Annotated in this window: 57 protein-coding genes, 19 tRNA genes and 1 pseudogene (1 of these 77 running past the window's edge); 60 read left to right on the top strand and 17 right to left on the bottom strand. The window is 38.5% G+C overall.

Annotation, left to right across the window (positions count from 1 at the left end; translation table 11 throughout):
* The 5 genes from J2Y40_RS19420 to J2Y40_RS19400 all read right to left on the bottom strand — a co-directional run.
* Positions 1-398 carry the 5' portion of an NADH-quinone oxidoreductase subunit C gene (locus J2Y40_RS19420; protein ID WP_153398125.1) on the bottom strand. The gene continues 97 nt to the left of window position 1, outside the view, so only the first 398 of its 495 coding nucleotides appear in the window; its start codon is at positions 396-398; its stop codon lies beyond the left edge, outside the window.
* Between the two features lie 6 nt (positions 399-404).
* Entirely contained in the window at positions 405-965 is a 561-nt protein-coding gene (locus tag J2Y40_RS19415) for an NADH-quinone oxidoreductase subunit B (RefSeq protein ID WP_153398127.1), read from the bottom strand.
* 94 nt (positions 966-1,059) lie between these two features.
* Positions 1,060-1,431 (bottom strand): NADH-quinone oxidoreductase subunit A, encoded by a 372-nt coding sequence (locus tag J2Y40_RS19410; protein ID WP_153398129.1) that lies wholly within the window; start codon positions 1,429-1,431, stop codon positions 1,060-1,062.
* 121 nt (positions 1,432-1,552) lie between these two features.
* The gene (locus tag J2Y40_RS19405) at positions 1,553-1,729 is read right to left on the bottom strand and encodes a hypothetical protein (RefSeq protein WP_185152008.1); all 177 of its coding nucleotides are present in this window, start codon (positions 1,727-1,729) and stop codon (positions 1,553-1,555) included.
* Positions 1,730-1,788: 59 nt separating this feature from the next.
* Positions 1,789-2,922: a GTP cyclohydrolase gene (locus J2Y40_RS19400; RefSeq protein WP_153398131.1), complete on the bottom strand. Its 1,134-nt coding sequence runs from the start codon at positions 2,920-2,922 to the stop codon at positions 1,789-1,791.
* Positions 2,923-3,027: 105 nt separating this feature from the next.
* On the opposite strand from J2Y40_RS19400, the gene J2Y40_RS19395 reads away from it, so the two are divergent.
* Positions 3,028-3,738 (top strand): zinc metallopeptidase, encoded by a 711-nt coding sequence (locus tag J2Y40_RS19395; protein WP_153398133.1) that lies wholly within the window; start codon positions 3,028-3,030, stop codon positions 3,736-3,738.
* On the opposite strand, the gene J2Y40_RS19390 is transcribed toward J2Y40_RS19395, so the two are convergent.
* The 9 genes from J2Y40_RS19390 to rbfA all read right to left on the bottom strand — a co-directional run bounded on the left by J2Y40_RS19390 (position 3,735) and on the right by rbfA (position 12,061).
* Positions 3,735-4,337, bottom strand: coding sequence for a YigZ family protein (locus J2Y40_RS19390; protein WP_310000826.1), 603 nt, complete (start codon positions 4,335-4,337; stop codon positions 3,735-3,737). The genes J2Y40_RS19395 and J2Y40_RS19390 overlap by 4 nt on opposite strands.
* An 82-nt stretch (positions 4,338-4,419) precedes the next feature.
* Positions 4,420-4,575, bottom strand: coding sequence for a bacteriocin-like protein (locus tag J2Y40_RS24020; protein ID WP_409017723.1), 156 nt, complete (start codon positions 4,573-4,575; stop codon positions 4,420-4,422).
* A 33-nt stretch (positions 4,576-4,608) separates the two neighbouring features.
* A complete protein-coding gene (locus J2Y40_RS19385; protein WP_153398137.1) occupies positions 4,609-4,782 on the bottom strand; it encodes a bacteriocin-like protein in 174 nt (57 codons plus the stop codon).
* Positions 4,783-4,878: 96 nt separating this feature from the next.
* Positions 4,879-5,916 carry a bifunctional diaminohydroxyphosphoribosylaminopyrimidine deaminase/5-amino-6-(5-phosphoribosylamino)uracil reductase RibD gene (gene ribD, locus J2Y40_RS19380; protein WP_153398139.1) on the bottom strand — a complete coding sequence of 346 codons (1,038 nt, stop codon included), beginning with the start codon at positions 5,914-5,916 and terminating at the stop codon, positions 4,879-4,881.
* Positions 5,917-5,979: 63 nt separating this feature from the next.
* A complete protein-coding gene (locus J2Y40_RS19375) occupies positions 5,980-7,785 on the bottom strand; it encodes a DUF349 domain-containing protein (RefSeq protein WP_310000823.1) in 1,806 nt (601 codons plus the stop codon).
* Positions 7,786-7,859: 74 nt separating this feature from the next.
* Positions 7,860-8,597, bottom strand: a complete 738-nt coding sequence (locus tag J2Y40_RS19370; RefSeq protein ID WP_153398143.1) for a shikimate dehydrogenase — start codon at positions 8,595-8,597, stop codon at positions 7,860-7,862.
* A gap of 60 nt (positions 8,598-8,657) precedes the next feature.
* A complete protein-coding gene (locus J2Y40_RS19365) occupies positions 8,658-10,439 on the bottom strand; it encodes an endonuclease (protein WP_153398145.1) in 1,782 nt (593 codons plus the stop codon).
* 51 nt (positions 10,440-10,490) lie between these two features.
* Positions 10,491-11,696 carry an ABC transporter permease gene (locus J2Y40_RS19360; RefSeq protein WP_153398147.1) on the bottom strand — a complete coding sequence of 402 codons (1,206 nt, stop codon included), beginning with the start codon at positions 11,694-11,696 and terminating at the stop codon, positions 10,491-10,493.
* A gap of 5 nt (positions 11,697-11,701) precedes the next feature.
* Positions 11,702-12,061, bottom strand: a complete 360-nt coding sequence (gene rbfA / locus J2Y40_RS19355) for a 30S ribosome-binding factor RbfA (protein WP_153398149.1) — start codon at positions 12,059-12,061, stop codon at positions 11,702-11,704.
* Positions 12,062-12,153: 92 nt separating this feature from the next.
* Here rbfA and mce point away from each other — a divergent pair, with 92 nt between their 5' ends.
* The 12 genes from mce (at position 12,154) to J2Y40_RS19295 (ending at position 21,044) form a co-directional block, all read left to right on the top strand.
* Entirely contained in the window at positions 12,154-12,552 is a 399-nt protein-coding gene (mce, locus tag J2Y40_RS19350; protein WP_310000821.1) for a methylmalonyl-CoA epimerase, read from the top strand.
* A 62-nt stretch (positions 12,553-12,614) separates the two neighbouring features.
* Positions 12,615-12,688 (top strand) — tRNA-Ile (locus tag J2Y40_RS19345).
* Positions 12,689-12,957: 269 nt separating this feature from the next.
* Positions 12,958-13,302: a hypothetical protein gene (locus J2Y40_RS19340; RefSeq protein ID WP_153398153.1), complete on the top strand. Its 345-nt coding sequence runs from the start codon at positions 12,958-12,960 to the stop codon at positions 13,300-13,302.
* Between the two features lie 21 nt (positions 13,303-13,323).
* Positions 13,324-14,511 (top strand): hypothetical protein, encoded by a 1,188-nt coding sequence (locus J2Y40_RS19335; RefSeq protein ID WP_310000819.1) that lies wholly within the window; start codon positions 13,324-13,326, stop codon positions 14,509-14,511.
* Positions 14,512-14,828: 317 nt separating this feature from the next.
* Positions 14,829-15,125, top strand: a complete 297-nt coding sequence (locus tag J2Y40_RS19330; RefSeq protein WP_310000817.1) for a hypothetical protein — start codon at positions 14,829-14,831, stop codon at positions 15,123-15,125.
* 59 nt (positions 15,126-15,184) lie between these two features.
* Positions 15,185-15,949 (top strand): type I methionyl aminopeptidase, encoded by a 765-nt coding sequence (map, locus tag J2Y40_RS19325; protein ID WP_310000816.1) that lies wholly within the window; start codon positions 15,185-15,187, stop codon positions 15,947-15,949.
* A 142-nt stretch (positions 15,950-16,091) separates the two neighbouring features.
* On the top strand, positions 16,092-16,838 hold the full coding sequence (locus tag J2Y40_RS19320) for a phospholipase D family protein (protein WP_153398161.1): 747 nt from the start codon (positions 16,092-16,094) through the stop codon (positions 16,836-16,838).
* A gap of 44 nt (positions 16,839-16,882) precedes the next feature.
* Complete coding sequence (locus J2Y40_RS19315; protein WP_153398163.1) at positions 16,883-17,575, top strand: hypothetical protein; 693 nt, start codon at positions 16,883-16,885, stop codon at positions 17,573-17,575.
* A 73-nt stretch (positions 17,576-17,648) separates the two neighbouring features.
* Positions 17,649-17,951: a hypothetical protein gene (locus J2Y40_RS19310; protein ID WP_310000813.1), complete on the top strand. Its 303-nt coding sequence runs from the start codon at positions 17,649-17,651 to the stop codon at positions 17,949-17,951.
* Between the two features lie 6 nt (positions 17,952-17,957).
* The gene (locus J2Y40_RS19305; protein WP_310000811.1) at positions 17,958-18,152 is read left to right on the top strand and encodes an alpha/beta hydrolase; all 195 of its coding nucleotides are present in this window, start codon (positions 17,958-17,960) and stop codon (positions 18,150-18,152) included.
* A 251-nt stretch (positions 18,153-18,403) separates the two neighbouring features.
* Complete coding sequence (locus tag J2Y40_RS19300; protein WP_310000808.1) at positions 18,404-19,984, top strand: Na+/H+ antiporter; 1,581 nt, start codon at positions 18,404-18,406, stop codon at positions 19,982-19,984.
* 13 nt (positions 19,985-19,997) lie between these two features.
* Positions 19,998-21,044 (top strand): MBL fold metallo-hydrolase, encoded by a 1,047-nt coding sequence (locus tag J2Y40_RS19295; protein ID WP_310000807.1) that lies wholly within the window; start codon positions 19,998-20,000, stop codon positions 21,042-21,044.
* 81 nt (positions 21,045-21,125) lie between these two features.
* Here J2Y40_RS19295 and J2Y40_RS19290 read toward each other — a convergent pair whose 3' ends face one another.
* Together J2Y40_RS19290 and J2Y40_RS19285 are read right to left on the bottom strand one after the other, a co-directional pair.
* The gene (locus J2Y40_RS19290) at positions 21,126-21,980 is read right to left on the bottom strand and encodes a DUF4822 domain-containing protein (RefSeq protein ID WP_231128732.1); all 855 of its coding nucleotides are present in this window, start codon (positions 21,978-21,980) and stop codon (positions 21,126-21,128) included.
* 139 nt (positions 21,981-22,119) lie between these two features.
* Positions 22,120-22,977, bottom strand: a complete 858-nt coding sequence (locus J2Y40_RS19285) for a hypothetical protein (protein ID WP_310000805.1) — start codon at positions 22,975-22,977, stop codon at positions 22,120-22,122.
* A gap of 216 nt (positions 22,978-23,193) precedes the next feature.
* On the opposite strand from J2Y40_RS19285, the gene J2Y40_RS19280 reads away from it, so the two are divergent.
* The 10 genes from J2Y40_RS19280 to J2Y40_RS19235 all read left to right on the top strand — a co-directional run bounded on the left by J2Y40_RS19280 (position 23,194) and on the right by J2Y40_RS19235 (position 29,945).
* The gene (locus J2Y40_RS19280; RefSeq protein WP_153398170.1) at positions 23,194-23,907 is read left to right on the top strand and encodes a DUF434 domain-containing protein; all 714 of its coding nucleotides are present in this window, start codon (positions 23,194-23,196) and stop codon (positions 23,905-23,907) included.
* Position 23,908: 1 nt separating this feature from the next.
* Complete coding sequence (locus tag J2Y40_RS19275) at positions 23,909-24,559, top strand: hypothetical protein (RefSeq protein ID WP_153398172.1); 651 nt, start codon at positions 23,909-23,911, stop codon at positions 24,557-24,559.
* A gap of 71 nt (positions 24,560-24,630) precedes the next feature.
* On the top strand, positions 24,631-25,995 hold the full coding sequence (locus J2Y40_RS19270; protein ID WP_310000803.1) for an SDR family oxidoreductase: 1,365 nt from the start codon (positions 24,631-24,633) through the stop codon (positions 25,993-25,995).
* A 9-nt stretch (positions 25,996-26,004) separates the two neighbouring features.
* Positions 26,005-26,075 (top strand) — tRNA-Ser (locus J2Y40_RS19265).
* A gap of 8 nt (positions 26,076-26,083) precedes the next feature.
* Positions 26,084-26,155 (top strand) — tRNA-Gly (locus J2Y40_RS19260).
* Between the two features lie 88 nt (positions 26,156-26,243).
* Positions 26,244-26,314, top strand: a tRNA-Gly gene (locus J2Y40_RS19255).
* 103 nt (positions 26,315-26,417) lie between these two features.
* Complete coding sequence (locus tag J2Y40_RS19250; RefSeq protein ID WP_153398175.1) at positions 26,418-26,852, top strand: hypothetical protein; 435 nt, start codon at positions 26,418-26,420, stop codon at positions 26,850-26,852.
* Positions 26,839-28,755 carry a hypothetical protein gene (locus tag J2Y40_RS19245; protein WP_310000800.1) on the top strand — a complete coding sequence of 639 codons (1,917 nt, stop codon included), beginning with the start codon at positions 26,839-26,841 and terminating at the stop codon, positions 28,753-28,755. The genes J2Y40_RS19250 and J2Y40_RS19245 overlap by 14 nt, the downstream gene beginning before the upstream one ends.
* Before the next feature lie 10 nt (positions 28,756-28,765).
* A tRNA-Cys gene (locus J2Y40_RS19240) sits at positions 28,766-28,834 on the top strand.
* A gap of 325 nt (positions 28,835-29,159) precedes the next feature.
* A complete protein-coding gene (locus J2Y40_RS19235) occupies positions 29,160-29,945 on the top strand; it encodes a TatD family hydrolase (protein ID WP_310000798.1) in 786 nt (261 codons plus the stop codon).
* Positions 29,946-30,184: 239 nt separating this feature from the next.
* On the opposite strand, the gene deoD is transcribed toward J2Y40_RS19235, so the two are convergent.
* On the bottom strand, positions 30,185-30,895 hold the full coding sequence (gene deoD / locus J2Y40_RS19230) for a purine-nucleoside phosphorylase (protein ID WP_153398180.1): 711 nt from the start codon (positions 30,893-30,895) through the stop codon (positions 30,185-30,187).
* 241 nt (positions 30,896-31,136) lie between these two features.
* On the opposite strand from deoD, the gene J2Y40_RS19225 reads away from it, so the two are divergent.
* The 37 genes and pseudogenes from J2Y40_RS19225 to J2Y40_RS19045 all read left to right on the top strand — a co-directional run.
* A complete protein-coding gene (locus tag J2Y40_RS19225; protein ID WP_310000796.1) occupies positions 31,137-31,526 on the top strand; it encodes a VOC family protein in 390 nt (129 codons plus the stop codon).
* Between the two features lie 152 nt (positions 31,527-31,678).
* Positions 31,679-32,326: a hypothetical protein gene (locus J2Y40_RS19220; RefSeq protein WP_310000795.1), complete on the top strand. Its 648-nt coding sequence runs from the start codon at positions 31,679-31,681 to the stop codon at positions 32,324-32,326.
* Positions 32,316-33,029 carry a hypothetical protein gene (locus J2Y40_RS19215; protein ID WP_310000793.1) on the top strand — a complete coding sequence of 238 codons (714 nt, stop codon included), beginning with the start codon at positions 32,316-32,318 and terminating at the stop codon, positions 33,027-33,029. The genes J2Y40_RS19220 and J2Y40_RS19215 overlap by 11 nt, the downstream gene beginning before the upstream one ends.
* 6 nt (positions 33,030-33,035) lie before the next feature.
* On the top strand, positions 33,036-34,169 hold the full coding sequence (locus tag J2Y40_RS19210) for an AAA family ATPase (protein ID WP_310000791.1): 1,134 nt from the start codon (positions 33,036-33,038) through the stop codon (positions 34,167-34,169).
* Positions 34,142-34,885: a hypothetical protein gene (locus J2Y40_RS19205; protein ID WP_310000789.1), complete on the top strand. Its 744-nt coding sequence runs from the start codon at positions 34,142-34,144 to the stop codon at positions 34,883-34,885. Before J2Y40_RS19210 ends, J2Y40_RS19205 begins: the two co-directional genes overlap by 28 nt.
* Positions 34,876-37,266, top strand: a complete 2,391-nt coding sequence (locus tag J2Y40_RS19200) for a hypothetical protein (RefSeq protein WP_310000788.1) — start codon at positions 34,876-34,878, stop codon at positions 37,264-37,266. The genes J2Y40_RS19205 and J2Y40_RS19200 overlap by 10 nt, the downstream gene beginning before the upstream one ends.
* A complete protein-coding gene (locus tag J2Y40_RS19195) occupies positions 37,256-38,974 on the top strand; it encodes an APC family permease (RefSeq protein WP_310000785.1) in 1,719 nt (572 codons plus the stop codon). The genes J2Y40_RS19200 and J2Y40_RS19195 overlap by 11 nt, the downstream gene beginning before the upstream one ends.
* On the top strand, positions 38,967-39,983 hold the full coding sequence (locus J2Y40_RS19190) for a hypothetical protein (protein ID WP_310000783.1): 1,017 nt from the start codon (positions 38,967-38,969) through the stop codon (positions 39,981-39,983). Before J2Y40_RS19195 ends, J2Y40_RS19190 begins: the two co-directional genes overlap by 8 nt.
* Positions 39,984-40,107: 124 nt before the next feature.
* A complete protein-coding gene (locus J2Y40_RS19185; protein ID WP_310000781.1) occupies positions 40,108-40,371 on the top strand; it encodes a hypothetical protein in 264 nt (87 codons plus the stop codon).
* An 809-nt stretch (positions 40,372-41,180) separates the two neighbouring features.
* Positions 41,181-41,253 (top strand) — tRNA-His (locus J2Y40_RS19180).
* Between the two features lie 10 nt (positions 41,254-41,263).
* Positions 41,264-41,337 (top strand) — tRNA-Ile (locus J2Y40_RS19175).
* An 8-nt stretch (positions 41,338-41,345) separates the two neighbouring features.
* Positions 41,346-41,417, top strand: a tRNA-Asn gene (locus tag J2Y40_RS19170).
* 69 nt (positions 41,418-41,486) lie between these two features.
* Positions 41,487-41,561: transfer RNA gene (locus J2Y40_RS19165), tRNA-Pro, on the top strand.
* A 2-nt stretch (positions 41,562-41,563) separates the two neighbouring features.
* Positions 41,564-41,635, top strand: a tRNA-Glu gene (locus J2Y40_RS19160).
* Between the two features lie 40 nt (positions 41,636-41,675).
* A tRNA-Met gene (locus J2Y40_RS19155) sits at positions 41,676-41,749 on the top strand.
* Between the two features lie 7 nt (positions 41,750-41,756).
* Positions 41,757-41,828: transfer RNA gene (locus J2Y40_RS19150), tRNA-Asn, on the top strand.
* A gap of 111 nt (positions 41,829-41,939) precedes the next feature.
* A tRNA-Cys gene (locus J2Y40_RS19145) sits at positions 41,940-42,021 on the top strand.
* Between the two features lie 157 nt (positions 42,022-42,178).
* Positions 42,179-42,265, top strand: a tRNA-Tyr gene (locus tag J2Y40_RS19140).
* Positions 42,266-42,581: 316 nt separating this feature from the next.
* A tRNA-Leu gene (locus J2Y40_RS19135) sits at positions 42,582-42,655 on the top strand.
* Between the two features lie 70 nt (positions 42,656-42,725).
* Positions 42,726-42,798 (top strand) — tRNA-Phe (locus J2Y40_RS19130).
* A 16-nt stretch (positions 42,799-42,814) separates the two neighbouring features.
* Positions 42,815-42,886: transfer RNA gene (locus J2Y40_RS19125), tRNA-Gln, on the top strand.
* 8 nt (positions 42,887-42,894) lie between these two features.
* Positions 42,895-42,965 (top strand) — tRNA-Trp (locus J2Y40_RS19120).
* Between the two features lie 82 nt (positions 42,966-43,047).
* A complete protein-coding gene (locus tag J2Y40_RS19115; protein ID WP_153398198.1) occupies positions 43,048-43,533 on the top strand; it encodes a ribonuclease H-like YkuK family protein in 486 nt (161 codons plus the stop codon).
* A 16-nt stretch (positions 43,534-43,549) separates the two neighbouring features.
* Positions 43,550-44,362, top strand: coding sequence for a RimK family alpha-L-glutamate ligase (locus J2Y40_RS19110; RefSeq protein ID WP_153398200.1), 813 nt, complete (start codon positions 43,550-43,552; stop codon positions 44,360-44,362).
* A gap of 25 nt (positions 44,363-44,387) precedes the next feature.
* Entirely contained in the window at positions 44,388-45,164 is a 777-nt protein-coding gene (locus J2Y40_RS19105) for an ATP-grasp domain-containing protein (protein ID WP_153398202.1), read from the top strand.
* Positions 45,165-45,174: 10 nt separating this feature from the next.
* Positions 45,175-45,720, top strand: a complete 546-nt coding sequence (locus J2Y40_RS19100; RefSeq protein WP_310000779.1) for a 3'-5' exonuclease — start codon at positions 45,175-45,177, stop codon at positions 45,718-45,720.
* 4 nt (positions 45,721-45,724) lie between these two features.
* Positions 45,725-46,096, top strand: coding sequence for a cyclic-phosphate processing receiver domain-containing protein (locus J2Y40_RS19095; protein WP_153398205.1), 372 nt, complete (start codon positions 45,725-45,727; stop codon positions 46,094-46,096).
* A 145-nt stretch (positions 46,097-46,241) separates the two neighbouring features.
* Positions 46,242-47,258: an RNA ligase, Rnl2 family gene (locus J2Y40_RS19090; protein ID WP_153398207.1), complete on the top strand. Its 1,017-nt coding sequence runs from the start codon at positions 46,242-46,244 to the stop codon at positions 47,256-47,258.
* A gap of 92 nt (positions 47,259-47,350) precedes the next feature.
* A complete protein-coding gene (locus tag J2Y40_RS19085; RefSeq protein ID WP_310000775.1) occupies positions 47,351-48,304 on the top strand; it encodes a peptidase in 954 nt (317 codons plus the stop codon).
* A 71-nt stretch (positions 48,305-48,375) separates the two neighbouring features.
* Entirely contained in the window at positions 48,376-48,939 is a 564-nt protein-coding gene (locus tag J2Y40_RS19080) for a metallophosphoesterase (protein WP_153398211.1), read from the top strand.
* A gap of 94 nt (positions 48,940-49,033) precedes the next feature.
* A complete protein-coding gene (locus J2Y40_RS19075) occupies positions 49,034-49,585 on the top strand; it encodes a 3'-5' exonuclease (RefSeq protein WP_310000771.1) in 552 nt (183 codons plus the stop codon).
* A 58-nt stretch (positions 49,586-49,643) separates the two neighbouring features.
* The gene (locus J2Y40_RS19070) at positions 49,644-50,687 is read left to right on the top strand and encodes a hypothetical protein (RefSeq protein WP_153398215.1); all 1,044 of its coding nucleotides are present in this window, start codon (positions 49,644-49,646) and stop codon (positions 50,685-50,687) included.
* Positions 50,688-51,053: 366 nt separating this feature from the next.
* Positions 51,054-51,116 (top strand) — tRNA-OTHER (locus J2Y40_RS19065).
* Between the two features lie 430 nt (positions 51,117-51,546).
* Positions 51,547-52,644 carry a slipin family protein gene (locus J2Y40_RS19060; protein WP_153398217.1) on the top strand — a complete coding sequence of 366 codons (1,098 nt, stop codon included), beginning with the start codon at positions 51,547-51,549 and terminating at the stop codon, positions 52,642-52,644.
* A gap of 391 nt (positions 52,645-53,035) precedes the next feature.
* Complete coding sequence (locus tag J2Y40_RS19055) at positions 53,036-55,840, top strand: type I restriction endonuclease subunit R (RefSeq protein ID WP_310000769.1); 2,805 nt, start codon at positions 53,036-53,038, stop codon at positions 55,838-55,840.
* 52 nt (positions 55,841-55,892) lie between these two features.
* Positions 55,893-57,467, top strand: coding sequence for a type I restriction-modification system subunit M (locus J2Y40_RS19050; protein ID WP_310000767.1), 1,575 nt, complete (start codon positions 55,893-55,895; stop codon positions 57,465-57,467).
* Positions 57,468-57,474: 7 nt separating this feature from the next.
* Positions 57,475-57,671, top strand: a pseudogene (locus J2Y40_RS19045) (hypothetical protein); the annotation flags it as partial.

Below are 57,671 nucleotides of genomic sequence, written 5' to 3'. Positions count from 1 at the left end.
AGGATTGGTCTCAGGTCAGGATGTCCTTTAAATTTAATTCCGTAGAAATCGTAAGTTTCTCTTTCCATCCAATTGGCTCCGGCATACAGCTCTACCAATGAATCTACTTCAATATTTTCTCTTGACATGAAAATTTTCAGACGAAGCCTGAAATTGGTCATCATATTCTGAAGATGATACACCACGCCAATCTCTTTTTCAGGAAATTCAGGATAGTGGATTCCACAGATATCGGTAAGGAATTTTATTTCTAATGATGAATCTCTCAGGTAATGAACGATTTTTTTGATGTCTTCTTTCTTTACTTCAATCGTCAACATTTCATAAGGTTCTGAACTTGAAATTACAGACTCCGGAAATTCTCTAGTGATTGCTTCTAATACAAATTCGTTTGTCATTTCCGTTTAGTTGCTTATGTTGTAAGAATCCAATAATTTCTGATATTCTGGCATATCTCTTCTTCTGATGCTTTCGCTTTCAGCAAGAGCCTGTACCTGCATTACCCCTTCAATGATCTGCTCCGGTCTTGGAGGACACCCCGGAACATATACGTCTACCGGAATAATCTTATCGATTCCCTGAAGTACAGAGTAACTGTCAAAAATACCGCCGCTGGAAGCACAGGCTCCAACTGCTACCACCCATTTCGGCTCTGCCATCTGAGTGTAAACTTCTTTTAGGACAGGTCCTAATTTTTTCGATATAGTTCCACAAACCATCAGCATGTCTGCCTGTCTTGGTGAGAAAGAGTTTCTTTCCATACCAAATCTTGAAGCATCATATGTTGGGTTCAGGGTAGCCATAAACTCGATACCACAACAAGAGGTTGCAAAAGGTAACGGCCAAAGAGAAAACTTTCTTGCCATCCCGATTACACTGCTCAGTTTCGTTGCGAAAAACCCTTCTCCTTCAAATCCTTCCGGAGCAGGTGCATCTGTTCTTATTACTGGTTTTTTATCTGACATTTCTTTTAATTTTAGATTTTGAATTATAGATTTTAGATTAAACTTCTGGGAGTCAATAATCCAAAACTCAAAATTTATAATTCATAATTTTTTTTTATTTATCCCAATCCAATGCGCCACGCTTCCAGACATAGAAAAATGCCATGAAGAAAATTGCTACGAAGGTAAGTACGGCCAGGAATCCTTCTAATCCAAATTCTCTGAAATTAACCGCATATGGGTAAAAAAATACGATTTCAATATCGAATAGTACGAACAATACCGCAGTCAGGAAGTACTTAATGGAAAACGGTGTTCTTGCGTTTCCTTCCACAGGAACTCCACATTCCCAACTTTGGTTTTTTACAGAATTTCCTTTTTTCTGCTTTGGTCCCAGAAAATGTGCTCCAAGCAAAGAAACGGCTACAAATCCTATAGCAACACCCGCTTGAATCAGGATTGGAATATAACTTTCAGGTAAATTCATTTTTGCATTATTATCTCAATTTGCAAATTTAGCGAATAAACAAGAAAGCATGAAATTTATCAGCTTAAAAGTCGGTTTAAAATAGGGAAAAGTGATAATTTAGAATCAATAAAAATAAGATTTATTTCTTCATTTTTTTGAGGAGAGCGTAGGCCATGAACGAGATATATCCGAAAAGAATACTGGCAAACATTATGTTAACTATAGTATTGGTTCTGTCGTCTTCCAACTGAAAAAAGAAGTTGTAAATAAGAAAGGCTGCAATCAGAACGGCAAAAATAATTAACTGTGGTTTCATTGGGTAAAGGTAAGATTTTAATAGCTAACAGAAATAGTTGAGTTATTACTCATAACTGATTACTCATTGCTAATATTCTTTGAATAAGTTCTTCTTCTTTTATGGTTAACGGGATTGTAGTCCTGCCAAAGGAGCTGAACACTTTTGTTTTCTTCCAGTTCAGGGTTGGTCTCAGCAAAGGCAATTCCCATACTGGTAAAGCGCACGAAAATTTCTTTGAATATGATGGCTGTTACTCCACGTCTCTGGTAATCCGGATGGATACCAATCAAATAAAAATTAGCACGGTCGTTTTTCTTTCCTGCCTGCAGAAGATGCCACCATCCGAACGGAAGCAACTTTCCTTTTGCTTTCTGAAGTGCTTTGGAATAAGAAGGCATGGTAATCGCGAATGAAACAAGTTCATTGTTTTCATCCACTACACAAATGACGTAGTTTTTGTCTATAAAAGGGAAATATTTTTCTTTATAGGTCTGTATCTGTTCTTCCGAAATAGGGGTATAGGTTGAAAGGTGCTTGTAGGTCTCATCAAGAAGTTTGAACATGGGTTCAACAAAAGGAAGTATTTCCTGTTTCGACTTGAAATTAAGGACTTTAAGTTTGTATTTCTGGGCAATCAGTCCACTGAATTTCTCTACTTTTTCAGGCAGGGTTTTGGGGAAGTTCATTTCATATTCCACCCATTCCTTTTCTTTAGTCAATCCCAGATCTTCAAGGTGTTTCGGGTAATATTCGTGATTGTATATTCCGATCATCGTTGCGAGTTTATCAAATCCCATTGTCAGCATTCCTGCCTTATCGAGATTGGTAAAACCCATAGGTCCTTCAATCTTGTTAATGTTATTTTCTTTGGCGTAATCTATAGCCTTTTGAATCAAAGCCTTGGAAACTTCTCTGTCATCAATGAAATCAATCCACCCGAAACGTACTTTACTGATCCCTAGCTCCTGTGCCTCTTTCTGGTTGATGATGACGGCAATTCTTCCGACTACCTTATTGTTTTTTAATGCCAGATACTGTTTTGATTTTGAATATTGCAGTGCCGGATTTTCTTTGGCATCCCAGATTTTATATTCCTCATTAACAAAAGAGGGAACATAGTAAGGGTTGTTTTTGTACAGATCCATCGGAAATCTTACGAACTGCTTGAGCTGGTCATTAGATTTTACTTCAATAATCGAAACTTCAGACATAGTTTTGTAGGGTAATTAAAGGGCAAATATAAATAATAAAATGTAATACTTTGGCACAGTTTTTACATCAATATGGTTAAATTTTAAACACAAAATCTATATAAAATGACGGGTTATTATATCATTATCGGTATTTCAATGCTGGTGAGCTGGTGGGTTTCATCCAGATTGAAATCGAAATTTGAATACTACTCCAATGTGCATCTTAGAAACGGCCTTTCGGGAAAAGAAGTGGCAGAGAAAATGCTTAGAGATAACGGGATCAATGATGTACAGGTGATCTCTGTTCCGGGCCAGCTTACGGATCATTATAATCCGGGAGATAAAACAGTCAACCTTTCTGAGGGGGTATATATGCAGAGAAATGCTGCGGCAGCGGCAGTGGCGGCTCATGAATGTGGTCACGCTGTACAACATGCAGTAGGATATTCTATGTTGAATCTCCGCTCTAAACTGGTTCCTATTGTAAGTATCAGTTCTAATCTGATGCAGTTTGTGCTTATTGCAGGGATCGCAGTGATGGCGGCAACCAGATCAATTGAAAATCCGAATGGGAATACCACGGTTTTAGCCATTGGGGTAGCGATGTTTGCCGTAACCACTCTTTTTGCTTTTGTAACACTTCCTGTAGAATATGATGCGAGCAACAGAGCGATGAAGTGGCTTAAAGATACGGGAACTGTAACCCAGGAAGAGTTTGTGGGAGTTCAGGACAGCCTTAAATGGGCTGCAAGAACATATCTGGTAGCTGCTCTTGGATCATTGGCTCAGTTGTTATACTGGGGATCTATGCTTCTTGGAAGCCGGAGGGATTAATCTTTAAATTCAAATGAAACATACTGCATCTCGGATAATTTATCTGAGATGCTTTCTTTTTGAGCCAGTTTTAAAGAAGCGGTGAGAATACAGTTTTCATTGGCATCGAAATTCAACACTTTAGCATCAAATTTTGAGAGTAGGGTAAAGATGGTATTCTGCTGGTTAAAGTTAAACTGAATTTCAATTTCGGTTTCCAGTTCTTTGGTGATGATATTGGCTTCTTCAAGGGTGATTTTCGCTGATTCTTTATAGGCTTTTACCAATCCTGAAACACCGAGTTTTGTTCCGCCGTAATACCGGATAACGACTACCAGGGTATTGGTGATTTCATGGGCCAGCAATTGATTGTAAATCGGGAGTCCTGCACTTCCTGAAGGTTCACCATCGTCATTAGCGCGGTAATTCTCGCCCTGAAGCCCCATTCTGAAAGCGTAACAATGGTGCGTTGCTTTGGGATGTTCTGTTCTGAGTTTTTCCAAAGCACTTTTTAATTCTTCTTCATTGTTGACAGGGTAGGCAAATCCGATGAACTTGCTTCCTTTTTCTTTTAATAAAGTATTTTCAATGGGGTTTTGTATCGTTTTGTATTCGAACATGCTTCAGAGTAGCTTTTGAAATGCAAATTTACAGCTAATATGCTACAAAAAAAAGAGCGTTGCCGCTCTTATATTATTATTGTTAACACATTGTTGTTGCAGGAATGCAAGCTCCCTTGGGCTCACATCTGTGAAATCCCGGTCTGCAGGGACATACCGTCATCCATGGTTCGCAGGATTGTATACCTCCCTGAATTGTTTTTAGTTCTCCTTTTGATAGTTTCCTTAGATTTTTCATGATTGTTATGGGTTTTAATGGTTGTTTTTTTTTCTAATCACACAGATCCATAGGGGTGTAGCATAGATAGCTGGTTGGTCCGCAGAAATCTGTAGGGCAGTGGTCTCTGCATTTTGTAGGCTGTCCGTTAGGTAAAGTACAGGTTACAAAAACTCCGCCTGTAATGGATCTCAGGTTACTTCTCGAAATTTTTTTCAGATTTTTCATGATGTTGTATTTGGTTTTTCCTACTCTGAAACTTTTCAGATTCCGTTTTAATTAATATTAAATATAGGTAAAATAATTCAATTAGTTATGAAATATCTAAACAATGTTGTTTTTGTTTGTGTAAAATGAAATGGTGTTATCTCTGAAATTCTCGGTTTTTTCGGGAATATGATTAAAATCCGGTGCTTTGGTTCCGCTTTCTAGTTTCAGGTTTTCATTTTTAATAATGATTGTTTCATCCCAGATTCCGGCATCAATAAATTGTTGCAGCGTAAATCTTCCTCCTTCAATAATAACAGACTGGATCTGTTCTTTGTATAATGCAGCCATCAGATCAGACTGAAAATTGCCTTTCCCAATTCTGATGAACCGGATGTTGCCCTCTGTTCCTTCTTTTTCAGTGTTAAAAACAAGAGTTGGGGCTTCATCATTGTAAATCTTGAAATCCCGGGGAACTTTCAGATCGAAATCAATCAGAATTCTCACCGGATTTATTCCTTCAACGTGTCTTACCGTAAGGCCTGGATCGTCTGTTAAAGCAGTTTGTGTCCCGACTAAGATAGCATGTTCATCGGCTCTTAACTGATGAACAAACTGGCTGGCCAGTGTATTGGAAACGGCTGTAGGTTTAAAATCTTTATCCAGGAACCCGTCTCCGGACTGTGCCCATTTTAAAATAATGTAGGGTCTCTGCTTTTCGTGGTAGGTGAAGAATCTTTTATTTAACTGAATACATTCTTTTTCCAGAACTCCTGAAACAGCTTCGATACCGGCATCCTGAATGATCTTTTTCCCTTTTCCGTTTACTTTATCATGGGAATCCATGGCACCGATTACTACTTTTTTGAAGCCGAGTTCTTTAATTTTAAGGGCGCACGGTGGTGTTTTTCCATAGTGGGCACACGGTTCCAGCGATACATAGATAGTAGATTCAGGAATAAGGTTTTTATCTTTAACGGAATTGATGGCATTGATCTCGGCATGGTTTTCTCCTGCTTTGTGGTGATACCCTTCTCCGATGATTTTTCCGTTGTGAACAATCACACTGCCAACAAGAGGATTAGGGTAGGTGCTGCCCAAGGCTTTATGAGCCAGTTCAATACATCTTTTAATATAGAATTCGTCGTTGTTCATAGTGAAAAAAGAAAAAAGCGAAGACAAATTTCTTTGCTCCGCCTGTTTATGTTTTTTAATGTGTTACTCTCCAGCGATGATGTTGTGAAGGTTCTGTTTTAATGTTTCCAGATGGGCCTTTTTCTCGTCAATCGTATTGTAAGTGTCTCTTAGGAGAGGATTCTCTCTGGACGGTTTGTTGAAGAATGCTAAATTGTTTTCCAGTTTCACAATTTCGGCTTCAAGGTCGGAGATCTGGCTCTTCATTTTTCTTGCCTTGTCGGTAAGCTGAGTTTCTGTTAAGCCTTCTTCTTTCAGTTCAAGTTCATTGATCTTGTTCAGTTTCAGCTTCTCTCTCAACGTTTTGTTGAATTCAGAGTTGATGGCGATTTTATCTCTCGGCACTTTTCCGATATTGTTCCATGCTGTTTTAATGGCTTCAATTCTTTCAATGCTGCCATCTTCGTTGGAAACTGTTTTCAGTTCATCAAGCAGTTCTTTTTTGTGCTTGTAGTTTTCTTTCCAGTTGTCGTTGGAAGCGTTGTTCTTTTCTCTGTAATTATTGAAGAACGTGTTGCAGGCATCACGGAACTCATCCCAGATTTTGTTGGTCATACTTTTTGGAACATGACCTACTTTTTTCCAGTCTTCCTGAAGTTTTTTGAATAACGGAACGGCAATATCCCATTCTTCGTTGTTCATGTTGTCTTTAGCTGTCTGGATCAGTTTTAGCTTTTCTTCCAGGTTGGCCTGCTGAGATCCTTTCAAAGACTTATAATAGTTGTTCTTTGTTGTGTTGAATCCTCTTAATATGGTTTTGAAGTCATTCCAGTTCTGATTGGACAGTTTTCTTGGAACACTTCCTGTTTTTAAGAATTCAGAACGAAGATCTTCCACTCTTTTAATGGAGCTTTGCCAGTAGTTGTGGTTAGGTGTTTCTGATGGTTCAGAAAGTTTTTTAATCTCTGCAATAATCTGGTTTTTCTTTTCCAGATTAGCGTTCTGTTCTGTTTCAATAGCAGCAGAAAGCTCAGATTTTCTTTCATGGATCTTGTTAGAGATCTCTTTGAACTCTTCCCATGTTTTTTCACGGAATTCCTCTGCCACAGGCTCTGCCTCTTCTTTCCATAATTTATGAAGATATTGAAGCTCGTTCAGGGCTTTTTGAATGACAGGTTCATTTTCAAGTTCTTTGGCACGTGCAATGATATGCTGTCTTTTCTCCAGATTGTGGCTGAATTCCTGCTCCAGGAACTCTTTGTTCAGATCCAGCATCTGATAAAACTGGTTCAGATGGTGAAAATAGTTGTTGTTAAGGATCTTGAATTCCGATTTGGCAACCTGTCCTGCTTTTGACCAGTCTTCTTTAATCTCACGGATGGATTTGAAAAGATTGGTTCCTGCTTCAGAATTGGTATAAAGATTTTTAAGTCTTTCAATAATACTCTGACGGTAGTCCAGATTTTTCTTTTGCTCTTCTTCCTGCGATTTCTGGTAAGAATCGTGTTTTTCTCTGAAGATATTAACCAAAGCAGAGAATCTGGCTTGTGAAGGATGCTCATAACTGAAATTTTCAGGTGCATTTCCAGCCTCTACATATTCATGTTTTTTGTCTTCCACTTCATCATGGATGTGATGACTTGCTTTATCTTTTAACAGGTTGAATCTTTTGAAGTTTTCTCCGGCATTGTCCGTATTGATAATCTTTTCCATTTCTTTCAAAGCATCGGAAAGAGTTATATCTGCATCAGCATGCTCTTCCTCATGATGTTCTGTGTCGTCATCATGGTGCTCATTCTGAGGTACGGTGTTTCCTGACGTTTCTTCCTGAGATACTTCCTGGGAATTTTTGTTTTCTTCGTTTTCAGAAAGATTGTTTTCTGTAGTCATAGCAAATCTTTTATGTGAGTGGCGTTAATATCCTTTCTATATAGCCTCAAAGCCAATTTGAGTACTAATTTAGTTTATTTTTTTTGAAAATTCCAAATTTCCCAGGCTTTTTCTGCTTGCTGTTCAAGCATGTAGTAGCCGTTCACTGTTTTTGCTCCTTTTTCGGATGCTTTTATAATGAATTGGGTGTAATTGGGATTATAAATAAGGTCTATGATAAGATGTTCCGCTGAAAGTCCGTCAAAAGGAAATTCCAGACAGTCTTCAACATTGGGAAAAGTTCCTACCGGTGTACATTGAACGATAATTTTATGTTCCTGTACGGTTTCTTTGCTTAGCGTATCAAACGTAATTTCAGATTTTCTGGAGATGGTTATGGAGGGGATTCCCAGTTTGTCCAGAACATACTTCACCGCTTTTGCTGCCCCGCCGTCTCCTAAGATCAGGGCTTTGTCGTGATGGGTCTTTTTATGCAGAAGCAGGGTTTTTTCGAATCCGAAAGCATCGGTATTGTAACCCGTCTTTTTTCCGTCGCGGATCAGTACGCAGTTAACTGCCCCTATTTTTTCGGCTTCATCACTCAGTTCATCCAGATAATTGATGATTTTTTCTTTGTAAGGAATGGTAACATTAAAGCCTAAGAGTTCCGGGTTGTTGAAGAGTTGTTCAGCTTCATGAATATCATTAAGGTCAAAAATATCGTAAGAATAGTCTTGAAGCATCAGCTTTTGAAACTTATTTTCAAAGAATTTTTTGGAAAAGGAATAGGAAATATTCTTTCCTATAAGTCCTAATTTTTTATTGGAATCCATGAATCAAAAATAAAAAAAAGACCGAATAAATCGGTCTTTGTTGTAAAATATTTTTCAAGTTTAATCTACTATGAATTTTGTAGAGAAACTATCCGTTTTCAGAATGTAATTTCCTTTAACAAGTCCTTTAAGGTTAATCTTATTAGAGTTTTTGAAAGGATTAGCGATCACTTCAATAAGCTTTCCTGAAAGATCATAGATTTCAGCTTTTGAAATTTTGCTCAGGTTTTCACCTTTTACAAACAGTTCATTGTTTTTTACCGGATTAGGGTAGATGGTGAACTCAGTTTTATCTTTTTTAATTTCGGAAGTACCTAATGCACCGAAGCATGTCCAGCTTAAGTCATCCATGGTAACTCTGTTGGAGCTAGGGTTGGTTAACTTGATGACAACATCTCCGTCAACATTAATGTTAAGAACTGTTGTTGTTGCAGTCTGGTTATATGGAATAGTACCTACTACAACATCATTAACCAATACGTTTACAGTGTTGTTTGAACCACTGAATCTTCTTTGGGTAGTCAGTGTTAACGTCTGAATACCTCCGGATATGGTTGTACTGGTCAACGTTCCGTTTCTGATAGTGATGGCTCTGGTTGTATTAATTTTCTCGTCTATTTTGGTATCTGTTGCAGTCCAGGTGATATTATTATTGGTCCAGGTTCTGATGTCATAACCATTATCTGTTCCTACAATACTATTGAAGTTTTCTGTACCACAGCTTGTATTTCCTCCGGACTGTCCGGCTAAAGTTGTTTCACTTGCAATGTTACTTTGAGGGGAAGAGTTTCCTGCTGCATCTCTTGCAATAACATAGAAGTTGTACAGTGTGGAAGGTGTTAATCCCGGAACAGTTGTAGAGGTTCCGGATACTGTGGTTTTTAATGTTCCGTTAGCATAGACATCATAACCTATTACTCCGATATTATCTGTAGAAGCAGTCCAGCTTAAAGAAATCGTGTTAGAAGTAGGGTTTTGTGCTGTAAGGTTGGTTGCAGCGGTCGGTGCTTGATTATCAGGAACCGGACTTCCCCAGATCATTTCAACATAAGCAGGATTGTCAATAAAAGGATTCCTGTTTCCCTGATAAGTATATGAAGCATTGTTTCTTCCTCTTTCAGCATCTGAAACCGGATCCATAGCATGCCATGCCATAAGCTGGCTCAGTTCCCACGGCTGTAGTCCCGGAAATGCAGATCCGCCCAGCATATTTCCTGAACTGAAAGAAGGAAGTTCTGCTTCGTATCTTGTTACAAAATAAAAAATCATTCGGGCAACGTCTCCTTTGAATTCATCAATCGGCTCAAATACTGTTCCTGAATATCCCGGAGATACAGAGTTACCTAACTTAGATCCATTCATAGAAGTGAAACTTGCAGTTGTTCCTACTTTCCCGAAAGGAAAATTGGATCTCATCCCGTTTACTTTTCCATCGGTAGCGCGGATAAAATGAACGTCCGCAACCATAGGACTCTGTTCACTAAAAAGACTTTGCGGTACAATGTGTTCTCTGTTATAGCAATGGCTTTCAGCGCTGTAGTTTCCACACTGATTCGTTCCTAAGGTATATGAGTATGGATCCGGGCCGGAAGGGTTTTCAGAGTAAATATCTAGAATTTTCCCATCATTATCATAATAATAATCCCGGTCTGTAGTTGCGTAAGCTGTCCATAAACCGTTGTAACCTTTGTCCTGATGACCATTCTTGATGATGGTTTTTAAGGCTGTCTTAAGGGGAGCTCCTGTTAGGCCTGCAGCATTATTATAATAACCGGCAGGTGCCTGTGCTGCAGCATTGATAAACAAAATGCCCAGCATTAAAAAGGATAGAATTCGTTTCATTTCTAAAAAATTAAGGGGCGTAAAGGTACAAAAAAATGAAAACGAAACGTGTTAATTTTTAGTAATATACTCTTTGCTTATTTTTGAAAAGAACCAAGAAATAGCAATCCCGAACAGGGAAGCGGTAAGGGCTACAATGAAATAATTTTTCCCGACAATTTTTACAGGGAACGGGAGGATAGAGTTGGCTCTGAAAAACTCTGTATAGAGTTGGAAATAACAAAGGATGGTTCCCAGAAGCAATCCGGAAATAACACCTGAAATTACAATAAGAATCCCTGTATAAAAATAAGTCATTCTCAGATGGCTCAATGGGAATCCTAATGAAATAAGGGATTTGGCCTGTTCTTTTTTATCCAGCTGAAGGATAATAATGGCTCCGGCCAGGTTGAAAGTCGTAATGAAGATAACAAGCGCAAAGATCAGGTAAATGAACATTTTTTCTGTGTTGATCATCTTCCAGAAAGCTGCATTTTCTTCTTCCTTGGTTTTTATTTCAAAGTTTTTTCCAAGGATATTGAGAAGGTTTTGCTTAACTGCATCGGCGCTGTCCGGATTTTTTAATTTGATAACAATCTCGTACGCGGATTTTTTTTGAAGATTAAGCAGTTCTTCGGTGAGCTCAATAGGAGCAATGATATAGCTGTCGAGTTGTTCTTTTCCCGGAAAAAGTCCGGTAACAAGAATATCTCTTTTGTTGTAAATATCTTCTTCTTTGTTAATGATCCCGGTTCCTGGTTTCGGCATAAATACTGTAGCATAATTGTCGGAAGAATCTACAGGAATAGAAAGTCTGTTATCCAGATTGGTTTCCATGAACACTTCATTGGAGTATTTAAAACTCGGATAAGTTCCGTAGATGACTTCTTTATCAATCGGATTAACTTTAGTATAGGCTGAATCTACTCCTCTCAGATAGGCAATATCGCCTTTCCCGCGAAAGCTGATGTATATTTTCTCTTCAATGATACGGGAAAAACTGCTGATCGCTTTGTTGTTCTTTAAGGTAGTATTTACCTTATCCAGATCTTTTATTGTCTTTCCTGAAACGCTTTTAAGGGTAAGATCCGCATGAAGATTGGAGATCAGATCTTTATTGAGGTCTTCAAGTCCTGAAAAAACGGAGATAATAACGAACATTGCAGTCACAGCAACCATCATGGCACCTACCGAAAGCCACGTAATGAACGTAACGGCAGTACTGCCTTTTTTAGCCAAAAGGTATCTGGATGCTATGTAAAATGCAATATTCTTCAAAATTCTTATAAAACAGGATTGTCGCCTTCGCCTCTTAATTCTCTTTCAAGTCTTTCAACGTCGTCAAGAGCGGTGTCTAGGTAAAAGTTAAGCTGTGGAATGATACGTACCTGTTTAGCCATTTTCTGGCCGATAAAATTTCTGTACTGAGGTTTGTTTTCTTCAATTTCCTTCATAACTGCAGCACGAAATTCCTGCGGGAAAATGCTTAAATAAATTTTAGCAATACCCAGATCTGCCGTTACTTTTACATCTGAAACGGATACTAAAATACTCTGCTTGCTTTCTGAAGCCTGTTTGCGGAAAAGCTCCGCGAAGTCTTCCTGAATGATCTGTGCTACTTTTCTTTGTCTGTTACTTTCCATAAGTTGTGCAAATTTAGTACTTTTGTTTGAATTGATACCTGAAATTTAGCTCCGGTATCAAATTTACGATTTAATTATATTTATTAGTATTTATGAAGCTAGAACATATTGGTATTGCCGTAAAATCTTTAGGCGTTTCTGACGACCTTTTTGCCAGGCTTTTAGGAAAAGAGTCCTATAAACAGGAAACTGTGGAAAGGGAAGGAGTGGTTACTTCCTTCTATGGAACCGGAGAGAGTAAAATAGAACTTCTGGAAGCCAGCAACCCGGAAAGCCCGATCTCCAAATTTATCGATAAAAAAGGCGAAGGAATCCATCACCTAGCTTTTGGCGTAGAAAATATCCTTGCAGAGGTTGAAAGACTAAAAAAAGAAGGATTTCAGTTTATCTCAGAAGAACCGAAAGAAGGTGCTGATAATAAATTAGTTGTCTTCCTTCATCCTAAATCTACCAATGGAGTGCTGGTAGAATTGTGTCAAGAAAAGCAATAAAAAATTTTGTAGTGAAATAAATTTTGCTATTTTTGCAGTCACAAAATTTAACCAAATTTTGAGGTCCTATAGCTCAGTTGGTTAGAGCACCTGACTCATAATCAGGTGGTCCCTGGTTCGAGCCCAGGTGGGACCACGAAAAAACGCTTACATCATGTGAGCGTTTTTTATTATTACTCCCCATCACAATAAATCTACAACTTTTACACTTTTCAAACCACCCACAAATAACCCCAACAGGGTATTTCAGATTCCTTACAAACTGCTTACATTTGATTAGAGAATTAAACAGAGAGGGTTGCAGACAACCAGGCGCGAACTTTCAGTAATACTTCATCAGAAGTATTAGCATTGATACCCATTTGACCCAATTTATACTACACTAATACCTAAAAACTTAATCTTATGGCAGACTGGTCACCTAACAACAGAGCATGTACCACTTTGTGGTCTACCTTTTATATTATGAAACAGTTATCCACCAATTTTAACGATAGTGGAGATCTGGTGATGAGCGATCTTACCTATTACAATCCGTTAGCAAGTGCAGAACTCCGGAAGCTGGATGCGAAGATGATTGCAGATCAGCTGGACAATGTGTTCAGGGTTGGCCGGGGAGCGAAATATGAAGATAAAATGACGAGGACAAAAGCCATAAACAGTATGGTTAAAGTTCTTACAGATGATACCAAAATGGTAAAAGATCTGGCCAAAGCTGTGGATGATGCTTACAGATTCTGGGGAGAATAAAATAATTAAAAACCAATGATCATGAAAAAGCTATATTTAAATCTGATTATATTAATTCTCAGTCTGGCAGGAGGTTTTCTGAATGCCCAGCAAGTATCGGACAAACAAATTAATGATTTGGTTACCGTCTTAAAAGCCAATAACAAAAGTGAAGAAGACATTAAAACCATCCTCAACGGAATCATCAAAAATCCTGAATTGTACAATGCACTGTGGCAGAACTTTATTAAGCAGAGCTACATCAGTGAGAATAATAAATTTAAGTTCCTCAATGACCTGAATATCGCGTTTAAAACTTTTCAGTCAAAAGACAGCGCTACCACTTCTTTAGGTTTTACCTATGATTTTAATTTTGATTATGCCAAGTTTATAGAAAAAGAGAATCATAGAGTTTCGCATACTTTCGGGCTTTCTGCCAAAGGGAATGTAGCATTTAACAAAGATGCCAATCCCAATAATTTTCTGGAAACGAAAGTTAACTACAGCTATACCCATTTCAGCGGAGGTGTTATCCGGCAAAATGATGAAGAAGTTTTTACCAGACTGAACGAAATTGAAGATAAACTGGTGGCGATGAAAGACATGAAAAGCCCTGAAGCCCTCAAATTATGGGACGAGTTCGGAAATAACCTTAAGCTTTCCGATCAGTTTTATTACGGTCTGTCACCTAAATTTGCTTTTGAATCCAATCAGGATTTTTCAAAAACTCAATTCACTCCCGGACTTATGATTGATTTAGGAGCCAAAGGCTGGGATAATTCAAGCCTGCTCTCAAAGCTGAATATTCTGGATTACCCGTTTGCTTTGCTGAGATTGATTACAGGCGCAGACAAGACTTTTACAGTATACGGTTCAACGGTTCCTACCTTACAGATCGGATGCGATTATGTGATTCCCAATAAAGATCTTGTCCGTGAAAGCCTCACCGGAAATAAGGATCCTTTTCCGAGATTCAGGATAGAAACGGGTTTCAGAACCTTTATTTCGAGAATAAAGAAGGAGAATATTTTCTTCAATGCCAATTATCGTTTTTATCAGGAAATAGACGCTCCTGCTTCCGTTAAAGCAGCCGGACTGAGTTCTGTGAACTATTTTGTAATGGCACTTCAGACCACTTCCGGATTCTATGCAAGCTATGCGGCGGGAAGGCTTCCGTTTGATGCCAAAAATGATCAGGTATATTCCCTTGGATTTAATTATAAATTCTAAGAGTCTGTTTAAATTTCTAAATTTGATTTTTTGTATAGAGTTCAAATCTTTATCTAAATCATAGTCTTTAAGTCTTTTTTTGATTAAAAAGATCATATACTGATGACGTGTTTTTGTAACGTTTTAACTTCATTATGGATATTTTCTGAATAATTGACCGATCGGACACTCATATCAAATGAGTGTCTTTTCTTTAAAAATAATTGTATTCAATTTGAGAAGGATTCACCACTCAGAACATATTTTGGTTAATTTAGCGGGAAAATACCATGAAAACAAAAATCACAGAAATCGTTCAGGGAATTTAAAAGAAGCATGTGAATGATCCCACTGTTTCAACGGATAAAGATTTGATTAGTGAGCTTATGCTTTCTGATGTATCAGGCGCAATAACAGCGCTTAATGAGCTTGATCTTGATACACTGGAATGGATCTCTTCGCGTTTTGAAGCAATTTCTTACCAGCTTCAGAATAAAGAATGGGTTGAAGGTCTGAAAAGATTGTTAATCAAATTTCCAGACAGTCAAACGCTGAGAGAAGATATCCATGATGCTATTGAGGCTTATTATGGAGATGAGGGGGTGATCAACTCAATCCTGTCCAAAACAGATTAATTCCTTAACTTTGTCGTTCTGAACGGATAACAAACCGTTCCATCTATAAAACCACCATTATGTCTATAACAAACGAAAGTGAATTGACCGGAATGCAGAAAGTGAGTGAAGCAGTTGCCTTTACTTTAAGGGAAATGATCAGTTATGCCCAGCCCGGAATGACAACGAAAGATCTTGACGAGTACGGAGCAAAAATCCTTTCTGATTTCGGCGCTAAATCGGCACCTTATTTAACGTATGGGTTCCCGGGATGGACATGCATCAGTGTAGACAATGAATTCTGCCACGGAATTCCTTCTGATCAAAGAGTTTTGAAAGAAGGAGACCTGATTAATATTGATGTTTCGGCAGAATTGAACGGATATTGGGCAGATAACGGTGGATCTTTTGTTGTGGGGAATGATATTCACGGACATCAGAAACTGGTGGATGCTTCCAGAGAAATCTTACAGAAAACGATCAGTAATATAAAAGGAGGCGTAAAAATAGCAGAAATAGGGGCCCTGATGGAAACCGAAGCCAAAAAAAGAGGCTTTAAAGTGATCAGAAACCTTGGCGGACACGGAGTAGGAAGAAGTCTGCATGAACAGCCTGATGAATTAATGAACTATAAAAACCGTTTTGATACCAGAAGGTTTAAGAAAAATTCAGTCGTTGCCATTGAAACGTTTATTTCCACAACGTCTAATCTTGCCATAGAGCTAAATGATGGCTGGACAATGGTGGGAAACAAAGGCGGATATATGGCACAGCATGAACATACCATCCTGATCACAGACGGGAAACCCGTAATCTTAACAGAAATGAATGGAATATTGAACTGATTTCATTCCTGTCAATAAAAAAGCAGACACTTACAGAAATGTGAGTGTTTTTTTGCTCATCAGTTTCTGATACAGAAGAATTTTTCCTGAAACAGTCCAGATTTATTTAAAATGTGTATATTAATTCATTATTTGAAGAATTATGTATTATAGCGGTGCAAATTGTGATATCTATATAGGCCGTGGAGCCGGAAAAAAACTCCTTGAAGATATTTCCTATGCCAGAAAAAATGTGAAAATCGTATCCCCTTATTTATCGGCGCACCTGGTAAGACAGCTTATTGCTTTAAGATCAAGAGGGATTCAGGTAAACCTGATCACAACAGATAACATTGAAGATTTTTACGGTGAATACGAAAAAAATATTCATAAAATGATTATTCAGCAACGGGTCGTTGATGAACATGCACAGGCCGTCCGCAACAGCTGGATAAGTCTGGAGAAAATGCTACTTTACATCATGCTGGGATCAGCAGCCTTACTGATTGTTTTGCTGTATTCTATGAAAGATCTGAAAATACTGTACGGTCTCTTTCCTTTACTGATCTTATTTTTCATCAGAAATTACTACCTCACCAAAATAAAAACGAAAAAAATATACAATTACCATTACCGGCAGCTGTTTCCTTTTAAAGTCTTTGTTTCCGATTCAGGAAGCAGTTTTATCCACAGCAAAATTTATATCATCGATGATGAGATTGCCTACATGGGATCCCTGAATTTTACAGGAAGCGGGCTCAAAGGAAACTATGAAACACGGATCAGAACAACAGATCCTAATGCGGTCGGCCGGATTGTTACAGAATTTAATGAGCTTTTTCATTCAGATCTCAGGCAGAGAGATATTCAGGCTTGGGGGAAACATCTGTATCCTGAACCTGCTAATTAAACTTTCTCAGAAATTTTCAGTATATTAATCAGATGCAAGATGAGATGAGAAAAGGATTTCCCGTATTGGTATCCAGACCTAACTGGACAATGACCTGGCTGATAAGGATTTTTGCCGGAGCGTTCCTGCTCTCTTTATTGATAATACTGTCCATATTTCCTTTGCTTTTTGCTGAATGGTCCATCGTTTTTATCGCAGGAGCCATTATATATTATTTTATATGGGGCACCGGGCTCTTTTTTTTATCCCGGCATATAAAAAGAAACGCAGAAAACAGGATCAAAAGAATTGTGGTGGATGACCAGGGAATTCATTATGAAAAAGCAGACGGAACCACAGATGAGGTGCTTTACAGCCGGATCAGAAACCTTAACCTTCCGGATACCTATGATGTACAGCTGACCAGCCAGAATAAGACCTATCTTATTGCAGTATTTACAGACACCGGATACGAAAAAATTAATTTTAACAATCTCGATCCGGCTTTGTCTTATTCACTCAAAAACAGCAGAGCCCTGAGAGCAGGTTTTATACAAAGAATCAGACATTTCAGACCGGATCTGAAAGTTGATCCGCGGATATATGGAGAATTCTGCATCCATCCGGAAACCTTTCAGTTTGATCCGAAAGCATTCTGGAAATTAGTGATGTTCTCTGTCGCTATTATATTTGGAATACTGGCATTCGCTGGGATTTTTTTACTAGTAGTATTGTATTTTTCCGGACAGCTGAAATGATATAAACCGTAAAATGTATCCGTTTTTCCTTAATTTGTATCCTTCCGGATAAACTTCTTAATTTTGCTGAATATTGGAGAGCTTATTAAGAGACGGTTTTGCCGGCGGAAGTCCTATGGAAGTTCTTAATAATGTTACCGCTCGGCGTTCCGCAGAAGTCAGAGGTGGAGATCTGCTGACTATCAATATGCTTCCTGATTCAGTAGAAGCCGGAAAACAGGCCGGAATTGAAGATATAGATGTCCTTGAAGCCACAGACTATTATAAAACCCCAAGAGGGAAGGCTCCGGGTGGAGCAACCAGTGCAGTATATTTCTGTATGGGCGCAGGAATGGGCTGGGATGCATTCTATTTAAGCGAAATATTATTAATATAACCGATTTTGGTGGTAATAGGAGATAAACCCGGAGGTTTCGGTGCCTACAGAGACGGATACGAGATCATAAGAAGAACCGCATCCGGGAAAAAAGAATTACTGGTTATAAAAGAATATTCCCATTACGATCTGTATGACCAGCCTGAGCCCGTAAGACAGGCAATGGAAAAAGCAATTCCTTTTTTCAGAGAAAATCTTTAAACTGAAAATGCGGCTGTGTAAAAGGCCGCATTTTTATCACCCTGTTTTTATTTAATTTGATTTTCTGGTGGCTTTCAATACCTATAACTCAAAGTAATTTCCAGCCTACTTCTTCCATCTACTCCTTAATCCGAACTCAGATTAATCCAAAAAATATTTCCATACTTTCCTGTCAATTCTTATATTTATTTAGAAAAAATCCGGTTTTATAAAATTAAAAGACGACTGGGTTCAAAATAAATTAAAAAACAATGGTGGAGAATTTTATTTATTACCTGGGGCTGGTCTTAGTCATTATTGGTTCAGTTATGCTGGCCAACCGGCTGAAAGTGGCTTATCCTATCATTTTAGTGATTGCCGGACTTCTGATCAGTTTCATTCCCGGCTTACCTGTTCTGAGAATTGATCCCGAGCTTATTTTTATTATTTTCCTGCCACCTTTGCTGTATGAAGCTGCCTTTGCCGTTTCATGGAAAGAAATATGGAAGCTGAGGCGCATCATTACCAGTTTTGCTTTCATTGTCGTATTTCTTACTGCCATATCAGTGGCTTTTGTAGCCAACTCCTACATTCCCGGATTTTCACTGGCGTTAGGATTTGTGCTGGGAGGAATTGTTTCTCCACCCGATGCCGTGAGTGCCGGAGCTATTCTGAAATTTGTAAAAGTACCCAAAAATGTATCCACGGTTCTGGAAGGAGAAAGCCTGTTCAATGACGCTTCCTCTCTGATTATTTTCCGGTTTGCAATGGTAGCGGTTGCTACAGGACAATTTGTGTGGCAGGAAGCTGCTTTAAGCTTTGGATGGATGATATTCGGAGGATTAGGAATAGGATTAGTATTGGCATTTTTATTTTTAAAAATTGAAAAAATATTTCCTACTGATGTTAATATGGATGCTATTTTAAGTCTGGTGGCTCCCTATGTCATGTATATTGCTGCAGAGGAAGTTCATGCTTCCGGTGTATTGGCGGTGGTAAGCGGAGGACTATACCTTTCTGTCCGCAGGCATGAAATATTCCGTACTTCAGAATCAAGGCTGAAAGGATCAAATGTCTGGGAAAGTTTTGTATTTCTGATCAACGGAATTGTATTTCTGCTGATCGGTTTGGATTTACCGGAAATTATGGTAGGCTTAAACAAAGAAGGAATCAGTCTGTCTGAAGCGGTCGGCTATGGAGTACTGGTTACGGCGGTTCTGATTATAGTTCGTTTCCTGGCTTCTTTCGGAGCCGTATTTGTTACCCTGATTATGAGAAACTTTATCAACGTGGCAGATAGAGACCCCGGAATGAAAGCTCCCGTACTCATGGGATGGACCGGAATGCGCGGGGTAGTTTCTTTAGCTGCAGCATTGTCAATTCCGGTAATGATGGAAAACGGGCAGCCTTTTCCGCATCGTGATCTCATCCTCTTCATTACCTTTGTAGTGATCTTAATAACATTAATTGTTCAGGGGCTGACACTGCCTGCATTGATAAAAAAACTCAAACTGTCTGAATCAGAAAGCAGTTACATGTCTGAAGAAGAATCGGAACACTTTTTAAGAAAAGGAATGCGTCGTGTAGCCTTAAACTACCTCAATGAAAACTATAAAGAAAGACGCAGTGAAAACGAATATTTCAATAGATTGATGGACCGCTGGGAACAGGAAGATAAAGAAGATTCTACCCACAAACTTTCCGATGAAGCCAAAGAAATTTATTTTGAAACCCTGGAACAGCAGAGAACCTGGCTCCGGGAAGAAAACAGAAGGAATTCCCATATCGACGAAGAATACATAAGACATTATCTCACAAGACTTGATCTGGAAGAAGAAAGGCTCAGAATGTAAAAAAAATACAGCAATGAATTTAGTAAAACAACTCGGGCAGTTCCCCGATGAAAAAAGAAAAGAATACTTCAGTACCCTTCCCAACTATCTCAACGGAAGGTTTCAGAATATACTTCCTACACCCGCTTTACTGGAAGGCGAAAGCATGACCAAAGCCCTCCTGAACAGCCTGTGCAAAGTAGAGCATACCACTCCGGGATTTCCGCTTCCGTTTATCACAACAGACCTTAAAAATCTCAAGCCGGAAGAAAATGTGCTCGTGTGGTTCGGCCACAGTTCCTATTTTATCCAGATTGATGGTAAAAAGTTTCTGGTAGATCCGGTGTTCAGTGGGAATGCATCACCAATGCCGGGGTCTATAAAAGCATTTCCGGGAGCAGATTATTACAAGCCGGAACATATGCCGGATATAGACTTTCTGCTCATCTCTCACGATCACTGGGATCATCTGGATTATAAAACCGTTCAGGCGCTGAAAGACAAAACAGGAAAAATAATATGCGGATTAGGAACCGGACAACACTTTGAATACTGGGGATGGCCTTCTGAGAAGATCATTGAGAAAAACTGGTGGGAAAGTGCAGACCTTGCAGAAGGTTTTACCCTTACGGTTACTCCGGCAAGACACTTTTCAGGAAGATTGCTCAACCGGAATATTTCCCTGTGGATCTCATTTGTTTTAAAAACACCGTCTAAAACTCTCTTTCTCGGTGGTGACAGCGGTTACGGAAACCATTTCTCCGAAATCGGAGAAAAATACGGGCCCTTCGACCTGGCTATTATGGAATGCGGACAATACAACGAAAAATGGCCATATATTCACAGTATGCCTGAACAGATCATTCAGGAAGTAAAAGAACTGAAGGCAGACAACTTTATTCCTGTTCATAATTCAAAATTTAAGCTGGCCCAGCATCCATGGTATGAACCCCTGGAGATGGTTTCAAAATATGCTGAAGAAAATAACCAGCCGATAACCCTTCCCATGATCGGTGAAAAAACAGATCTGGATCAGCTGGGAAAAGTTAATTGGGAAAAATGGTGGGAAAATTGTTGGTAGCCCCCGGATAAAAAAATAAAGCCTGCTCCTCTGAGCAGGCTTCACCATTCATCATCAACTAACTTAAAAAATATCTATGTTTTAATGGGGTTCGTTGTGATTCACCTTGGTGTGGATGATATCATAGTATACAGAAGGATTCGCTGCATCAGGAGTAATTCTGTAGGTAAATTCACTGCTGTTCAGCGTAAGAATATCAACAACACGGGTGAAAAGCACATTCCCGTTATTATCCAAAGCCGTGATGGTTCTTTTCTTTCCGTCCGGAGAAATAGACCATGTACCTTTTGATCTCGGAGCATCATTTAATCCGTAAATAGCATATGTTCCGTTAGCTTTGAAATAAGAATACCCTACAAATCCGGCTACACTTGCATCAGTTAAAGCTACCGGCTGTCCGCTGCTGTTCTTTGCTCCCGTAGTTTCCCATGGAGTAGAAGCAAGCGTAAGCTGCCCGTTAGCAGGCTCAGCATGCGAAGTTCTTGTGTGGATAATATCATAATAGATAGACTGATCCGCTGCATTAGGACGGATTCTGTACGTAAATTCATTTCGGTTAAGAACAAGAATCTCTACATCACGAGTGAAAATCGTGGTTCCATCCGGATTTAATGCTGTAATGGTTCTCTTGGTTCCCAAAGCGTCTACAGACCATGTTCCTCTTGATCTGATGGCGTCATTAAGCCCATAAATAACAAAATTTCCGTCACTTTTGAAGTAAGCGAAACCTACATAGCCGTTTACGCTGGCATTGTTAAGGTCTACGGATTGTCCGTTTCTGTCTTTAGCCCCAGTAGTTTCCCATGGAGTAGAAGCAAGAGTCTGTGAGGGAGTTATCTGCTCAGTGATAATCTCATCATTATCAGAGCACGATACAAAAGCAGCAGAAAAAAACACGGCTGCAAACAGGTAACATAATTTTTTCAATGTATTCATAATTGGATTTTTAAATCTTTGCAAACTTATCCCTTTATGATCATCAAAATGTTGTATCAAATATCTCTTTTTTTGTAAAAAATATCACTCACGATTATTGGAGTTATTGATTTCTCAATAAAGCTGAGAAATCAAAAGATTACCACCCGCTTACAAGCAGATTTCTGGCCGCCTTCATACTGCATTTCTGATATTGGGAATAGGCCGAAGCTGCTCGGGTCCTGATCTGTTCCCCGGATTCACCTTTTACATAACCTGTCAGGGCATCATGCAGAATATAAGCTTCAGGAGCCATCAGATGGGTAGTCCATACCAAAGGATTGGCACGCGTATCTTTTAGCTGAGGTGAAAAAAACTTCTTGCTGTAACAGGCTAAAATAATACAGTCCCTGACTTTTCCATCTGTGTTTTTAAAAGATTCTGATAACTGGAAATCCATCAGCCCGTCATGCCCGACATAAGAAACCATCTTTGCATTTCCATAGATTCCGATCCGTTTTCCGTTAATATTGACAACCTCCTTTAATTGGCCGGAATTGCTGTAGAAAAAATCTCTTGTGCAGTTTTCTATATATTGGCCATCATAGGCATCTGCCACCAGATAATAGTTTTTATCTGATGTATTCTGAAATACAAGCCTTTCCATTCGTACAGAATCCTTTTTCTCCAACTTTAAAAACTTCCATTCTTTACTTTTCTTAAAATAAGTACGGATTCCGTAAGCGGCACCCCAATAAAGATTCTGATCAGGATCCTGCCCGTTTCCTATCTTTTCAGGAACAGGTACTATTCCCTGGTACTTATTATCACATAAAGCCACAAGAACATGAATGGTTTTCGTATGCTCATCAAAGTCCTTTACATTTTTCAAAGTCTTTTTTTCAGAAGCTTCCTTTGCACCGGAGCCGTTTCCTTTCACCTTATATTCACAGCTCAAAAGAAACAGGGTAGAAGAAAAAAATAAGAGAAAAAACGAAATTGAAGAAATCTTTTTCATAACAGAAGTGTATTTCCGATAAAAATACAAAATATCTGAAGGTAATCTTTGTATTCCTTCACTAAGTTTACGCCCTTGTCTACCTTAAAAACCTTAATGGTTTAAAATAGTACCAATGAAAACCAGAATTTCGCTTCGCAGACACTCCATCATTGCTTTCATCATTTTCAGAAAAGAAAAAAGCTTCTCATTGCTGTAAAAATTCTATTTTTGAACATGAACAACAGAAACCGTGGAAAAAATACAGGTGATGATACCCTCTTCGGATCAGAAAAACAGCTCGATAAGCTGAAAATGGCTGTTCAGGATATGCAGTACCTATTAAGTAGAGGCTATGCTGAAAAAGCATCTTCTGAACTGGCGGGAAACCGCTACAGGCTTAAAACCCGGCAGATCCAGGCATTCCGGGGCGCTTCTGCATCAGAAGAACAGATCCAAAACAGGAAGCGTAAGCGGTTGCAGGCTGCAGAACTTAAAGGTAAAATCGTTTATCTGGATGGTTTCAATGTAGTGATTCTTTTGGAAAGCTTATTGTCAGGTGCTTATCTTTTTAAGGGCACAGACGGCTGTTTTCGTGATCTTTCAGGAGTTCATGGTACCTATAAGAGAGTCAATCAAACTCAGAGAGTTCTCGAACTTGTTGCCGAATTCTTCCGGAAAACAGAAGTGCAGAAACTGATCTGGATTTTCGATAAACCCGTTTCCAACAGCGGAAGAGTCAAGCAGATGATTCTTGATTTTGCAGTCGAAAATAACATGAACTGGGAAGCTGATCTGCAATTTAATCCGGATCATTTTCTGGCAGAAAATACAGAAATCTCCATTTCCTCAGATGCATGGATTCTGGATCACTGTAAAACATGGTTCAACCTGATTGATTACCTGATTGAAGAAGAAAAGCTGGATGTAAACCTGGTAAAAATGTATTAAAATGAAACTGCTTGATCCATACATTCCCTTATTCTCAGATCCTTGGAAACAAAAATACCAGGAAATCCTGGCTGAAGAGCATATCAATAACCTTGAAAATAACATCCAAAATTTTCAGGAAAAAATATCAGACTGGGAACTGCCGTATTTTAATGAAGAAATAAAAATCAGCAGAAAAGACAGCTTTGATCTGTTCATGAATATATTCCAAAATAATAATCCAGATGAGGTTAAAGCAGTTCAGCTCGAAGAAATTTCATTTGAACACTGGCTGAATATTCTGGGCCAGCGCCTGACTTCCGCCAGTATCCGTAATGAAGATGCGGTTCCTCCACTTAGAGAAACATTGCTTGAAGCCTGCCGACAACCTTTTAACAGTGAAATAACGATTGCCCAGAGAGCATGGGAAAAGCATGTCGGAAGAATGGATGATGAATTCTGGGGCAAGATCAAAGGAAATAACAGCCAAAAGCAGGAAAAAGTGATGGAGAAAATCACTCATATCCTTGATAACAGAACCTGGTGGAACGTTTTCTTCCATTACAAACATGAACTGGTATTTGAAGTCAGGGAAAAAGGTGGACACGGTATCCGGTGGAGTCACGGAGGCAGGCAGCTGATCGGGTTTCTGGAAAAATTTATTAACGAATAATCAATCTTTTTTCTGCTGCGTAAAAAGATTGCGCATTTAGAAAATAGTTTTGCAGATATAAAACTGAAACAATGGAACTTTCGGAGCAAAAATTTTCACAAAACGAATGGGAAGCATGTCTCAAGGTACTGAATGCCCTGAAGGATGAACCCTTTCTCAATCCGGATAATAAAACGTTTTCAGGACTGATCACGAAGATTCATAAAAATGCGAAAAAACAGAACCGTCAGGAAAGCTATTCCCGGATGAAAACGCATGACCTGGAAATCAGCTCAGAAGCTGTACTTATGAAAAAAGCGCTGGCAGGGGTTTCAGGTTTTTATGATGATGAAAAAGACGAAACGAAATTAACGAAACTTCAGATCCCTAAAAACTGCTACTGCTGTAATCAGAGTTATCAGTACGCCCACTCTTTTTATACCCGGCTGTGCCCGAAATGTGCCGGAGAAAACTATGAAAAACGTTTTCAAACAGCGGATCTTACCGGAAGAAATGCCATTCTTACCGGAGGAAGAGTAAAAGTAGGCTTTGCCACCGCGTTGAAGCTGCTGAGAAACGGAGCCAATCTGGTTTTGACAACCCGTTTTCCCGCACTGGCACTGGAAACTTTGCAGCAGGAAGCAGATTACAATGAATGGAAGGACAGACTTTGGATATATGGTTTGGATTTAAGAAACTTAAATGCCATTCAGGAATTCGTAGATTTTTACAGAGCGAGCTTTGATACGTTGGATATATTGATCAATAATGCAGCCCAAACCATCAAATATCCTGATGAATACTACCTTCCGATCATCAAAAAGGAAAAAGAAAAAGAACTGGAATTTAAAAATATTCCGAATTTCATTCCAAACCGGACAGAAATTTCAAAGGAGATTGCGAGGCTGGAATATGCAGAAAATGAAGAGTCACAGATTGCTCTGACCCGATTCGGACAGCCGGTGGATAACCGTGAGAAAACAAGCTGGAATTCAACACTGGAAGAAGTTTCCATGTACGAACTGGTAGAAGTGAACCTCATCAATCATATTGCTCCGTATTTTCTGATCAAGGAACTGAAACCTTTAATGAAAAACTCTTTGTTTAAAGAAAAGTTCATCATCAATGTCACCTCATCAGAAGGAATTTTCAGCTACGAAAATAAAACGGTTTTTCACCCGCATACCAATATGACGAAGGCCGCTTTGAATATGATGACCCTTACTTCTGCAAAAGAATTTGAAAAAGATCAGATTTATATGAGTGCGGTGGACGTAGGGTGGATTTCTACAGGCGCAAAGGAAAGTTTAAGAAAAAAACAGTTTGAACAGGGGTATATTCCGCCGCTGGATTCTGTAGACGGAGCCGCAAGAATTTTGCATCCGGTGGCAGAAGGAATCAAAGGGAATTGCTTCAGCGGGGTGCTGCTGAAAAATTATAAAATTCATACCTGGTAAAACCAGACGGAGATAGTAGTAATAATTGGAAAAACACATTTTGCTAAGATGAATTGCAGGTTCGAATCCTGCTTATCTCCCAAAAAACGAAACGTTGGTTCAATGGAAGAACGCTTGCTTTCCTCGCCAGAGGATGCGGGTTCGACTCCCGCACGTTTCACAGGAGTACATAGTTCAACAAGAAGAATACGTCCGCAGCATGGACGAGGTTGTAGGTTCAAATCCTGCTGTACTTCCTTTTAACCCCGGAGATAATAGTTTAACTGGAAAAACGTATTCCTACCCCGAATGAATACGGGTTCAAATCCCGTTTATCTCCCAATTAAAACAGTAAAAGAAATAGTTTAATCTGGAAAAACTTATTCTTAAAGAGTACATTATCGGTTCGATCCCGGTTTTCTTTTACTTTAAAAAATGATGTTATGCTTAAAAATCTATTGCTTTTTTTCCGAATTGTTGATGAAATTTATACTCCGGCTCCGATTGTCAGAAGTGAAAAATCGGTGAAAGATCCTGTAAAGCCGAAGGAAACTCCAATTTATGAAGAAAATCCGGTAACAGCATCGAAATTGAAAATAATGCCAGTCAGCACGAAAAAAATTGCAAAACTGGAAGAACATACAAAAGGTTACAAGGAGTACTGTCTTGAAAAAACAAGCAATCAGCATACAATGAAAACATCGGATTATAAAGTAATCGACCGTAACGACAGCACGGAAACATTCTTTATTCAGGATGATGCTTTTATTACACATAATGAACATAAGATGCTTCGTGTAGAAAGTAAATATTTTGTGAAATATATCCAGCAGGAATACAATCCTATAACACAGATCAACGAAAATGCATACGACTGATCCCATAAAAAGATATAAAATATTCTCAAACAAAGACCTGAAGGATATCCGTTTTGATGAATATGCATCCCTAGAGATCTATGGTAAAAATATGACCCTTGATTTCAAAGAAATAAATGGCAACCTGCTGTTGAGGGGAGAAGGATGCAGCCTTCCGGAACTGGTGAATATCCGGGGGAATCTTTCTATAGATGCCGAAAATTGTGTACTTCCGGAACTTAAATCCATAGAAGGTCATCTGGCAATGCATTATTCCGCAAAACTGGGCAGACTGGAAAAAGTAAACGGAAATTTCAAATGTATCGTTGATTTTGGATTTAAAGATCCGATAAAAATAGGCGGTAGCATCGAGGTAAAGAATGCCGAAGTATATTCAGGAAGCAGAAAACTGACAGACAGAAGAAAGGTCATTGAGATTAGCCACCAATATCAGGTTGATGCCCTGCCTAAAGACGGGAATTTTAACATCGATATTCTGGTGAATAATATCATTTTCGGCCATCGGGAAATCCGGGGAAGAATTACTATCTACAGTAAAAACGTTTCTTTTCCCAATCTTGAATATATCCACGGACGGTTAAAAATAGAATGCCGGGATAAGACACAGGCTCATTTCAATTACGATTTTCCGGTCCTGAAAAAAATAATAGGAAATCTGAAAATAGACCAAACCAGAGTTTCCTTTCCGGAACTTGAGGAAATATCAGGGAATATCGAGATCAATAATAATTCTTATGTTTCATTCCCGTTTCTGGAAAAATCAGGAAGTGTTTTGATCGGACAGCATGCAGGCGCGGAGTTTCCGTTCCTGAGAGAAATAAACGGAAACCTTCAGAACTATGGATTTGAAACCTGTTATATGATAGAACTGCAGAAGGTAAAAGGAAGTTTGAATACCCATCAGATTCTGGCAGAAAATATACTGGAAGTGGGAGATTTACTGATGGGAAAATACTGTGAACTCAATCATTTAAAGAAGATCAATGGCTATGTAAATTCTAGCGAAAGCTTTAATTTCAGATCATTGGAGTATATTGGATCTTTGGTGAATGAAAAGCAGAAAAATTCAAAACTGCCTTCATTAAAAAAGATAGGAAACTACCTGTATGATGAAAATGATGGCTTCGAAGACTTTGCAGAACGTATCCATTTTAATGTAAAAGAAAACCTGTTTGTTTCAAAAGATCAGTGTTACATTGCAACACTGCATGCGGGAATAATGTATAACTGTTTCAGCTATCCGCTTAAAAAGCTGGTTTCTATTTTAAAATTACGGCACAAAAGCTTTCAGAACTTTGTCACCCGTGAATACGAAAGAGAATGGACCAACTACAATTCACCCAACTTTACAAAAGTTTTACGTCAGATTGAAAGAATATGGACTAAAACAGATCCAATCCGTTATGAAGAGTTTTTTACCCATTACGACAGGGATTTCAGGCTCTTCTGTTTCAGCTATCTTGGAGTGGGAACATTAATGAAAAAGCTTGACGCAAAAAAAATCTGTCAGGACGAAATTCAGGTCAACTACTTTGAATATGATGAAAACGGAAATAAAAACCAGATACAGAGAACCAATTATTACGAAGTATATGAAGTGGAGAACGAAAAGTTCAGATTGTCTTTATGGGGAAGAGAAAGACAGTCTTATGCCGTGAAATGTTGGTGTCCCTCTACTGCTGAAGAACATTGGCTGTGGATAGAATCTCGGTATAAGGATAATGCACTAACTGCAATAGCATCTACCTTCAGGATTCACGAAAATATCATCCCCCATATTAAATGTCTGAAAAGGCAGGGCGATGTGCTGATCTGTGAATTAAAAAAGGAAGTCCGTCCGGAAGGAACTGTAAGACCTTTAACCGCCGAAGAATATTTCAGCCTTCTGGAAGCAGAAGCATAATCATAGGACAGAAGCGGTAGTTTAAGCGGAAAAACGATCCCGACAAGGAGGTTTACAGGTTCAAATCCTGTCTGCTCTGTCTTTTTAAACGAAAAAACAAATTAAGAAAAGAAACAAAAGTATAGAAGCTGTCATTTCATTAAACGACAAATTACAACCCGACCAAGGAAGCCTAAGCGTTAAAAAAATGATTCCTGTGAACGTCAAAAAAATTCTACTGTTCGAAGCGTGAGACCACCTCTGCCGCGAAGAAGCCACCACGAATTCGCGTAAGTTTTAGAATTTTTAGAGAACAGAAATCATTTTTAGCGAAGGCTTCCAAGTCTTGAATTGTTGTTTCTTTTGTTTGACTACGTCGAATCTTCGATTTCAAGACAAAAGAAATTAAAAAAAACAAAAATATTATGAACACATACATCGACATTGGCATTAACCTGACCAATAAACAATTCCACAACGAGCACGACGAAATCATCAACCGCGCCCTGGACAACGGAGTAGACCACATGATCCTTACCGGAACCAGCATAAGAGGAAGCAAAGAATCCGCAGAAATCGCATCAGATTACCCTGAAATTTTATATTCCACAGCGGGAGTCCATCCCCACGACGCTAAATCTTTCAATGCAGAAAGTATACGCGAACTCAGAAAACTATTGAGTCTGGATCATGTTATCTCAGTAGGAGAATGCGGACTGGATTTCGACAGAGACTTTTCTCCAAGACCCGTTCAGGAAAAATGCTACAGAGCACAGCTGCAATTGGCTGTTGAGGTTAATAAACCGCTTTTCCTGCATGAAAGATCAGCTTTTAAAAGATTTAATGAGATCACAGACGAATATCTTTCCAGACTGCCGGAAGCTGTTGTACACTGTTTTACAGGAACTCTGGAAGAAGCGAAAATTTATCTGGATAAAGGCTTTTATTTAGGATTTACCGGAGCAATAAGTGACGAGAAAAGATTCAGTCATCTGGAAGAAGTACTCAAATATACGCCTCTGGACCGGATGATGATTGAAACAGATGCTCCGTTTATGCTTCCGAAAAATATGCCGAGAACACAGAACCGCCGTAACGAACCATCTTATCTGCCCTATGTTGCACAAACGATTGCCCGCTGGAAGAAGATCAGTATTGCTGAAGTTGCAGATGAAACAACAGAAACGGCCAGGAATTTTTTCAGAATATAAAAAAGAGCTCTACCCATAAAGTAAAGCTCTTTTATTTCTGCAACACAAAGTTTCATGATTAATATTGTAGATTTAAGAAGTATTGATTCAATGAAACGGACGTTATCACACCGCTTCATCAGCGACGAAGTCACACCTCTTTGCCTTCTCAAAATAAAATATCAGGTTATTCAAACTTTGCGTTTATTTTAAATATCAAGCCAGATCAGAAACAGTCAGTCTGTTGATGAATACAGTTTCTAAAGACTTTTCAAAGCTGCTTCCAAAGCCAGTTCCATCATCGGCTTCAGGGCTTTTTCCCTTTCGTCGGCTGAGATCTTTTCGTGAGTAGGAATAATATCAGTAACGGTAAGAATCGTGGCTGCATTTTTTCCTAAATGCTGGGCATTGGCAAATAATCCGAAAGCTTCCATTTCTACTGCAGGACAGTTGTATTTAGTCGCGATAGCAGGAACGTTAGGATCTTTTCTATAGAAAATATCGCTGCTGTGTACATTGATCGCTTTAGCATCCAGAGAAAGCTCTTTAGCGGTTTCGTTGATCGTTCCAAAGATATTCCCCTGGTGAGAAAGGATTTCGTCTTCAATTTCCCAGGCGTATTTAGCGTAGGTACTTTCGCTGGCCGCATTTTCGATATTTAAAATATCAAAAAGTTTAAGATCCGTAGTATAAGCTCCGCAGGTTCCGATTCTGATGATCGTGTCTACCTCATATTCGGTGAATAACTCAAAAGAATAGATTCCGATGCTTGGGAATCCCATTCCGCTGGCCCCTACAGTAATTTCTTTGCCTTTATAAAGACCGGTATAATAAAAAATTCCTCTTGTTTTGCTTACCAGTTTAGCATCTTCCAAATAGTTTTCAGCAATATATTGTGCACGAAGCGGATCCCCCGGCTGTAATACTACTTTAGCAATTTCTCCTTTTTTTGCACTGATGTGAATACTCATAATTTTATTTTGAATGTGGGCAAAGATACTAAATATGTGAATTATGTGTCGTCAATTGTGAATAGTCAATCCGCGATGCTTGTGAATTTTTTTACGCTTATAAATTCACCATTGACTTGCGGAGCAAAATTGACCATTCACAACAATAACATTGCAAATCCGGAGCAACGATAGCATAATACAGAGCAGGTTCCCCAATATCCCGGAAGCTAATTTTGTATGATAAATAAAAATTTTAAAAATGAAAATTGAACATATTGCTATTTGGGTAAAAGACCTTGAAAAATCCAGAATGTTTTATCAGAAATATTTCGGAGCAGTTTCCAATAAAAAATACCATAATCCGGTAAAGAATTTTGAATCCTATTTCTTAAGCTTTGAAAACGGATGCCGTCTTGAACTAATGACTAAATCGGATATTCAGGAAAACGAAAACTCTTTTGAAGCACAGAAGTATGGAATTATACATCTGGCTTTTTCAACAGGAAGCCATGAAAAAGTGGACCAGCTTACAGAAACTTTAAGAAATGACGGATACCGGATTGCCGGAGAACCCCGTACAACAGGAGATGGTTATTATGAAAGTGTGATTCTGGATCCGGAGGGTAATATTCTCGAAATAACGGAATAGGGATAATGTCAATGGTGAATAGTGAATCCGCTTTGCTTGTGAATTTTTTACGCTGTTTCAATTCACCATTGACTTGCGCAGTAAAATTGACCATTCACAGGTAATATTCCTAAAAAATTTTATTCTCAGAGAAATAATTTTATTTTTGTTCAATGATGGAAAACAAATCCGCATTTTTAGATACCTTATTTCTGCTTCGGAAGGATGAATGTATTACAATCTTCACAGATCTTTATGAAATCTCTAAAAAAGAAGAACAGGAGGCTGCTGATTATTTCGAATCCGAATTTGAAAAAGAAAGATTGGAGTTTTTATCCGATCAGATCAGCTGTGACCGTGAAACAGCTGTCTGGGCGGCAAAAATTCTGTATCACAGCGCACAGTTATACCTGATCAGGAAAGATACAGCGAAGAATCTTGACAAATTAATTCCTCCGTTTAATGGCAAAAGAAATGTCTCAGCCTTATTATCGGCGGACCTGTCACTGCGGTTTTTACCACAGACGATTTCTGCTTTACAATCTGCCGATCCGGAAGACCCGTTGATCAAAATGCTGGAAAATATCCTCCTTCAGTTTCATTATTCAGGAGTTGGATTTGATCTGGATCTTGAAAACATCAACTGGGAAGAAGAATTAAAAGATAAAACCTATCGGAAACTCTATCTGGAAAGGATTGTAGAAAAAAAATCCTACAGACTGGCCGAAATTCCATACATCAATCAACTGTTGATCGCGGAGTTTGGGCTACATAAAGATATTTTCTGGAGAGAATTAAAAATGAGTGAGAATGGAAATTAGTTCGGCCGTAACAATGGGCCTGGCTGCAGGAACCTATCTGTTTTTATTTTGCATAATATCATATTATACCAATAATCTTCTTTTTAGGAAAAATGTGGGTGAAATCGGTATGTTCATCTCTTTTGGAAAACCGCTGTACAAATATTATCTGAAAAACGGGATCAAAATAAACTTTGGATATGTTCCTTTAGGAAGCTATATCACCTTTAAAACCCACGAACTTCCTGTCCCTGTATCAGTAGATGATGCAGAAGCGGCATACAATAAAAGAAGGATTAAAATCCTTAATCTCGTGGTATTGGCTGTCATTGTACTGGCTCTTTTTACAGCGAGTTATATCATAGGTTATGATCCTGTTAAAATATTCAAAGATATTCTTTCCATTGAATACCGTTTAATCACGCAGAAGCTGCTTTATAAAGACCTTGCTTCGGCTGTTTTTGACCGTTATGAAATGTATGGTAAATACTTCTTTCTTTGCTTTGTGCTTGTAGTACAGTTTATAATCTCATTAGTGCTGGTCTTTGTGCTGTCACTTTGGGACTATTTAGGATTAATCCTGGGTATTCTTTTATTGATTGCTTATTTTAAATATAATTTGGCTTTTTTTATATTTCCGGTTAATTTTTACATAGATTCGCTTCTTACACTTGTCATAAGTGGGTTTATATATTTTTTACTGCTTAGATTTTTTATTAAATAAATACTAATGAACCATAATATTACAAAACTCAACACCGTTCTTAATTACGTAAAAGATACCTTCATCGGGAAAAATGATGTGGTAGATCTTTTGGGAATCTGCCTTCTGGCAAGAGAAAATGCCTTTCTGTACGGACCTCCCGGAACCGCAAAATCTGCAATCGTAAGAACACTTTCCAACACGGTAAAAGATGGGAAAAACTTTGAATACCTTTTAACCCGTTTTACAGAGCCGAACGAGATTTTCGGTCCTTTCGATATCAGAAAACTAAAAGAAGGGGAACTTCTTACCAACACAGAAGGAATGATGCCGGAAGCCTCTATGGTATTCCTGGATGAGATATTCAATGCCAACTCGGCGATTCTGAACTCTCTGCTGATGGCTTTAAACGAAAAGATATTTAAAAGAGGAAAAGAAACCAAACATTTACCGGCATTGATGTTTGTCGGAGCAAGTAACGTTCTTCCTGAAGATGAGGCTCTGAATGCCTTATTCGACCGTTTCCTGATCAGAATCAATGTAGATTATGTAAATCCTGACCTTCTTCAGCAGGTGCTTTTAGCCGGAAGAAAACTGGAAAATCCGGTGGAAACGGAAACCCCTGAAATCCTTTCCGGTGAAATCAGAGAACTGCAGAATCTGTGCAGAACTATTGATCTGAAACCTATTTATGAAGTATATCTAAATACCATCATCAGCCTCAGAAATACAGGAATTGCCATTTCCGACCGTCGTGCTGTAAAACTACAGAACCTGATCGCTGCAAGTGCTCTGATCTGTGGAAGAAACGAAGCAATTCTGTCAGACCTTTGGGTACTGAAACATATCTGGGATACCGAAGAACAGATTGAAATTCTGGAGGGGATCATCAACAGGACCATAGAAAAAGATGAAAATCCGAAATCCCATCCCCAGGCCATGCAGAATAAAACCCCGAATCCTGAAGAAATCATGAAAGATGTAAAAATTTTGGTTGAAAAATGGAACGGCGATGCATTGAGTTTTGAAGAACAGAATGTAATCAAAGATAAGCTGAGATACCTTCAGACCCGCTGCGACTGGATCCGAAATCCGGAACAGAAACAATATATTCAACAGGAAATAGAAAGTTTATGGCAGAAAATCCTTCAAAGCGTGTAAAAGAATTCTGGGCAGAACTTCCGCGGGCAGGTGAAGATTTTTTAGGCTCAATCCGGGACTGGAAAAATATTCAGATCGCATTGGAAGAAGATGTGATCTGGATGAAAGGCTTTACCGGAGAACAGGCAGTTTCACCGGAAATTCAGCAGTTACCTGACTTTTTACTGTATGAATTGAGAGAAGGTCTCTTATTCAGGAAAGATGCTTTGGTTCCCAGTAAAAAAGTGAGAACCGCTTTGCTATGGACGCCTATTGATAAAGCTTTACGGCTTACTTTTCCACCGTCCAACCAGAATTTTTTTGGAATTGATGAAAAAGTAAAGGTCAGACTGGTTCCAAGTGAGGAAGAACAGCCTGTTATTGCCTTATTAAGCCTTATGGATGAGATTAAAGAAGCAATAATTGCCTTTCCGAAATTTAAACTGGAAAAAATAGACTGGACGGTTATTAATGATAAATCCCTGTTTTTGGGAACACCATTATTAAGCCTTCCGGGGAAAACCCTTTGGATGAAAGACCATCATCTTCTTCCGGCGGGTTATGATTTTGAATTTAAAAATTTAAGCACTCTGTTACAGAGAAAATATAATGCAGCTCAGGACATGTGGCTTTTATGGAATGAAAACGGAAGTGTTTTACCTCTTGATAAAACCGATTTCCGTAAACTTTCCGTAAGCTCATTTCGTCTGACTGAAAAATCAAAGGAATGGATCTGAACGAATATTTCCAATCATACCAAAACTATTTCTGGGAATGGACTACCGATAAAGATGTTCCGGATCCCACAGGCTATCATGAAAACAACCTTATCATCATTCCGAATGTAGGGGCGGTAGCGTATAGACCTTACATTATGGAAATTCTGAAAGAGTTGATGCTGCAGGGGTTCCCGCCCTTCGGAGCATTATTGCTGGTGCTGTATGCCTCTCAGGATGGATACCTGAATTTAGACGGAATATATTATTATCTGAATAAAGTACAGACGGAAAGCAAAGAGGAAGTCCGTTTGGATATAGAATCAGGATTTAAATTTCTTGAAAACCTGAAAAATCTGGGACCGCGTTATAAAACCGGACAAAATAGGATTATGCTTTTACAGACCCTGTTCAGACATACTCCGCGTTTGGTGAGATCCTCTACAAGTGCAGACATGATCTTAAAAGGATTTGCCAGAAGACCTCACAGCCTTGCCGATTCGGCAGAGAAAAAAGAGTTGACAGATGCCGTTAAAATAAAAGACATCCGCACGTTAGCGATATTAAATGAGAAATTTCCGTCGGTAGAATCCATCATCAATGTCATGAAAGGGACCGTTGATATTCCTGAGCTGGAAGATGAAGTGGCCGAAGAAGAAACTACCGTTGAAACCAATAAAGATTTCATTCAGGAACTGATTGAAGAACCAAAAACTTTTCAGGTAGGAAGCCTGATCAAAAGAATCTGGAGCGGCCTGAAAATTCCTATGCGTCATCTTTCTCCCGGAGAACAGCCCATCGGAGGAATTTCTGATATGACGAATAAAGGAGAGCTTCATCGGATGCTTTTATCAGAATTTGCCAATGAAGATGATGTTTTCATGAATCGTGTTGCTAATAATGAAGCATTATATATCCAGCGGGAAATTCCGCCTGAAGAAAATATCTTTGAAAGAATTATTTTAATTGATACTTCTATAAAAAACTGGGGAACCCCAAAAGTATTAGCATTTGCCTCAGCTATTGCCGTGATCAAACATCCCAAAGCCCACTCCGAATGTAAAGTTTTTGCATTAGGACAAACTATTGTGCCGGTTTCTCTGGATAAGGTGGAAGAAGTAGTAGAAAACCTCAACCATGTAAGTCCGGTACTGGAGTCTTCCCAGGCTCTGGAAAAGTTCTTTGAAGAAGATCACAAAGAAAAGGATCTTGAAGTTTTTTTCATTACTCATCAGGATAATCTTGCTAACCATAAATTACAGAAAGTAATTAACGAAAACAGAGACCGTCTGAAATTTCTTGTAACAACTTCTGCAGACGGAGAACTGAATTTCTACAAACATCATAAAGGAACAAGAAAACATATTCAAAAGATTCTGCTTCCGTTGAAAGAGTTGTGGGCGAATCCTCCACAGAGAAGATCGAAGGCTCCTCAGGATTCCCGTAACGGAAAGAAAACAGATCTTCCGTTGAATTATCCAATCCTGTTTCCTTCTCCGGTTGGCCAGATTGCCCAGTTCATGTATGAAGGAGAATACTTTATTTTAAGCAGCAAAAAGCAGCTGCTCCGAACTTATCTGTCTGATAATTATTACAACAGGGAGTATTATGACCGTCATAAAACCCATCATGGCTGCGAGGTTCTGTTTGAAAATATCTCTATAAGGCCCAAAGGACAGTTTGCCTTGGCAAAAAACAAACAGCAGCAGTTCATCCTGTGTCAGTATCAGCCGGATAAAAAGCTGATTTCAAAGTTAAACCTGAACACCAAAGAATATTCAGAACTGAATATTACGGGAAAAATTATTCCACAGGAATTTAAGCTGGTTTATTTTAACAGGAATTTTTATCTGTTTTACCCGAAAGCTCCCTGGATTTCCGAAATTAACTTAGAAGGAAATATCTCTATTGAACAGGTTAAAAATGATGAAGAGATTGCCAGAAGCTATTCTAAGATAGAAATAGAACTGAGTAAATTATCCTCCGGAATCAGAGTTCTAAGCAGTTTCAACAGAATCGGGATCAATTCGGAAAATAAGCTGGTGATTTCCAACCATGAATTGCATAAAAATTATGTCAACACACTGACCTTGCGTAAAAATAAGCATCAGATAAAAATTTTTGCAGGTAAGAATAAAAACAAATTCAGTTTTTCCGATGGAAGCGACATCATTACAGATTCCCGAGGGGTGCTGACATTTAAAAGCAGTAACAAAAATATTCCGGAATTTTATATTCCTTCTGCAGAAAATAGTTTTCTGGCGATGGCTGCAGATACCGAATTTAGTGGTTCCGAATATTTCCTGCCGGATCACACTCTGCTAAAGGTGAGAAAAATGGAAGATATGTATGAAGAGTATTTGAAAAGATTTATAGATCAGATTGTGGAATATGGAACTTAGAATAAAACCTTTTCCGAAGAATAATTATCCTAAAAAAGGGCTTTTAATAAAAGGTTCCTCACCATTCACATGGTTATATGAGATGGAAACTTTAGGCATAGATCTTGATCATGTCCGCTCTTTTGCGATTCCTTCCAACGAGCCGAACGGAATATATGGGTGTTTCCTCATATTTAACGGTTCTGCTCCTGATGAGATCGGACGAAATGCTTATTTTCAGTGTGTGGATGACAAATTGTTTATTCCAGAGAATACGATTTTCTATCCCAAAGTAAATCCTGAAGACTGGCTGAATACAGATGCGGAATTTCTGATTATGCATCCTGAATTTGGTATGGTGAAATTAAATGAAGATATCGACTGGATCTCATTAATTCAGCATCCGGAACAGTCAAAAGATACAATCCGAAAACCATCCAACGGGGTAAAGATTCCCCAGAAAATTGAGAGCTATACCGTAGAAATGGACGATGACCAAGTTCTGGAAGCTCTTGAGAAACCGAAGACCGAGGAAGAATGGATGAAAAGCCTGCCTTTCGATCTGAAAAAAGTAATGGCCGGCAATAAAAAAGAGATTGAAAAATACCTGAACTATATTGAAAAATACCCTGACAGGGCTGTAGATCTCGGAGTTCCGCTGGATGTGATGGGAACCTCAAGAGGAGATGGTTTCGGGAATTTTAAATTTGGAAATCCCTGGCTGGATAAGCTTTTTGGAGGAAAAGAAAATGCAAGCGGTTCCGGGCGGGATTACCGCTGGGTTTTCTGGGTAATTTTACTGGCAATCGGCCTGGTCAGCATGTTTAGGCATTGGGGTGAAAGTGAGCCTGCAAAAAATGCTACAGCTTCCTCAGGTGAAATTTATACAGGACCGGGCAAAGAGCAGGATCCGAATCTAATGAAGCCTGTGGTAGCTTATCAGTCAGGCGTTACTGATATTGATATGAAAATAGATTCTATGTACGGCCGGAAAAGACGTGAGCTGATGCAGGAAAGTGTTTTGGCCAACATGATGTACCATAATCCAAAAAAAGAAACCACCTACAAGGAATATCTGGATAAAGGAGGAAGGCCTATTGAAAACATTTATAAAGATATTGATGGCATAAAAGCTAAAGTCAAAACATCTGAAGATTCCCTTAAAAAAGTGTACCGCAAGAGAATTACAGAATATATCGGGCAGAATGAAGCGGGCTACCGGCAGAAAATTAAAGATTCCATCAAAAAAGCCAATCCCGGAAAAGCTGTAGACAATGGAACTGTGAAAACAGTCTGGAAGAAAAAGCAGGTGCTGGTGGAAGATTCGCTGGGCCGTCTTTACGGAACAAAAGAATATGCTGATACACCGGTTTATAAGAATGAAAATTCAGACATTGGCGAAATAGAAATTAAGAAGCCTTATCAGAAGCAGAACATTTCCTTTTCGGATATTTTCTGGCTGATTGTAGCCATGACAGGAGCTGTTGGTCTCTACTCCTTCATTATTAAAAAAAGATCCCTGAACGTTGGTGGAGATCATGTTCCGGGCGGAGTCAAGATTTTCCTGATGATTGTTCTGGTAGCCATGCTGGCCTATATTTTCTATCCTTTGATTGAAATGTACGGTTACAACTGGTTCGTATGGATTCTCATCATTTGCGTTATACTCCTTCTTTACCGTTTGTTCAGTGAAGATAAAACCATTTTAAAATCAGATAAAGATGAATAGGCAGAAGTTTATAGATAAATTCATGGCGGCATTTTTCATTCTGGCGATCCTTAAGATCATCGGAATTCTGGCGCAGCTTTTTCATCAGAGTTTTTGGGAGGTAATATGGACCCTGGTTGTTTTCGCTTTTGTGGCCATTATGATTTTTGCCGTTCTGCTTCGTCTTGAAAAGAAAGAAAAAGGACAAAATTCATCAGGAGGAAAGAGCAGGGGAGGAAGTGTCTATATAGAAACCTCTATTTTTGATAAGATCAGAAACAAATACGAAGAGCTGGCAGAAAAGTACATCGCAGAAAAGGATTACAAAAAAGCGGCAAAAGTTTATATGAATCTTCTTCAGGATCATTACCGAGGGGCAAGAACATTGGAAGACGGAGGCTTTTATACCGAAGCAGCAGTTGTTTATCTTAAAAAACTGAAGAACAGAACAGATGCTGCAGCCTGCTATGAAAAAGCAAAGCAGTACAAAAAAGCTATTGACCTTTACAAAGAACTTGAACAAAAAGAAAAAGTGGGTGACCTGTACAGGATCATCAACGATATAAAAAATTCCAATACCTATTATCAGATGGTGGTGGATGATTATGTGAGCAACAGCCAGATGGTGAAAGGCTCTCTGATCTACCGCAAAAAAATGGAAATGCCGGAAGAAGCACAAAAAATCCTGCTGAAAGGCTGGGAAGAAAACAAGGATGCTTTCAACTGCCTGAATAATTATTTTGCGAATATCTTTGATGTGAAACAGCTCGAACATTCCATTCAGGAACTCTATCAGAAGACACCTGAAGATAAAAAGATCATTTACCTTGATGCCATGAAGCATGAATTTAAAAAAGATCCGAAGCTTCAGACAGCAACCCGGAACATCGCTTACGAAATCATCACCGAAAAGGTAGCAGGACATTCCGAAATTGTCAACGAACTGAAACATTTTAATCCGGATGATGAGGTGATCCTGAAAGATATTTCCAGATATAAGACAGGACGGAATAAGATGTTCAGGAATTAATGCTTTTTAAAAGTTAAAAGGTAAAAAGATTTCATTGAAGCATTATACCTAAAAAAGTATCTTTGATGTTTCCTTAATTGATCTTAAAACTTAAAGAGTCTTAATGGTTCAAATAAAAATAAAAATGGATCACACCAACAAATACCTTTATTTAAAGCACGAAGGCAAAAATGCATATAAGATCGTTCTTGAAGCTACAGGAAATGGGAAAATGCCTTTGCAGGGAGTAAAGAAAATCAGAGAAATATTTCCGTTTCTTTATCTAGCCGAAGCCAAGGAAATTGTCGTCATTGCAACTTCTGAGTACAAAAGCTTATATGATTATCCGGGAAGCTTATTCAAAGAGCTGGAAGAGTTAAATGATTCAACAAACGAGTCGTCTATTTGAGATCTCAAAAAAACAAGCTAATCAAGGCTTCTGAGCCATTATTTTTATTCCCCTACCTTGTGAAGATTATCAATTAATTAAGAAAAAGATTTATCTTTGCGCCATAAAAATATGAAACTACAAAGAACACATATCAATGCAGAACTATGCGAAAGCCCTTCAATAAAGGGATTATTCGTGTATGATTGGATGATATTGAGTGAGGCGAAATGTGCATTCTTTGGAAATTATTTACAGTGAACCCGTAAAAATTTTATCAAAATATAGCAAAAACGCCTCGGTTGCCGGGGCGTTTTTTGTGTTTTCAGGGCAAAAATTATTTAGAACGAAAAAAAATAACCATAGAAGTAAAAATTTTTTAATTAACAATGAACAATTAATAGGAAAATAAAGCGTGATAAGTAACCCAGTGAGAGACAGTCATTTAGGTATTTAAGAGATCTGCAATCTATTGCAGATAGGAATTTTCTATTCTGAATTTTAATTGTAATTAATTGATTTTCAAATAGTTAATTGAAAAATAAATTTGCAGGTTTCAAAATTTCATATTTACTTTGCAACCGAAAATTGAAAGCAACAGGTTTTCAGGATTCATTTAATAATTTAAAAACAAACAGTACAATGCTACAATTACATAACATACAAAGTCAGTTTTCAAAACTACACGGACAAGAACCGATGGAGCTGTGGTATGCGAATATTCTTGATTGTGGATTTATTGATAAAAAGGTGCTTATATACGTAGGTCTCTCATGACCCGACACGTAAAAATATAGTAAGCGCCTCCCGAAAAGAGGCGCTTTTTTTATGGTTTCTTTAGCTTATTTGGTAAAGCGCCGGTCTGTGGAACCGGAGAACAGGGTTCGATCCCCGGAGATACCCCAAATAAAAAGATCCTATAGCTCAATTGGTTAGAGCGTCGGCCTGATACGTCGAAGGTTGAAGGTTCAAGTCCTTCTGGGATTACAAAAAATGGTCTATTGAGGTAATGGCTAACCTGCCCGACTGTTTCTTGGGCACTGCGGGTTCGATTCCCGCATAGACCGCAAAGGTTCAGGGAAGATTTCAGCTCCGGCTGTCTCCCGGAAAAGATATCAGAAGCTGAACCTGAAAAACTGGAAAGATAACGGTGGTTGTTTACCCGCCTTGGACGCGGGAGGATGCAGGTTCGAATCCTGCTTTCCAGACCAATGCTCCATTAGCATAGAGGTGAGTGCATCCGGCTTTCTACCGGACGACAAGGGTTCGATTCCCTTATGGAGTACAACAGTGAAACAGTCAACAGCCATTCACAAATGGTAAACGATTTCGTAGCTCAAGTGGTTAGAGTATCGGTTTCATAAGCCGAAGGTTGAAGGTTCGAGTCCTTCCGAAATTACAAAAATGATTCTGTAGCTCAATGGTAGAGCGCTGGTCTGTTAAACCAGAAGTTGAAAGTTCGAGTCTTTCCGGAATCGCGGATAACTAAATGTTAATTGTTTCAAAAGAGAAGAAGAAAGGGTTTGTCAAGAGCAGAAGATCTTTACGCCAAAACACAATACAGACAGACTTTTTCTTACCTCAAAAATGATGGTTCGCCGAAGTGGAAGAGTCGGGGCGGTCTGCAAAACCGTTGCGTGAGCTGAGTGGGTTTGAATCCCATAGCCATCTCAAGGAAGAAGCTGGAAAATGAAGAAAGAGAAAAATAAGGCTGAATAACCTTCAGCAATGATGAAAACTAGTTAGTTCGAAAAAATAAAAGCCTGTCAAGCGCAGAAGTTCTTATATCAAAAAAAAAAATTAAGACAGGCTTTATTTTTTCAAAAAAGGAAGTGCGCCGGAGTTGGAGAGTCGGGGCAGACTGTAACTCTGTTGCTTCATAGCTGAGTAGGTTCGAATCCTACCACTTCCACCAAAAACCACCGGTAATGTAACGGCAGCATGCAGGAACTATACTCTTGTTGTTCAGGTTCAATTCCTGGTCGGGCGGTTTTTTAATAAAAGATAAAAATTGATGATAGGCTTCAGAAAAGAAGTCTTGATCAGGAAACATACATTACTCATGGAAAGAGAAAAGTTTGTCAAGCGCAGAAGATCTTTACAAACACTAACAGGCATAGTTTATTAATAGACAGACTTTCTCTGACCTTTTTAAAAATGATCAGTAATGAGCAATAAGTAATGAGTACTTTCAGACATTACCTATTACTCATTACCCATCATATAAGTACGCGGGAATGGCGGAACTGGCAGACGCACTTGATTTAGGCTCAAGGTATTGGGGGTTCGAATCCCTCTTCCCGTACAAAATTATCAGTAATGAGTGATAGGCAATAAGTAATTTCAAACATTACCGATTACTCATCACAAAACCCGGAAGAGTGGTGTACAAGGTGTGCACATTAGTCTGAAAAACTAAAGGTACAGGTTCGATTCCTGTCTGTTCCACAAAACAGCATAACACTGATCCATAGTGTAACTGGCAGCACCCAAGATTTTGATTCTTGGAGTTCAGGTTCGAATCCTGATGGATTAGCAAAAAATACTCCGATAGTGTAATGGTAGCATCCCGGTCTCCAAAACCGTTGGTACTGGTTCGAATCCGGTTCGGAGTGCAAAAAATGAATGATTGAAAACATTCAAAAAATAATTTTTATGAACTATAGAATTGAAACGTAGAATTTAAAATGTAAAAAAATGGAAACGCAACACGAAACATGGCAGAACATGAATGGAAAAATTTTCCGTAACTCTATCACACAGCTGGTAGAAGAAGCCATCATCCGCGAACTGGCAGCCGGGCACCGTCTGAAAGTATGTGTAGGATCAGATTCCCACGTATACGGAGAGGCCATCAATTATGCTACGGCAGTAGTATTCGTTCGTGAAGGAAAAGGAGCGTTTACCTTTATCAGAAAAGAAAGAGAGATACAGACGATCAGTATCAAAGAAAGGATGCTGAATGAGGTGAACAGATCCGTAGCAACAGCCTACGCTATCTGTGCCGTTCTGGATGCTTATGGCGTAGAAATGGAGGTACACGCAGACATTAATACCGACCCGGAATTCAAATCAAACACCGCTTTGAAAGATGCCATGGGATACATTCTCGGAATGGGGTATGTCTTTAAAGCAAAACCCTTTGCCTTTGCAAGCTCCAACTGTGCCGATATGATGGTTTAATCTTTTTGATCTGACAATGAAAACAGTTTTAATTATTAATGGAGAAAACTACTGGGATGATTACTTTGCCGGATTCAACACTATCCGGAAAAAAGTTCAGACCTCGGAATGTATCATAAAAAATGATGTTCTCTACGTCGCAGATGTGGAAGGAGCATGCAGCCCGGATGTCATATTCTGGAGATTGGGAGCTGTAAATCCTGAAGCTAAGCATAGAAATATGCTTGAATTGATTCAATATTCAGGAGTACCCTGCATCAACTCAGCGGAAACCCTGCTGAAAGGATACGACAGATTATCCATGTTGAATACGCTTAAAAAACTGGAATTACCGGTTATAGATTTCAATGCAGCGACAGGAACAGCTCATCTGAAAAATCTGGAAATGCCGTTTCCGTTTGTTGTTAAAGTGGGAAACCACCATGGCGGATATGGAAAAAGTCTGGTATCCGATGAAGAGCAATGGGAAGAACTTAAAGACCTGCTGTTTATTCATCAGGATTATGTAACGGTTGAGAAATTCATTGATTATAAATATGATATACGCTATCTGGCCGTCAATGATAAAGTATGGGCTATGAAAAGAAAAGGCAGATATTGGAAAGCCAATTCATTAACCCAGGAATACCAGATTATTGAACCTGAAAAAGAGTGGATAGGAAACGTAAAACTGTTACAGGAAAATATTAAAGCGGATATTGTAGCTATTGATGTTCTGGAAACAGAAAATGGAGAAAAAACAATTGTAGAATATAATGATATTCCCGGTCTTACCGGATTCCCGGAAGAAGCAAAGCTGGAACTATCAGAAACTGTGAAAAACAAATAAAAGAGAACCTTAAAAACTAGTAACCATGTATTTTTTAATTCAGGCTAATGTATATTTAGATCCCGACCATTACAGGATTTTTGATGCTCTGGAAGAACTGGGTATTGATTATGAAGTGATCAATATTCCTCCAACGGCAGAAAAAATAGATTTCAAAACAGACCGTAAGGATGTTTTTGTATATGGTTCGGTGACAATTGCAAGACTGGCCAGACAAAATTCAGACTGGTTTCCCGGTTCTTTTTACGGAGGAAATCATTTATATGAGGTTTATTCTCAATATTATGGCGAAAATCTCCTGAATCATACCATTTCCGTACATAAAATCTCAGAAGCTTTACCTTGGAGAAAGGATGAAATGAAATTCATTAAACCTTACACAGAAGCAAAGATTTTTACAGGAAAAGTTTTCACAGAAGCAGAATGGAACGATTTCGTTTTTGAATCACTGGAAAATTCGTCCAACAGGATTACAAAAAATTCTCTGGTACAGGTTTCCGAAGCTAAACGAACGGTAAAAGAAGCAAGACTTTGGATTATTGGCGGACAGATTATTGATGGAGGCTATTATAAATTCAATGATAATGCTCCTTTTGAAGAAACAGTTTCAGAAGACGGATTAGCTTTTGCCCGTGAAATGATTCAGCTTTTCAATCTTGAAGAAGCCTTTGTAATGGATATTTGTTTTACAGATGAAGGCTGGAAAATTGTTGAAATCAACTGTATCAACAGTTCCGGATTTTATCCCAATACCAATGTGAAAAGTATTATCAGAGCTTTGAATATTTACTTTTCCCAATAAAAAATACAGAATGTTTTTATACGATAAAGTCATAGTCATTGATATTGAAGCGACCTGCTGGGCAAAAGGAGAAGTTCCCGAAAATTCAAAAAGAGAAATTATTGAAATCGGGATCTGCAAACTGAATATGTCAGACGGAAGCATAGAAGATAAAAGAAGCTATCTGATCAAACCTTTACAGTCAGAAATAAGCGAATACTGTACAAACCTTACAGGAATTACTGCTGAAAAACTGGAAAATGAAGGAATGACTTTTCAGGAAGCCTGTTCCAATATCAAAAACAGATACAATTCCCTGCACAGAACCTACGCCGGCTACGGTGGATTCGACAAATCGATTATGGAAAGCCAGTGCAGCGAATTGGGAGTGAAATTCCCTTTCAGTGAGACCTATCTCGATCTGAAAGTGATGTTAAGTCTAATGAGCGGTGAAAAACCGATCGGACTTCTGAAAGAACTCGAAGCAAGAAATATCAGTTTTGAAGGAAGTGCACACAGTGGTGCAGATGATGCCTTTAATACGGCAAAGCTTCTGTATCATGTTTTAAAAAAATAAAGCAATGGAAATAACCAAAAGATTATTGTTTCTGGATGATATAAGATACCCAATTGAAGCGTATCATTATACAAAGAAGGACATTTTCCTCAGAAAAGACTGGCATATCGTCCGGAATTACGAACAGTTTGTCAACAGGATTTTGGAAAAAGGACTTCCGGAAATGATTTCTTTTGACCACGACCTTGCCGATGAACATTATTTAAAACCGGATACCCTGGAGTTTGTTGAGAAAACAGGCTACGACTGTGCAAAATGGCTCATAGAATACTGTATGGATAACTATTTAGACTTACCAAAATTCTACTGCCACTCCATGAATCCCGTAGGAAAAGAGAATATTCTAAACCTATTAAAAAATTTTAAGAACCATTAAATTAATAACGGATTGAATTATAAGAATATTAAGATGAATTTCACTTTAAAATGTGCTGTCTATGAAAAATCTTTGATTTTTTCCTTAATTAAACTTAAAACTTACCAGAATCTTAATGGTTTAAAACAACATTAAAAACTAAAAAATGATTTTCAAAACATATAACGCTATAGAAAATGCTTACCAGGCCCGCGTGATCGATCAGATCAGGATTCAGGGTTTTGGGGATGAGGTTTTCATCGTACAGGAGAAGGTCCACGGTGCTAATTTCTCTTTCTTTACCGATGGAAAGGAAATTAAGATTGGAAAACGGACCGCTTTCATCGAAAAAGATGATAAATTTTATAACGCACATCAGATTTTGGAACGTTACAGAAAAAACGTAACCGATTTGTTCCATAAAGTAAAAACGCTGTTTCCGGATCTTGAAACCGTAGTCATCTATGGTGAATTGTTCGGCGGAGGCTACAAACATAAAGAGGTTGCACCCGTAAAAGATGCCGTAAAAGTACAGGCAGGGGTGGAATATGCACCTTATAACGAATTTTATGCTTTCGACATCAAGCTGAATGGAACCACTTATCTGGATACAGACAAAGCCAATCAGATTTTTGAGGAAACCGGATTTTTCTATGCTAAAATTCTATTCCAGGGAACTCTGGAAGAAGCTTTGAAGTACCCGAATGCCTTTAATTCAAAAATTCCGGGATGGCTTGGCCTTCCTGAAATAGAGGATAATAGGTGTGAGGGAACCGTGGTCAAAACTTTAAAAACCCGTTATTTTGGAAACGGAGCCAGGATTATTCTTAAAAATAAGAACGAAAAGTGGGTCGAAAAATCCAAAGTAGAGAGAAAAGAAAGGAAAACCATTCAAAAACAGGTCAATTTCAGTGAAAAAGCTCAGGAAATCTGGAATGAAATTCAGAAATACGCTACTGTTAACAGATTGAATAACGTAATGAGCAAGATCGGCGAATTTGAACCTAAAATGATGGGACAGGTAATTGGCCTTTTCTCACAGGATATCCTGACTGATCTTGAAAAGGATTTCCCCGGCATTTTTACAGCAATAGAAAAAGATGAGCAGAAAAGAATCAATAAAAAACTGAATTCTTTAGCCATTGATGTGATAAAAGAAGAGCTGATGACTCTTAAAGTGTAGTTTCGGTAAATTTTTACCGGAACTTTTTTATGTGTACAATCCCACAGCAGAAGCTTTTAAAAAAAAACTTCTGTGATAAAAAACCAGAAAAAATGATACAGGCAGAAATAAAAAGTCTTTTAAAAGAAGACATCAGCATATTGGTGAAAATTCCGAACTCCGGAAAGCATTATCTGTGTGACTGCGGGGAAGCAAGCCTACTCACGGTGAAGGAAGCACAGTCGGTTTCGGCAATATTTATCAGTCATACCCATATTGATCATTTCTCCAATTTCGATGGAATATTCAGACATCAGATAGGGAGCGGAGAAAAAGTTGTGATCTGTGGTCCGGAAAATATTCACCGGCAAGTTGAAGCCAGATTAAAATCCTATACCTGGAATTTAATAGATGAAGGTGCCATAGCTTATGAAATCCGGGAAATTGTTGCAAAAGACAAAATAAATATTTACACCATTCATCCTCCGCTCTGGAATGCAGAGCAGGCAGGAAGTCAGGATTTCCTTTTTAAAGATGAATCTGTGGAAGTTGATTTTGCAGTTCTCGATCATAAGACAGCTTCTGTGGCTTACTTATTCAAAGAAAAAGATTCCGTGACATTCCATGAAAATGCCTCAGAATTTAAAAAAGGAAAATGGATCAGTGAACTGAAAATAGCTTTTGAAAACAACAATTCGGATAAAGAAATTGAAATTGAGGGAACGGTGTACAAAGCTTCAGATCTCTTTTATCATTTAACACGTACCGAAGGCTATAAACTGGGCGTTATCATGGATCATGCAGTGTCTGAAGACAATTATAAAAAGATAAAAGCAGTTTTCAAAGGAGCGGATAAAGTATACATTGAAACCTTTTACAAAGATGAAGATCAGGAATTTGCAACAGCTAATTATCACAGTTTTGCTTCAGCATCCGGAAAGATCATGAACGAATGTGGAGTAAAAGAAGCTGTTCCCGTTCACTTTTCAAGAAGATACACCGAAAGTGATGTACAGGAAATTGAAACCGCTTTTTATAAAGCATTTCAGACCGTTAAAAACAATTAGTAATTAAACTTTACAATCATAAAGCCGAATCAACAGAGCATTTTATGGTTGAACAAAAACAATTAAAAAAAATGAAACCAAATATTTTTTTCACGGCAGACCATCATTTCGGTCATGCCAATATTATAAAATTCTCAGAAAGACCTTTTGAATCATTGGAACAGATGAATGAAGAGCTTATCAAGAGATGGAACGAGAAGGTTGGTGTCAATGATACCGTCTATCATTTAGGCGATGTCAGCCTCGGTAAACCTGATTTTACCAAAGAAGTCCTTGACAGATTGAACGGTAAAATCCACCTGATAAAAGGCAACCATGAAGGCGCGGCACTTACCTATCCCAAACGTTTCGAATCCATCAGAGATTACCACGAACTGAGAGTTGATGAACCGGACAACAGCAATAGCAATCAGAAAATTATTCTTCTGCATTACGCCATGCGCAGCTGGAACGGCTCTCACCGCGGAGTTTGGCAGCTCTACGGTCATTCACACGGAACATTACCGGACGATGAAATGGCCCTGAGCTTTGACGTGGGAGTTGACTGTCATAATTTTTACCCGATTTCTTATGAAGAAGTCAAAGAAATTATGAAACGAAAAAAGTGGACACCCCCGTTTGCCCCAAGAAATTAAATTTAAAATAAAAAAGGGAGAAAGAAAATTGAGAAAGACCATATTAACTTCCATCTTCTGGCTCCCATCTTCCCTCTTTAGAAAATGTAAACCAATGAAAACAACAGAAAATATATTAATTATAGACCTTGAAGCCACATGTTGGGATAACCGCCCGCCCAGAGGTCAGGAAAGTGAGATCATTGAGATCGGAGTATGCATCATGAATGCAGCTACCGGCCGTATCTCCCAAAATGAAGGAATTTTAGTGAAACCGCAATATTCAAAAGTAAGTCCGTTTTGTACAGAACTGACTTCCCTTACCCAGAAAATGCTGGACGAAGAAGGTGTGATGCTGGAAGATGCACTGGACATTCTGCGTGCAGAATATGATTCCGAAGACCTTACCTGGGCCAGTTACGGAAATTACGACCTGAATATGCTGCAAAGCCAGGCCAGAAGATTTAACGTGGATTATCCGCTGAGTTATGACCATATCAACGTGAAAACCCTGTTCGGCCAGCTGCATCCAACAGTCAGGAAAAGTGTCGGAATGGCCAGAGCTCTAGGTGAACTGAATATGAAACTTGAAGGTACTCACCATCGAGGAGTAGATGATGCGAAAAATATTGCTAAAATCCTTTACTGGTGCCTGAATCAGGCTTAAAAATAGGAGTGAAATTCACTTAAAATCCGTATATTTAAAGAAATAACCTGTACCTGAAATGATTGAAAAAATTAGCCCGATTGAGCACATCAGAATGCGTCCGGGAATGTATATCGGAATCCCAAACCATTATGGAATTCTGGAAATGTTAGGCTATTTGATAGAGGATTTTTTTAAAGCAGGTATTGATGAGATACATTTCTCTCTGAAAGATGATAATCAATTGATTATTGAAGGATTTGGTAAAAAAAGTTTACTGTTACTAAGCAATACTTTAAAGAATGTTGATTCACATTTTAGTAAAAATTGTCCTTTCTCTCTTATCGAAATTCTGGCACTAAGTGAATCATCAGAAATGATGGTTAATGATAATGGTAATCAGTATGGAATAAGATCAGATAAAGGAAAATTGAAGGAGCTTACATCCGTTTTTCAGGAAACATGTAACAATATAAAAATAGACTATATCCCCGATCGGGAAATTTTCAAAGACCTTTGTCTTAATTATGAAATACTTAATCATTTATTCAGAAGATATGCCTTTCTGAATCCTGAAATTAAGATTAAAAGTGTCAATGAATTAAACAAAGATCAACAAGTCAATATTTTTCACTTTCCCAATGGAGTTTCTGAGATCATGGATTACGAACTTGAAAAAAGATTTCTCTATTACAGTCCTTTTTTTAAATTGGATTTCCAAAAGAAAACGGAATTTTCTTATGCGGTTGCTTTGCTTTTTTTTAATAACTGTTATGAAGCTTTTAAGATCAAAACCTACGCGAACTATAAAGAAGCTACATTGGGAGGTTCTCTATTAGATGGAATAATGCAGGGATTTCAAAAGTTTTTTAAAGAAGAAGCACGAAAGAAAAATAAAAGAATAAGTGTTCGTTCTGCTAAGCTTAAACAACATCTTTTTCTTTATGCATCAGTAACAGGGGAGCTTACTTTCCTTGGAGCAACCAGACAGAAACTTGGAACACCTTTAGTTCAAAAAGAAAGTAAAGAATTCGTCTATCAGGAACTGAAAACTTATTTTACTGATAAAGACGACGAACTCATTGATGTTCTCCGGATATTTGAAATAACAGCAGAGATATAAATATTCAGCTAAAATAAGGATCGTACAGCCGTATGATCCTTATTTTATTATGCTTTTTGGCAATGATCAGAATTTTTTTTACCTATAAAATCAAATAATTTTCTTTAATTTTTTAATACGCAAAAAGGTTGCGCAATTGGTTTCTTACTTTGCATCATCAAAATGAAATACTACTAAAATTTTGAAAAACAGATTTTAGTCAAAATATCAGACAGGCCATGTTGGAGTGTTTCTGTATAGCACCATTGCAGGAGATTTTATTGAGAAATATGATGTTCTTCTGTTCAGCGGGTCTGAAGGTTAGGAGTTTTCCATAAAATTCCATGCGCTATGGGTCGAAGGTTCGAATCCTTCTATTTCCTTCACGGGAATATAACTCAGTTGGTTAGAGTAATAGCTTATGATGTGTGGGTTCGAATCCCACTGCCAATTCGATTGGTATGGCGGAATGGTTGACGCGCTGCACTATGACTGCAGTATCATTGAAATAGACTCAAAATCTATTTTTTATGCCGAGTTTTAAATGTTTCTCATTAAAAAAACATCTTTTTACAGGAAAATCTGAGGTTTTTTCAGCTGTTGGATCAGCATTTTGGAAAAACCTGCAGGAAAAGATTTTTCTGAAGATGAAATCGGTCTTAGGAACAGACCTTATTGGATAAATAGAGTTAATGAAAAGCTTTTGTATGAGTTTCAAAAAAGAACAGGATACAGAATCATGAAATCAACAATACCATTCAAAAAGCTGTTCAGAGGCAGAATGAATTTTCTGAAGCCCTTTTCTTCCGTTGTTTTTGAAAGAAACAATCTCGGTTTTTCCCTTTTTTAAATAAATAATAACCATAAAATACAATTAGAAATGTTGAAAAAAATTACAGTTAAAGCATATCAGACAGGTCTTGTTTTCCAAAACGGAAACCTTATTCAGATCCTTAAAGAAGGTGGTTACTGGATGTTCGGAAATAAAACCGTAACGATTCATGACATGAAAACAGCATTTCATGCCCCTGAAGACCTTAACCTTCTTCTTAAAAATGAACAACTGAACACTATGTTACAGGTAATTGATGTAAAAGACGGCGAAATCGTGCTGGTCTATGAGAACGGAATTTTCAAAGAAGTATTGAAAGTAGGGCAGTACGCCTTCTGGAAAGATATTCTGAAAAGAGAATTTCAGAAAATTGACCTTACCAAAGTGGAAATCACAGAAAACATATCCAGAACCGTTCTGGAAAATCCAATGTTGAGAAACTTCGTAAGAAAATTTTCAGTGATCAACCAATATAAAGGAATACTGCTTATTGACGGGAAACTTACGAAAGTGCTTGAACCGGGAACATACAACTTCTGGATGAATGAAATTCCTATTGAAGTAAAATGTGCCGATATCCGTATGCAGCAAATGGAAATTGCCGGACAGGAGCTTTTAACAAAAGATAAAGCTATGCTCCGTATCAACTTCTATGTAAGCTTTCAGATCATCGATATTGAAAAATCCCTGATGCATAATAAGGAATATGATAAGCAATTGTATGTTCTGATGCAGCTGGCTCTGCGTGAATTCGTAGGAGCACTTACCCTGGATGAACTATTGTTGAAAAAAGATGCTGTAGGAAAAGAAATCCTGGAAAACTTTGGAAATAAAGGAAATGATCTTGGATTGAAAGTTTCAGACGCGGGAATCAGAGATGTGATCCTGACCGGGGAAATGAAAGAAATCATCAACCAGGTATTGATTGCAGAGAAAAAAGCCCAGGCCAACAGCATCATGAGACGTGAAGAAACAGCTTCTACCAGAAGCCTTCTGAACACTGCAAAGCTGATGGAGGAAAATGAAGTCCTGTGGAAACTGAAAGAAATGGAATATATGGAGAAGATCGCAGAAAAGATCGGAGATATCACCGTTTCCGGAAACAGCAATATCGTTTCCCAGCTGAAAGAAATTTTTGCTAAATAGAAACTAATAACTATCACCATAGGGGCAGACTTGTGAATAAGCAGGTTTGCCCCGTTTTTATTTACTTACAATGCCAAATAATTATAATACCATCCGGAATAAACTTTTAGAAGCTTTCCCTCAATCGGATATATCATTTTTGAAGGTTTGAAACAGGAATTGAAGCTAATAGGTAAGAATATTTCATTCCAGAGGAAAAGAAATGGAGAGTCTCAGTTATAATCAAATAGCTGGGATTTATTTTTATTTATAAAAATTTGTAAAACAATTACTTATGTCGTGTTTCTGGTTTAAGGTTCCTGTCAAAACTTAAAATATTTACCCATAATACGGAAACCCGTAAGGTCATCAAGCCGGAAGCCTCTACTTTTACTTCCAAGAAATTAATACGATGACTACCCAAACCGAACAGGCACTGGAAAACGGACTGATAAAAACTCTTATAGACAACAGCTATGAATATGTACAGCTGAGAGAGGAAAATCTGTACGCCAATTTTAAAAGCCAGCTCGAGAAACATAATAAAAAGAGATTGGCTGAAGCCGGAAGAACAGCTTTTACGGATAAAGAGTTTGAAAAGATCCGTATTCACCTGGAAGGAGGTACCCGTTTTGAGAAAGCAAAAAAGCTGAGAGATCTTTACCCTCTTGATACGGAAGACGGTCAGCGCATCTGGGTTGAATTTCTGGACCGGCAGAAATGGTGTAAAAATGAATTTCAGGTTTCCAACCAGATCACTACTGAAGGAAGAAAAAAATGCAGATATGATGTCACCATCCTCATCAATGGGCTTCCTTTGGTTCAGATAGAGCTCAAAAGAAAAGGAACAGAGCTCAAGGAAGCATATAACCAGATTCAGCAATATTATAAAACATCTTATACAGGCCTGTTTGATTATGTTCAACTTTTTATCATTTCGAATGGCGTGAATACCCGGTATTTTGCCAACAATCCTAATGGTGGTTACAATTTCACATTCAACTGGACGGATACGGAAAATGTTCCCTATAATGATCTGAGCCAGTTTGCTAACTCTTTTCTGGAAAGATGCAGCTTAGGGAAAATGATCAGTAAATATATTGTTTTACATGAAGGGGATCGTGCTTTAATGGTCCTTCGTCCCTATCAGTATTATGCGGTTGAAAAAATCCTGACCAGAATAGAAAATACCGCCAAAAATGGCTACATATGGCATACAACAGGGGCCGGAAAAACATTAACCTCTTTTAAAACAGCTCAGCTGGCGTCTGAAATAGATGGGGTAGATAAGGTCATTTTCGTTGTAGACCGGAGGGATCTGGATACCCAGACCCAAAGTGAATATGATGCCTTTGAAAAGGGAGCCGTAGATGGCACCGATAACACATATGAACTGATAAAAAGGCTGGGAGGGAATTCCAAAATTATTATTACAACGATCCAGAAGCTGAACAATGCCGTTACGAGAGACCGTTACAATAAACATCTTCAGGAGGTACGCGAACAGAAAGTCGTGATGATCTTTGATGAGTGTCACAGAAGCCAGTTTGGGGATTCGCACCGTAATATCAGGCAGTTTTTCAGCAACCTTCAGATTTTTGGATTTACCGGAACGCCCATTTTTGCAAAAAATGCAAATGAGCATACAACGGCTGAAATATTTGATGACTGCCTGCATAAATACCTTATTAAAGACGCGATTGCAGACGATAACGTATTGGGATTTCTCGTGGAATATTACAAAGGAAATACTGAATTAGGCGGAGATTATATGAATGAAACCAGAATGACTGAAATTGCAAAATTCATTTTGGGGAATTTCCATAAATCAACCGCAGACGGAGAATTCAACGCCCTTTTTGCCACTCAATCTATAACGGCATTAGTGAAATATTATAAGCTTTTTAAGCAGCTTAATCCTGAAATAAAAATCGGTGCCGTATTTACTTTTCCCTCAATCAGTAATCAGGATGATGAAAATACAGGAATGGGGCAGGGGTTTGCCAATGAAAAGGTAACTTCGGATGAACTGGCAGACATTATGAGCGACTATAATCAAATGTTTGACACTTCATTCTCTACTGAAAATTTCGGAGCCTATTATGATGATATCAATTTGAGAATGAAGAAGAAAAAACCGGAAATGGAGCCGCTGGACCTACTTCTTGTGGTGAATATGTTCCTCACTGGTTTTGATGCTAAAAAACTCAATACCTTATATGTGGATAAAAACCTGGAATATCATGGATTATTACAGGCTTTCAGCAGAACAAACCGTATTCTGAATGATAAAAAGCAGTTTGGGAAGATCATCTGCTTCCGTAATCTTAAGGCTAATGTAGATGAAGCCATTAAATTATTCAGCAATAACCAACCTGTTGAGCATATCATCCGCGGGTCTTATGATGAAGTCAAAGGACAGCTTTCCGATCTTATGCAGGATTTTAAAGAGAAATATCCTGAAGTTCAGATCGTAGATCTGCTGCAAAGTGAAGACGACAGGCGTGATTTCGTACTGGACTTCCGTGATATTATTAAAAAGCGGGCTGAAATACAGGTGTATGATGATTTTGATGCCGAAGACAGCTCTTTTCCAATGACCAATCAGGAATTTGTGGACTTCCGGAGCAAATACCTGGATATTGCAGATCGGGTGCATACTTCATCCACCATTGGAGAAGATCCGCAGGTGTATGGAAACCAACAGACTCTGGAGGATATTGATTTCTGCCTCGAATTATTGCACAGCGACATCATCAACGTAAGCTATATACTGAAACTGATGGCAGGATTGGATACTAAAAAAGATGATTACGAAAAAGAGCGCCAGCGCATTCTGGATACCATTTCCAATGACTCGCAAACACGTAACAAGACACCACTCTTCCATGAATTTATGCAAGAGAACATTGACAACAATAAAGAAGAATTTGAAAGATCCAAAACCGACGGTACTCTGGATCTGGAAAGCCTTCTTAATGAATTCATAACCCGTAAACGCGATGAAGCCATCCATAAATTAGCTGATGAAGAAGGTATCAACGTTGAGGCATTGGCTGCTTTTATTGCGGAATACGATTATCTCCGGCGGGAAAAACCAGAAATCATTCAGGATGCAGTAAAACAGATTAAAGTCGGATTAAATGAACGCCGTACCATTATTGATCGTGTATCCCAAAAATTAAAAACTATAATCAGTGTCTTCAGCTGGGATTAAAAACCAGGCAAACCTTTATCAACATCCATTTCGGATATAAAAAACAATAATTATGAGCGAAGAATTACAGGAAAAACTGCGCACCCAGTTGTGGATGGTAGCCAATGCTTTGAGGGGAAATATGTCTCCCAGCGATTTTATGTACTTTTCACTAGGCTTTATTTTCTATAAATATCTGTCTGAAAAAATTGAACTTCACGTAAATGAAGAGCTGGATTATGATGGTCTGAATTTTCAGCAGGCCTGGGAAGGCAATGACGAAAGTTTAAAGGAGAATATTAAGCGGACCTGTATTGATAATCTGGGATATTTTATTCAGCCTGAGCATCTGTATTCTCACATCATCAGCCTTATCCAGAAAAAAGAAAATATCCTTCCTGCTCTGGAACGTTCTATGAAACGTATTGAAGACAGTACAATAGGACAGGAGAGTGAAGATGATTTTGGCGGATTGTTCTCTGATATCGACCTGGCATCTCCAAAACTGGGAAGAACACCCGAGGATAAAAACCGCCTGGTAAGTGAAGTTCTGATCGCTTTAAACGGAATAGATTTCGGTTTAAACGAAGCCGGGGATATTGATATTCTGGGTGATGCTTATGAATATATGATCTCCCAGTTCGCAGCCGGAGCGGGAAAAAAAGCCGGAGAATTTTACACGCCTCAGGAAGTCAGCCAGATTCTTGCGGAAATTGTGACTACCGATAAAATAAGGTTGAAAGATGTATTTGATCCCACCTGTGGAAGTGGATCTTTGCTACTAAGAACCGCAAAAAACTGCCGGGCAGATGTGATTTACGGACAAGAAAAAAATCCGACAACCTTCAATCTGTGCCGTATGAATATGCTGCTTCATGGAGTAAAATATAAAGATTTTGATATCCGCAACGGCGATACTTTGGAGTCTGACCAATTTGGAGATCAGCAGTTTGATGCGATTGTAGCCAATCCACCATTTTCTGCACAGTGGAGTGCTGCTTCAAAGTTTAATACAGATGACCGTTTCAGCCCTGCCGGAGTACTGGCTCCCAAGTCAAAAGCCGATTTTGCTTTCATCCTGCATATGCTCCACCACCTTAACGACCAGGGAACGATGGCTTGTGTAGCTCCGCATGGTGTTTTGTTCAGAGGCAGCGCAGAAGGAAAAATCCGCCAGTTCCTGATTGAAAAGAAAAATTATATTGATGCCATTATCGGGCTTCCTGCCAATATTTTCTACGGAACAAGCATTCCAACCTGTATTATTGTAGCCAAGAAATGCCGTAAAGAGGATGAAGGAGTTTTATTTATCGATGCCAGCAAAGAATTTGATAAAGTTAAGACCCAAAATAAAATGCGGGTAGAACACATCGAAAAGATTGTGGAAACCTACCGTACCCGCGCAGAAATCCCAAAATACAGCCATAATGCTACTCTACAGGAAATTGCAGATAACGAATATAATCTGAATATCCCGCGATATGTGGATTGTTATGAAGCTCCTGAAGAAATTGATATTCAGTCTGTCATGCACGAAATTAAACAATTGGAAGCTCAGCGCTCCCAACTTGATGAAGAAATCAATTCCTATATGGCTGAGCTAGGCCTTACCTTCGAATCACCTATCCTTAATGCTTTTACTAAATGATAATTCTATGATCGAGACAGCTAATCAAGTTTTTAAAAAGGGCAAAGTTCCTAATTTGAGATTTTTCGGATTTACACAAGATTGGGAGAGAAAGAAACTAGGGGAAATTGGGGAGACCTATAGTGGATTATCAGGGAAAACCAAAGAAGATTTTGGAACTGGGAAACCTTATATCCAGTACAAACAGGTTTTTGATAATTCTAA

The sequence above is a fragment of the Chryseobacterium sp. 2987 genome (assembly GCF_031456375.1).
In the GTDB taxonomy this organism is placed as follows: domain Bacteria; phylum Bacteroidota; class Bacteroidia; order Flavobacteriales; family Weeksellaceae; genus Chryseobacterium; species Chryseobacterium vaccae.
This window is presented reverse-complemented; position numbering and strand designations above follow the sequence as displayed.

Bases quoted from the DNA above. Each gene is read 5' to 3' on its own strand.
- J2Y40_RS19365 (WP_153398145.1), bottom strand. From the start codon at position 10,439: ATGAAACGAATTCTATCCTTTTTAATGCTGGGCATTTTGTTTATCAAT.
- J2Y40_RS19100 (WP_310000779.1), top strand. From the start codon at position 45,175: ATGTTTTTATACGATAAAGTCATAGTCATTGATATTGAAGCGACCTGC.
- map (WP_310000816.1), top strand. From the start codon at position 15,185: ATGTCTATAACAAACGAAAGTGAATTGACCGGAATGCAGAAAGTGAGT.
- J2Y40_RS19290 (WP_231128732.1), bottom strand. From the start codon at position 21,980: ATGAATACATTGAAAAAATTATGTTACCTGTTTGCAGCCGTGTTTTTT.
- J2Y40_RS19105 (WP_153398202.1), top strand. From the start codon at position 44,388: ATGTATTTTTTAATTCAGGCTAATGTATATTTAGATCCCGACCATTAC.
- J2Y40_RS19370 (WP_153398143.1), bottom strand. From the start codon at position 8,597: ATGGATTCCAATAAAAAATTAGGACTTATAGGAAAGAATATTTCCTAT.
- J2Y40_RS19110 (WP_153398200.1), top strand. From the start codon at position 43,550: ATGAAAACAGTTTTAATTATTAATGGAGAAAACTACTGGGATGATTAC.
- J2Y40_RS19085 (WP_310000775.1), top strand. From the start codon at position 47,351: ATGATACAGGCAGAAATAAAAAGTCTTTTAAAAGAAGACATCAGCATA.
- J2Y40_RS19090 (WP_153398207.1), top strand. From the start codon at position 46,242: ATGATTTTCAAAACATATAACGCTATAGAAAATGCTTACCAGGCCCGC.
- J2Y40_RS19375 (WP_310000823.1), bottom strand. From the start codon at position 7,785: ATGACTACAGAAAACAATCTTTCTGAAAACGAAGAAAACAAAAATTCC.
- mce (WP_310000821.1), top strand. From the start codon at position 12,154: ATGAAGCTAGAACATATTGGTATTGCCGTAAAATCTTTAGGCGTTTCT.
- J2Y40_RS19285 (WP_310000805.1), bottom strand. From the start codon at position 22,977: ATGAAAAAGATTTCTTCAATTTCGTTTTTTCTCTTATTTTTTTCTTCT.
- J2Y40_RS19235 (WP_310000798.1), top strand. From the start codon at position 29,160: ATGAACACATACATCGACATTGGCATTAACCTGACCAATAAACAATTC.
- J2Y40_RS19115 (WP_153398198.1), top strand. From the start codon at position 43,048: ATGGAAACGCAACACGAAACATGGCAGAACATGAATGGAAAAATTTTC.
- J2Y40_RS19320 (WP_153398161.1), top strand. From the start codon at position 16,092: ATGTATTATAGCGGTGCAAATTGTGATATCTATATAGGCCGTGGAGCC.
- J2Y40_RS19395 (WP_153398133.1), top strand. From the start codon at position 3,028: ATGACGGGTTATTATATCATTATCGGTATTTCAATGCTGGTGAGCTGG.
- J2Y40_RS19385 (WP_153398137.1), bottom strand. From the start codon at position 4,782: ATGAAAAATCTGAAAAAAATTTCGAGAAGTAACCTGAGATCCATTACA.
- J2Y40_RS19095 (WP_153398205.1), top strand. From the start codon at position 45,725: ATGGAAATAACCAAAAGATTATTGTTTCTGGATGATATAAGATACCCA.
- J2Y40_RS19050 (WP_310000767.1), top strand. From the start codon at position 55,893: ATGAGCGAAGAATTACAGGAAAAACTGCGCACCCAGTTGTGGATGGTA.
- J2Y40_RS19300 (WP_310000808.1), top strand. From the start codon at position 18,404: ATGGTGGAGAATTTTATTTATTACCTGGGGCTGGTCTTAGTCATTATT.
- J2Y40_RS19070 (WP_153398215.1), top strand. From the start codon at position 49,644: ATGATTGAAAAAATTAGCCCGATTGAGCACATCAGAATGCGTCCGGGA.
- J2Y40_RS19080 (WP_153398211.1), top strand. From the start codon at position 48,376: ATGAAACCAAATATTTTTTTCACGGCAGACCATCATTTCGGTCATGCC.
- J2Y40_RS19195 (WP_310000785.1), top strand. From the start codon at position 37,256: ATGGAACTTAGAATAAAACCTTTTCCGAAGAATAATTATCCTAAAAAA.
- ribD (WP_153398139.1), bottom strand. From the start codon at position 5,916: ATGAACAACGACGAATTCTATATTAAAAGATGTATTGAACTGGCTCAT.
- J2Y40_RS19295 (WP_310000807.1), top strand. From the start codon at position 19,998: ATGAATTTAGTAAAACAACTCGGGCAGTTCCCCGATGAAAAAAGAAAA.
- J2Y40_RS19200 (WP_310000788.1), top strand. From the start codon at position 34,876: ATGGATCTGAACGAATATTTCCAATCATACCAAAACTATTTCTGGGAA.
- J2Y40_RS19215 (WP_310000793.1), top strand. From the start codon at position 32,316: ATGGAAATTAGTTCGGCCGTAACAATGGGCCTGGCTGCAGGAACCTAT.
- J2Y40_RS19390 (WP_310000826.1), bottom strand. From the start codon at position 4,337: ATGTTCGAATACAAAACGATACAAAACCCCATTGAAAATACTTTATTA.
- J2Y40_RS19055 (WP_310000769.1), top strand. From the start codon at position 53,036: ATGACTACCCAAACCGAACAGGCACTGGAAAACGGACTGATAAAAACT.
- J2Y40_RS19075 (WP_310000771.1), top strand. From the start codon at position 49,034: ATGAAAACAACAGAAAATATATTAATTATAGACCTTGAAGCCACATGT.
- J2Y40_RS19275 (WP_153398172.1), top strand. From the start codon at position 23,909: ATGAAACTGCTTGATCCATACATTCCCTTATTCTCAGATCCTTGGAAA.
- J2Y40_RS19415 (WP_153398127.1), bottom strand. From the start codon at position 965: ATGTCAGATAAAAAACCAGTAATAAGAACAGATGCACCTGCTCCGGAA.
- J2Y40_RS19185 (WP_310000781.1), top strand. From the start codon at position 40,108: ATGGATCACACCAACAAATACCTTTATTTAAAGCACGAAGGCAAAAAT.
- J2Y40_RS19315 (WP_153398163.1), top strand. From the start codon at position 16,883: ATGAGAAAAGGATTTCCCGTATTGGTATCCAGACCTAACTGGACAATG.
- J2Y40_RS19205 (WP_310000789.1), top strand. From the start codon at position 34,142: ATGGCAGAAAATCCTTCAAAGCGTGTAAAAGAATTCTGGGCAGAACTT.
- J2Y40_RS19245 (WP_310000800.1), top strand. From the start codon at position 26,839: ATGCATACGACTGATCCCATAAAAAGATATAAAATATTCTCAAACAAA.
- J2Y40_RS19410 (WP_153398129.1), bottom strand. From the start codon at position 1,431: ATGAATTTACCTGAAAGTTATATTCCAATCCTGATTCAAGCGGGTGTT.
- deoD (WP_153398180.1), bottom strand. From the start codon at position 30,895: ATGAGTATTCACATCAGTGCAAAAAAAGGAGAAATTGCTAAAGTAGTA.
- J2Y40_RS19405 (WP_185152008.1), bottom strand. From the start codon at position 1,729: ATGAAACCACAGTTAATTATTTTTGCCGTTCTGATTGCAGCCTTTCTT.
- J2Y40_RS19400 (WP_153398131.1), bottom strand. From the start codon at position 2,922: ATGTCTGAAGTTTCGATTATTGAAGTAAAATCTAATGACCAGCTCAAG.
- J2Y40_RS19225 (WP_310000796.1), top strand. From the start codon at position 31,137: ATGAAAATTGAACATATTGCTATTTGGGTAAAAGACCTTGAAAAATCC.
- J2Y40_RS24020 (WP_409017723.1), bottom strand. From the start codon at position 4,575: ATGAAAAATCTAAGGAAACTATCAAAAGGAGAACTAAAAACAATTCAG.
- J2Y40_RS19335 (WP_310000819.1), top strand. From the start codon at position 13,324: ATGAAAAAGCTATATTTAAATCTGATTATATTAATTCTCAGTCTGGCA.
- J2Y40_RS19220 (WP_310000795.1), top strand. From the start codon at position 31,679: ATGATGGAAAACAAATCCGCATTTTTAGATACCTTATTTCTGCTTCGG.
- J2Y40_RS19270 (WP_310000803.1), top strand. From the start codon at position 24,631: ATGGAACTTTCGGAGCAAAAATTTTCACAAAACGAATGGGAAGCATGT.
- J2Y40_RS19210 (WP_310000791.1), top strand. From the start codon at position 33,036: ATGAACCATAATATTACAAAACTCAACACCGTTCTTAATTACGTAAAA.
- J2Y40_RS19190 (WP_310000783.1), top strand. From the start codon at position 38,967: ATGAATAGGCAGAAGTTTATAGATAAATTCATGGCGGCATTTTTCATT.
- J2Y40_RS19280 (WP_153398170.1), top strand. From the start codon at position 23,194: ATGAACAACAGAAACCGTGGAAAAAATACAGGTGATGATACCCTCTTC.
- J2Y40_RS19340 (WP_153398153.1), top strand. From the start codon at position 12,958: ATGGCAGACTGGTCACCTAACAACAGAGCATGTACCACTTTGTGGTCT.
- J2Y40_RS19250 (WP_153398175.1), top strand. From the start codon at position 26,418: ATGCTTAAAAATCTATTGCTTTTTTTCCGAATTGTTGATGAAATTTAT.
- J2Y40_RS19060 (WP_153398217.1), top strand. From the start codon at position 51,547: ATGTTGAAAAAAATTACAGTTAAAGCATATCAGACAGGTCTTGTTTTC.
- rbfA (WP_153398149.1), bottom strand. From the start codon at position 12,061: ATGGAAAGTAACAGACAAAGAAAAGTAGCACAGATCATTCAGGAAGAC.